At 59.3% G+C, this 56,554-nt stretch carries 53 protein-coding genes, 3 tRNA genes, 1 other RNA gene and 1 riboswitch (2 of these 58 only partly in view); of the genes, 21 read left to right on the forward strand and 36 right to left on the reverse strand.

The window, feature by feature from the left end; translation table 11 throughout:
* From HDE75_RS15800 to HDE75_RS15815, 4 genes are all read left to right on the forward strand, one after another.
* Positions 1–1,794, forward strand: partial view of a carbon starvation CstA family protein gene (locus HDE75_RS15800; RefSeq protein ID WP_183676792.1) — the 3' portion only. 267 nt of this gene lie to the left of the window's left edge; the window shows 1,794 of its 2,061 coding nt (coding positions 268–2,061); the start codon falls outside the window, past its left edge; it ends in the stop codon at positions 1,792–1,794.
* Entirely contained in the window at positions 1,794–1,994 is a 201-nt protein-coding gene (locus tag HDE75_RS15805) for a YbdD/YjiX family protein (protein WP_183676791.1), read from the forward strand. The genes HDE75_RS15800 and HDE75_RS15805 overlap by 1 nt, the downstream gene beginning before the upstream one ends.
* A gap of 173 nt (positions 1,995–2,167) precedes the next feature.
* Complete coding sequence (locus HDE75_RS15810) at positions 2,168–5,002, forward strand: response regulator (RefSeq protein ID WP_183676790.1); 2,835 nt, start codon at positions 2,168–2,170, stop codon at positions 5,000–5,002.
* A gap of 1 nt (position 5,003) precedes the next feature.
* Positions 5,004–7,163, forward strand: coding sequence for a putative bifunctional diguanylate cyclase/phosphodiesterase (locus HDE75_RS15815; protein ID WP_183676789.1), 2,160 nt, complete (start codon positions 5,004–5,006; stop codon positions 7,161–7,163).
* Between the two features lie 4 nt (positions 7,164–7,167).
* Here HDE75_RS15815 and HDE75_RS15820 read toward each other — a convergent pair whose 3' ends face one another.
* From HDE75_RS15820 to HDE75_RS15835, 4 genes are read right to left on the reverse strand one after another with little or no spacing between them, the layout of a single operon-like run.
* Positions 7,168–8,406: a CaiB/BaiF CoA transferase family protein gene (locus HDE75_RS15820; RefSeq protein ID WP_183676788.1), complete on the reverse strand. Its 1,239-nt coding sequence runs from the start codon at positions 8,404–8,406 to the stop codon at positions 7,168–7,170.
* Entirely contained in the window at positions 8,403–8,993 is a 591-nt protein-coding gene (recR, locus tag HDE75_RS15825) for a recombination mediator RecR (protein WP_183676787.1), read from the reverse strand. Before recR ends, HDE75_RS15820 begins: the two co-directional genes overlap by 4 nt.
* 47 nt (positions 8,994–9,040) lie before the next feature.
* Positions 9,041–9,367, reverse strand: coding sequence for a YbaB/EbfC family nucleoid-associated protein (locus tag HDE75_RS15830; RefSeq protein WP_010396201.1), 327 nt, complete (start codon positions 9,365–9,367; stop codon positions 9,041–9,043).
* 48 nt (positions 9,368–9,415) lie between these two features.
* Positions 9,416–11,668, reverse strand: coding sequence for a DNA polymerase III subunit gamma/tau (locus HDE75_RS15835; protein ID WP_183676786.1), 2,253 nt, complete (start codon positions 11,666–11,668; stop codon positions 9,416–9,418).
* Between the two features lie 196 nt (positions 11,669–11,864).
* On the opposite strand from HDE75_RS15835, the gene HDE75_RS15840 reads away from it, so the two are divergent.
* A complete protein-coding gene (locus HDE75_RS15840) occupies positions 11,865–12,530 on the forward strand; it encodes a DUF2987 domain-containing protein (protein ID WP_183676785.1) in 666 nt (221 codons plus the stop codon).
* A 77-nt stretch (positions 12,531–12,607) separates the two neighbouring features.
* On the opposite strand, the gene ffs is transcribed toward HDE75_RS15840, so the two are convergent.
* The 3 genes from ffs to ubiD form a co-directional block, all read right to left on the reverse strand.
* Positions 12,608–12,706, reverse strand: an RNA gene (ffs, locus tag HDE75_RS15845) — signal recognition particle sRNA small type.
* 37 nt (positions 12,707–12,743) lie between these two features.
* Complete coding sequence (locus HDE75_RS15850; protein WP_183676784.1) at positions 12,744–14,381, reverse strand: methyl-accepting chemotaxis protein; 1,638 nt, start codon at positions 14,379–14,381, stop codon at positions 12,744–12,746.
* A 292-nt stretch (positions 14,382–14,673) separates the two neighbouring features.
* Entirely contained in the window at positions 14,674–16,158 is a 1,485-nt protein-coding gene (ubiD, locus tag HDE75_RS15855) for a 4-hydroxy-3-polyprenylbenzoate decarboxylase (RefSeq protein ID WP_183676783.1), read from the reverse strand.
* Between the two features lie 475 nt (positions 16,159–16,633).
* Here ubiD and HDE75_RS15860 point away from each other — a divergent pair, with 475 nt between their 5' ends.
* Complete coding sequence (locus tag HDE75_RS15860; RefSeq protein ID WP_183676782.1) at positions 16,634–17,551, forward strand: lytic transglycosylase domain-containing protein; 918 nt, start codon at positions 16,634–16,636, stop codon at positions 17,549–17,551.
* A 107-nt stretch (positions 17,552–17,658) separates the two neighbouring features.
* Here HDE75_RS15860 and nusB read toward each other — a convergent pair whose 3' ends face one another.
* The 3 genes from nusB to ribBA form a co-directional block, all read right to left on the reverse strand.
* Positions 17,659–18,129 (reverse strand): transcription antitermination factor NusB, encoded by a 471-nt coding sequence (gene nusB / locus HDE75_RS15865; RefSeq protein ID WP_183676781.1) that lies wholly within the window; start codon positions 18,127–18,129, stop codon positions 17,659–17,661.
* An 88-nt stretch (positions 18,130–18,217) separates the two neighbouring features.
* A complete protein-coding gene (gene ribH / locus HDE75_RS15870) occupies positions 18,218–18,700 on the reverse strand; it encodes a 6,7-dimethyl-8-ribityllumazine synthase (RefSeq protein ID WP_183676780.1) in 483 nt (160 codons plus the stop codon).
* Between the two features lie 64 nt (positions 18,701–18,764).
* Entirely contained in the window at positions 18,765–19,880 is a 1,116-nt protein-coding gene (ribBA, locus tag HDE75_RS15875; RefSeq protein ID WP_183676779.1) for a bifunctional 3,4-dihydroxy-2-butanone-4-phosphate synthase/GTP cyclohydrolase II, read from the reverse strand.
* Positions 19,881–20,200: 320 nt separating this feature from the next.
* Between ribBA and HDE75_RS15880 the strand changes: the two genes are divergently transcribed.
* Entirely contained in the window at positions 20,201–20,626 is a 426-nt protein-coding gene (locus tag HDE75_RS15880) for an OsmC family protein (protein ID WP_183676778.1), read from the forward strand.
* Here HDE75_RS15880 and HDE75_RS15885 read toward each other — a convergent pair.
* From HDE75_RS15885 to glyA, 11 genes are all read right to left on the reverse strand, one after another.
* Positions 20,623–22,158 carry a hypothetical protein gene (locus HDE75_RS15885; RefSeq protein WP_183676777.1) on the reverse strand — a complete coding sequence of 512 codons (1,536 nt, stop codon included), beginning with the start codon at positions 22,156–22,158 and terminating at the stop codon, positions 20,623–20,625. The two genes, HDE75_RS15880 and HDE75_RS15885, sit on opposite strands and share 4 nt — an antisense overlap.
* Before the next feature lie 137 nt (positions 22,159–22,295).
* Complete coding sequence (locus HDE75_RS15890) at positions 22,296–22,931, reverse strand: riboflavin synthase (protein ID WP_183676776.1); 636 nt, start codon at positions 22,929–22,931, stop codon at positions 22,296–22,298.
* 24 nt (positions 22,932–22,955) lie between these two features.
* Positions 22,956–24,059: a bifunctional diaminohydroxyphosphoribosylaminopyrimidine deaminase/5-amino-6-(5-phosphoribosylamino)uracil reductase RibD gene (ribD, locus tag HDE75_RS15895; protein WP_311735122.1), complete on the reverse strand. Its 1,104-nt coding sequence runs from the start codon at positions 24,057–24,059 to the stop codon at positions 22,956–22,958.
* Positions 24,060–24,132: 73 nt separating this feature from the next.
* On the reverse strand, positions 24,133–24,675 hold the full coding sequence (locus tag HDE75_RS15900) for a GspH/FimT family pseudopilin (protein WP_260174108.1): 543 nt from the start codon (positions 24,673–24,675) through the stop codon (positions 24,133–24,135).
* Between the two features lie 46 nt (positions 24,676–24,721).
* Positions 24,722–25,204: a type IV pilin protein gene (locus HDE75_RS15905; protein WP_183676775.1), complete on the reverse strand. Its 483-nt coding sequence runs from the start codon at positions 25,202–25,204 to the stop codon at positions 24,722–24,724.
* Between the two features lie 24 nt (positions 25,205–25,228).
* Positions 25,229–28,861, reverse strand: coding sequence for a pilus assembly protein (locus tag HDE75_RS15910; RefSeq protein ID WP_183676774.1), 3,633 nt, complete (start codon positions 28,859–28,861; stop codon positions 25,229–25,231).
* Entirely contained in the window at positions 28,858–29,496 is a 639-nt protein-coding gene (locus tag HDE75_RS15915) for a pilus assembly PilX family protein (protein WP_183676773.1), read from the reverse strand. The genes HDE75_RS15910 and HDE75_RS15915 overlap by 4 nt, the downstream gene beginning before the upstream one ends.
* Before the next feature lie 17 nt (positions 29,497–29,513).
* The gene (locus HDE75_RS15920; protein WP_260174109.1) at positions 29,514–30,476 is read right to left on the reverse strand and encodes a PilW family protein; all 963 of its coding nucleotides are present in this window, start codon (positions 30,474–30,476) and stop codon (positions 29,514–29,516) included.
* The gene (pilV, locus tag HDE75_RS15925) at positions 30,473–31,042 is read right to left on the reverse strand and encodes a type IV pilus modification protein PilV (RefSeq protein ID WP_183676771.1); all 570 of its coding nucleotides are present in this window, start codon (positions 31,040–31,042) and stop codon (positions 30,473–30,475) included. The genes HDE75_RS15920 and pilV overlap by 4 nt, the downstream gene beginning before the upstream one ends.
* A gap of 203 nt (positions 31,043–31,245) precedes the next feature.
* Positions 31,246–31,707, reverse strand: coding sequence for a transcriptional regulator NrdR (nrdR, locus tag HDE75_RS15930; protein WP_183676770.1), 462 nt, complete (start codon positions 31,705–31,707; stop codon positions 31,246–31,248).
* Positions 31,708–31,848: 141 nt separating this feature from the next.
* Positions 31,849–33,096: a serine hydroxymethyltransferase gene (gene glyA, locus HDE75_RS15935; protein WP_183676769.1), complete on the reverse strand. Its 1,248-nt coding sequence runs from the start codon at positions 33,094–33,096 to the stop codon at positions 31,849–31,851.
* 111 nt (positions 33,097–33,207) lie between these two features.
* A riboswitch (ZMP/ZTP riboswitch) is annotated at positions 33,208–33,331 on the reverse strand.
* A 322-nt stretch (positions 33,332–33,653) separates the two neighbouring features.
* Between glyA and ybgC the strand changes: the two genes are divergently transcribed.
* The 9 genes from ybgC (at position 33,654) to HDE75_RS15980 (ending at position 39,567) form a co-directional block, all read left to right on the forward strand.
* Positions 33,654–34,067, forward strand: a complete 414-nt coding sequence (ybgC, locus tag HDE75_RS15940; protein ID WP_183676768.1) for a tol-pal system-associated acyl-CoA thioesterase — start codon at positions 33,654–33,656, stop codon at positions 34,065–34,067.
* A 44-nt stretch (positions 34,068–34,111) separates the two neighbouring features.
* Positions 34,112–34,801 (forward strand): protein TolQ, encoded by a 690-nt coding sequence (gene tolQ, locus HDE75_RS15945; RefSeq protein ID WP_183676767.1) that lies wholly within the window; start codon positions 34,112–34,114, stop codon positions 34,799–34,801.
* Positions 34,802–34,816: 15 nt separating this feature from the next.
* Positions 34,817–35,254, forward strand: coding sequence for an ExbD/TolR family protein (locus tag HDE75_RS15950; protein ID WP_260174110.1), 438 nt, complete (start codon positions 34,817–34,819; stop codon positions 35,252–35,254).
* A gap of 74 nt (positions 35,255–35,328) precedes the next feature.
* Positions 35,329–36,372, forward strand: a complete 1,044-nt coding sequence (gene tolA / locus HDE75_RS15955) for a cell envelope integrity protein TolA (protein ID WP_221291871.1) — start codon at positions 35,329–35,331, stop codon at positions 36,370–36,372.
* A 14-nt stretch (positions 36,373–36,386) separates the two neighbouring features.
* Entirely contained in the window at positions 36,387–37,646 is a 1,260-nt protein-coding gene (gene tolB, locus HDE75_RS15960) for a Tol-Pal system beta propeller repeat protein TolB (RefSeq protein WP_409254914.1), read from the forward strand.
* A gap of 42 nt (positions 37,647–37,688) precedes the next feature.
* Entirely contained in the window at positions 37,689–38,213 is a 525-nt protein-coding gene (gene pal / locus HDE75_RS15965; RefSeq protein WP_183676765.1) for a peptidoglycan-associated lipoprotein Pal, read from the forward strand.
* 140 nt (positions 38,214–38,353) lie between these two features.
* Positions 38,354–39,112: a tol-pal system protein YbgF gene (ybgF, locus tag HDE75_RS15970; RefSeq protein WP_183676764.1), complete on the forward strand. Its 759-nt coding sequence runs from the start codon at positions 38,354–38,356 to the stop codon at positions 39,110–39,112.
* Positions 39,113–39,328: 216 nt separating this feature from the next.
* Positions 39,329–39,404: transfer RNA gene (locus HDE75_RS15975), tRNA-Lys, on the forward strand.
* A gap of 87 nt (positions 39,405–39,491) precedes the next feature.
* Positions 39,492–39,567 (forward strand) — tRNA-Lys (locus HDE75_RS15980).
* Positions 39,568–39,707: 140 nt separating this feature from the next.
* Here the strand turns inward: HDE75_RS15980 and HDE75_RS15985 are convergent.
* From HDE75_RS15985 to HDE75_RS15995, 3 genes are all read right to left on the reverse strand, one after another.
* Positions 39,708–41,432: an ATP-binding protein gene (locus HDE75_RS15985; RefSeq protein ID WP_183676763.1), complete on the reverse strand. Its 1,725-nt coding sequence runs from the start codon at positions 41,430–41,432 to the stop codon at positions 39,708–39,710.
* Positions 41,433–41,439: 7 nt separating this feature from the next.
* Complete coding sequence (locus HDE75_RS15990) at positions 41,440–42,459, reverse strand: SIR2 family protein (RefSeq protein WP_183676762.1); 1,020 nt, start codon at positions 42,457–42,459, stop codon at positions 41,440–41,442.
* Positions 42,460–42,812: 353 nt separating this feature from the next.
* Positions 42,813–43,007, reverse strand: coding sequence for a hypothetical protein (locus tag HDE75_RS15995; protein ID WP_183676761.1), 195 nt, complete (start codon positions 43,005–43,007; stop codon positions 42,813–42,815).
* A 14-nt stretch (positions 43,008–43,021) separates the two neighbouring features.
* Here HDE75_RS15995 and HDE75_RS16000 point away from each other — a divergent pair, with 14 nt between their 5' ends.
* Positions 43,022–44,137: a toxin-antitoxin system TumE family protein gene (locus HDE75_RS16000; RefSeq protein WP_183676760.1), complete on the forward strand. Its 1,116-nt coding sequence runs from the start codon at positions 43,022–43,024 to the stop codon at positions 44,135–44,137.
* 485 nt (positions 44,138–44,622) lie between these two features.
* On the opposite strand, the gene HDE75_RS16005 is transcribed toward HDE75_RS16000, so the two are convergent.
* The 4 genes from HDE75_RS16005 to HDE75_RS16020 form a co-directional block, all read right to left on the reverse strand.
* Positions 44,623–45,141 (reverse strand): GNAT family N-acetyltransferase, encoded by a 519-nt coding sequence (locus HDE75_RS16005; RefSeq protein WP_183676759.1) that lies wholly within the window; start codon positions 45,139–45,141, stop codon positions 44,623–44,625.
* Positions 45,098–45,412, reverse strand: a complete 315-nt coding sequence (locus tag HDE75_RS16010) for a type II toxin-antitoxin system TacA family antitoxin (protein WP_183676758.1) — start codon at positions 45,410–45,412, stop codon at positions 45,098–45,100. Before HDE75_RS16010 ends, HDE75_RS16005 begins: the two co-directional genes overlap by 44 nt.
* Before the next feature lie 137 nt (positions 45,413–45,549).
* On the reverse strand, positions 45,550–45,762 hold the full coding sequence (locus HDE75_RS16015) for a hypothetical protein (protein ID WP_183676757.1): 213 nt from the start codon (positions 45,760–45,762) through the stop codon (positions 45,550–45,552).
* 56 nt (positions 45,763–45,818) lie between these two features.
* Complete coding sequence (locus HDE75_RS16020) at positions 45,819–46,748, reverse strand: LysR family transcriptional regulator (RefSeq protein WP_183676756.1); 930 nt, start codon at positions 46,746–46,748, stop codon at positions 45,819–45,821.
* Positions 46,749–46,894: 146 nt separating this feature from the next.
* Between HDE75_RS16020 and HDE75_RS16025 the strand changes: the two genes are divergently transcribed.
* Positions 46,895–47,854, forward strand: a complete 960-nt coding sequence (locus tag HDE75_RS16025) for an alpha/beta hydrolase (RefSeq protein ID WP_183676755.1) — start codon at positions 46,895–46,897, stop codon at positions 47,852–47,854.
* A 22-nt stretch (positions 47,855–47,876) separates the two neighbouring features.
* The gene (locus HDE75_RS16030; protein ID WP_183676754.1) at positions 47,877–49,190 is read left to right on the forward strand and encodes an extracellular catalytic domain type 2 short-chain-length polyhydroxyalkanoate depolymerase; all 1,314 of its coding nucleotides are present in this window, start codon (positions 47,877–47,879) and stop codon (positions 49,188–49,190) included.
* A 3-nt stretch (positions 49,191–49,193) separates the two neighbouring features.
* On the opposite strand, the gene HDE75_RS16035 is transcribed toward HDE75_RS16030, so the two are convergent.
* The gene (locus HDE75_RS16035) at positions 49,194–50,315 is read right to left on the reverse strand and encodes an acyltransferase family protein (RefSeq protein ID WP_183676753.1); all 1,122 of its coding nucleotides are present in this window, start codon (positions 50,313–50,315) and stop codon (positions 49,194–49,196) included.
* Between the two features lie 120 nt (positions 50,316–50,435).
* Entirely contained in the window at positions 50,436–50,771 is a 336-nt protein-coding gene (locus HDE75_RS16040; RefSeq protein ID WP_183676752.1) for an ArsR/SmtB family transcription factor, read from the reverse strand.
* Positions 50,772–50,872: 101 nt separating this feature from the next.
* Between HDE75_RS16040 and HDE75_RS16045 the strand changes: the two genes are divergently transcribed.
* On the forward strand, positions 50,873–51,961 hold the full coding sequence (locus tag HDE75_RS16045; RefSeq protein ID WP_183676751.1) for an NADH:flavin oxidoreductase/NADH oxidase: 1,089 nt from the start codon (positions 50,873–50,875) through the stop codon (positions 51,959–51,961).
* A 39-nt stretch (positions 51,962–52,000) separates the two neighbouring features.
* Here HDE75_RS16045 and HDE75_RS16050 read toward each other — a convergent pair whose 3' ends face one another.
* The 5 genes from HDE75_RS16050 to HDE75_RS16070 form a co-directional block, all read right to left on the reverse strand.
* Positions 52,001–53,572 (reverse strand): PepSY-associated TM helix domain-containing protein, encoded by a 1,572-nt coding sequence (locus HDE75_RS16050; RefSeq protein ID WP_183676750.1) that lies wholly within the window; start codon positions 53,570–53,572, stop codon positions 52,001–52,003.
* The gene (locus tag HDE75_RS16055) at positions 53,569–53,838 is read right to left on the reverse strand and encodes a hypothetical protein (protein ID WP_183676749.1); all 270 of its coding nucleotides are present in this window, start codon (positions 53,836–53,838) and stop codon (positions 53,569–53,571) included. The genes HDE75_RS16050 and HDE75_RS16055 overlap by 4 nt, the downstream gene beginning before the upstream one ends.
* Positions 53,828–54,100: a hypothetical protein gene (locus tag HDE75_RS16060; protein WP_183676748.1), complete on the reverse strand. Its 273-nt coding sequence runs from the start codon at positions 54,098–54,100 to the stop codon at positions 53,828–53,830. The genes HDE75_RS16055 and HDE75_RS16060 overlap by 11 nt, the downstream gene beginning before the upstream one ends.
* A gap of 139 nt (positions 54,101–54,239) precedes the next feature.
* On the reverse strand, positions 54,240–55,751 hold the full coding sequence (locus HDE75_RS16065) for an MDR family MFS transporter (RefSeq protein ID WP_260174115.1): 1,512 nt from the start codon (positions 55,749–55,751) through the stop codon (positions 54,240–54,242).
* A complete protein-coding gene (locus tag HDE75_RS16070; RefSeq protein WP_183676747.1) occupies positions 55,748–56,212 on the reverse strand; it encodes a MarR family winged helix-turn-helix transcriptional regulator in 465 nt (154 codons plus the stop codon). The genes HDE75_RS16065 and HDE75_RS16070 overlap by 4 nt, the downstream gene beginning before the upstream one ends.
* A 130-nt stretch (positions 56,213–56,342) precedes the next feature.
* On the opposite strand from HDE75_RS16070, the gene HDE75_RS16075 reads away from it, so the two are divergent.
* Positions 56,343–56,418: transfer RNA gene (locus HDE75_RS16075), tRNA-Lys, on the forward strand.
* Positions 56,419–56,499: 81 nt separating this feature from the next.
* Here the strand turns inward: HDE75_RS16075 and HDE75_RS16080 are convergent.
* A protein-coding gene (locus tag HDE75_RS16080) for a glycoside hydrolase family 19 protein (protein ID WP_183676746.1) crosses the window boundary here: on the reverse strand, positions 56,500–56,554 show its end. 818 nt of this gene lie beyond the right edge of the window; the window shows 55 of its 873 coding nt (coding positions 819–873); its start codon lies off the right edge, out of view; the stop codon is at positions 56,500–56,502.

Consider the following 56,554-nt stretch of genomic DNA (forward strand, 5'->3'; position numbering starts at 1 on the left):
GGCCACCATTTCGCCGCGATTGCCGGCGCCGGCCCGCTGGTCGGCCCGGTGCTGGCTGCACAGATGGGCTATCTGCCCGGCATGCTGTGGATTTTGGCCGGCGTGGTATTTGCCGGCGCCGTGCAGGATTTTATCGTGCTATTCATTTCCATGCGCCGCGACGGCCGCTCGCTGGGCGACCTGATCAAGGCTGAACTGGGCGAGATTCCCGGCATGATCGCCCTCTTGGGCTGCTTCATGATCATGGTCATCATCCTGGCCGTACTGGCCCTGATCGTCGTCAAGGCGCTGACCGGCTCGCCATGGGGCAGCTTCACCGTGATGGCGACGATTCCTATCGCGCTGTTCATGGGCGTGTACTCGCGCTATATCCGCGTGGGCCGCATCGGTGAAATTTCCATCATCGGCTTCGTGCTGCTGATGCTGGCCATTATCGGCGGCCAATACGTGCAGGAATCCGCTGTGCTGGGCCCGATGTTCACCTTTACCGGCACCGAACTGACCTGGATGCTGATCGGCTACGGCTTCATCGCTTCCGTACTGCCCGTGTGGCTGCTGCTGGCGCCGCGCGACTACCTGTCCACTTTCCTGAAGATCGGCACCATCCTGGGCCTGGCCATCGGCATCATCGTCGTCGCGCCTTACCTGAAAATGCCGGCCATGACCAAGTTCATCGATGGCTCCGGCCCCGTCTGGTCGGGCAATCTGTTCCCCTTCCTGTTCATTACGATTGCCTGCGGCGCCGTGTCCGGTTTCCACGCGCTGATTGCCTCGGGCACCACGCCGAAGATGATCGAAAACGAAAGCCACGCCCGCTTCATCGGCTATGGCGCGATGCTGATGGAATCGTTCGTCGCCATCATGGCCCTGGTGGCCGCCTCGACCATCGAGCCTGGCATCTATTTCGCCATGAACAGCCCGGCCGCCCTGATCGGCAGCACGGCCGACTCGGCCGCCCATGTGATTTCGCAATGGGGCTTTTATGTCACGCCAGAAATGCTGACGCAAACGGCCAAGGACGTGGGCGAACACAGTATCATTTCGCGCGCCGGCGGTGCACCGACCCTGGCCGTGGGCATGGCCCACATCCTGTCGGGCGTGATGGGCGGCAAGGCCATGATGGCCTTCTGGTACCACTTCGCCATCCTGTTCGAAGCGCTGTTCATCCTGACGGCGGTCGATGCCGGCACGCGTGCCGGCCGCTTCATGCTGCAAGACTTGCTGGGCAGCTTCGTCCCGAAATTGAAACAGACGGAAAACGTGTATGCCAACTTGCTGGCGACGGGCTTGTGCGTGGCGGCCTGGGGCTATTTCCTGTACCAGGGCGTGGTCGATCCATTGGGCGGCATCAATACCCTGTGGCCGCTGTTCGGTATCGCCAACCAGATGCTGGCCGCCATCGCGCTGATCCTCGGCACCTGCGTGCTGTTCAAGATGAAACGTGGCCAGTACGCCTGGGTCACCATCGTGCCGACCATCTGGCTGCTGCTGTGCACCCTGACGGCGGGCTGGCAAAAGATTTTCGACGCCAACCCGCGCGTGGGCTTCCTGGCGCATGCCCAGAAATATTCGGCGGCGCTCAATGAAGGCACTTTGCTGGCGCCCGCCAAGTCGGTGGCGCAGATGCAGCAAATCATCTTCAACGATTACCTGGACGCCGGCCTGGCCGCCTTCTTCGTGATCGTGGTCGTCAGCGTGCTGGTGTTTGGCATCCGCACCATCCTCAAGGCGCGCGCCGACAACCAGCCGAGCACGCAAGAATCGCCGTTCCAGGCCATGCCAGTGGTGCAATAATGTTTGACGAAATCGTCAAGGCAGGACGTTATCTCGGGCAAAGCATGCGGCTGATGTGCGGCCTGCCCGAGTACGACACCTACGTGGCCCACCGGGAAGTGACGCACCCCGGCGAGCCGATGATGACGTATGAAGAGTTTTTCCGCGAACGCCAGGAAGCCCGCTACGGCGGCGCCGGCAAGCGCGGCGGCTGTTGCTAAGACACGCCGCTAAAAACTGGGGTCTGACCCGCCGGGTCAGCCCCCATTTAGTTCCCCTCCCCTTTCCTGCCTTAGACCCATATCAACATCATGGTGTTTCTTCACGCTTATATTTTTCCAATAGGAATTAATTAAAAAACAGCAATCCGTCTAACCGGAGCATCGCCAGATCCATGTTCAATTTCCACCGCTCCAGCATCAGCCAGAAACTGACCATGATTTCGGTGCTGTCTTCAGGCTGCGCCTTGTTGCTGGTGTTCGTGGCCTTTGTCGCCACTTCGGTGATCACCCATAAGAATGACGAAAGCCGCCAATTGCTGGCGCTCGCTGGCGTGATCTCGGCGGCCAGCGTGGCGCCCATGCAGGCTGGCAAGCCTGCCCAGGCCGAACAGGTGCTCGCTGCCCTGCAGGTGCGCGAAGAAGTCGCCCAGGCGGCGCTGTTCGACCGCGGCGGACGCCTGTTCGCCCTGTACCGCTCCGCCACCCAGCCGCCGGAACGTCCGACGCCGGAAGACATGGATCCGGCCTTGCTGGCCGACATGGCGCAAGAACCGGTCACGCAGGGGGCGGGCGGCGCCCTGACGCCATCGATGCGCCTGTATCTCCCTGTGTTCGACGGCCCCACCATCATCGGCGCCGTGATGATCGAGGCGGACCTGAACCACATGTGGCGCGATATCGCGCGCCACCTGGGCTCCATCAGCGGCGCCACCCTGCTGTCCTTTCTGGTGGCCGTGTTCCTGGCCGGGCGTTTCAAGGGCGTGATTGCGGAACCGATTACCAAGCTGATCAATACCGCCAAAAAAGTCTCCAGCAGCCAGACCTACAGCCACCGCATCACCCACCATCGCAGCGACGAGCTCGGCGTGCTGATCGACAGTTTCAATGACATGCTGGCGCAGATCGATGGCCGTGACGCGACCCTGGCCAATTACCGCGACCAGCTGGAACGGCAAGTGAGTGTACGGACGGAACAGCTGGAAAAGGCCAAGGATGCGGCCGAGGCGGCCAGCCAGGCGAAAAGCGCCTTTCTCGCCACCATGAGCCATGAAATCCGCACGCCCATGAATGGCGTGCTGGGCATGACTGAATTGCTGCTGGCCAGCAATCTGACGCCGCAGCAGCGCCATTACACCAGCATGGTGCAGCGTTCGGGACAGAATTTGCTGGTGATCATCAACGATATCCTCGATTTTTCCAAGATCGAGGCGGGTAAGCTCAGCGTCGAATACATCCGCTTCAATTTCCGCGAATTGCTCGACGACATAGAACACGTGTTTGCGCCACAGGCCGAGGCGAAAGATATCTGCCTGGAATTCGATATCGCCAACGATATTCCGATCGCCATCTGCGGCGACCCGAACCGCTTGCGCCAGATCATCGTCAATCTGCTGGGCAACGCCATCAAGTTCACGGAAACGGGCAAGGTAACGGTGAAGGTGACCGTGTGCCGCGAAGACGGCCCCAGCGTGGGCTTGCGCTTCGAAGTGCAGGATACGGGCATCGGCGTGTCCAGCGACGCGCAGACGCGCATCTTCGAGTCGTTTTCGCAGGCAGACGGTTCGACCACGCGCAAGCACGGCGGCACCGGCCTGGGCTTGACGATTTCCAAGCAGCTGGTCGAACTGATGGGTGGGAAAATCGGCGTTGACAATGCTTTAACGCAAGGCTCCATCTTCTGGTTCACAGTAAATTTCGATAAGCGGAGAGTCGACAGCGACGACCCGTCTTTCAATCTGAAAACCACGCGAGGGCTACGCGCCTTGATTGTCGACCATACACCCGCCACCCGCGCCGAACTGGAGCGGCAGCTGGCCAGCTGGCACATCGTCAGCGACAGTGCCGTCTCGGCCAGCGACTGCCTGGGCAAGCTGCGCGCCGCCGCGCTGGCTGGCGCGCCGTATTCGGTGGCCCTGCTCGACATGGACTTGCCGCGCACCAGCGGCCTGGCTTTGTCCGCCACCATCAAGAGCGATCCGCTGCTGGCCGACCTCAAGCTGCTATTGCTGAGCACCGAGCAGGCTGCGGCCGATCCGGTGCAGCGGCGTGAAGCGGGCGTAGCCTACCAGCTGATCAAGCCTGCCCGCGATTGCGATCTGTTCGATTGCATCGTCACGCCGCAGCGCGCCAGCGAAACCTTGCGCCCCCATCCATCGCACTTGCCACATGCGCCGCGCCAGGTGGCCAGGCGCCAGCGACGCCGCGTGCTGCTGGCTGAAGACAATCCCGTCAACGTGGAAGTGGCGCGCGCCATGCTCGACAGCCTGGGCCTGGACGTGGTCTGCGCCCACAATGGCGAGGAAGCGCTGCACGCGGCCCAGGCCGAGGATTTCGACCTGGTGCTGATGGATTGCCAGATGCCCGTGATGGATGGCTTCGCCGCTACCACGGAAATCCGCCGCCACGAGCAGCAATGCGGCCATGCACGCGTGCTGCCCATCGTCGCCATTACAGCCAACGCCTTGCAGGGCGACCGCGAATCGTGCCTGGCGGCCGGCATGGATGACTACCTGAGCAAACCGTTCACGCAGCAGGAACTGGGCCATACGATTTCCCGCTGGATCACCCTGCCGCGCGCAGCCACCGTGCACCACTCGGAAACGGCGGAACACCTGCCGGCGCCCAGCGTACCAACCGTAACCACCGTGGCAGCGGCCCAACTGAACCGGCTCGCGCTGGACAATATCCGCGCACTGTCGAGCACCGATGGCGACGCGCTGCTCGAGCGCGTGATCCTGGCCTTCGAGGGCGATACGCCACGCCAGTTGCAAACCATGCGCGCCGCCATCGCCGCGCCCAATCCAGAAGCCATCCGCAAGGCCGCGCACAGCCTGAAATCGAGCAGCGCCAATGTGGGGGCCGATGCGTTGGCGCAACTATGCAAGGAGATGGAAAAACTGGGCCGCGCCGGCAGCACGCAAGGCGCGGCCGGCATGCTGCAAGACATGGAACAGGAATTCCTTGCGGTGTGCGAATCGCTGAGCGCCATACTGGTAAAGGAACACTGACATGACAGCGCCCTCCTCTTCCAAGCGCGGCCTGGTGCTGGTGGCCGACGACGATCCCGTGATGCGGCTGCTGATGCGGCAAATGCTGACGCAGGTGGGCCTGGACGTGATCGAAGCGGAAGATGGCGTGCAGGCGCTGGCTTGCTACAAGCACAGCGGGCCGGACCTGGTCATGCTCGACGTCGACATGCCGGCCCTGGACGGCTTTGCCGTGTGCCGTGAAATCCGCCGCCAGGAATCGCATGCCAGTGGCAGCGTGCCCATTATCATGGTTACCGGGGGCGATGAACTGGCATCCGTCACGCGCGCCTACGAAGTGGGCGCCACCGATTTCATTTCCAAGCCGATCAACTGGCCGATACTGGGCCACCGCGTACTGTACGTGCTGCGCGCCAGCGACGCCATCGCCCGCCTGCGCATTGCCGACGCGCACAACCGCGCCGTGCTGGCGGCCATTCCCGACACCTTTTTCCGCCTGAACCGCGACGGCTTTTATCTCGACTACGAACAGGGGCCTGACGCCAGCGCCGACTTTTCGATCGACAATTGCGTAGGCTCGCATATCAGCGAAGTGCTGCCGCCCGACATCGCTGCACGCCTGCTCGAGCAGATGCGCGCCGTGCTATCCACGCAGCACATCGCCTCGATCGACTACACGCTCACCCACGAAGACACCACGCGCCACTTCGAGGCGCGCCTGGTCAGCACGGGTCCCGATGAAGTGCTGGGCCTGGTGCGCGATATCAGCGAACGCAAACGCACCGAGGAACAGATACGCCGCCTGGCCTATTGCGACAGCCTGACGGGCATCCCGAACCGCCAGGCATTCCTGGAAACGCTGGAACGCGAACTGGCCCACTCGCGCGAACACGGCAAGAAATTTGCCGTGCTGTTCATGGACCTTGACGCCTTCAAGCGCGTCAACGATACCCTGGGCCATGACGTGGGCGACCATTTGCTGAAAATGGTGTCGGAGCGGCTGCGCGATACCGTGCGCCCGAGCGACGTGGTGCTGCGCGCCGAGCATGCGCTCGGCACCACCCAGACGGCCAGCAACCTGGCGCGCCTGGGCGGCGATGAATTCACCATCTTGATCCCTGACCTGGAACGGGTGGAAGACGCGCTCAATGTGGCGCACCGGGTCAAGGAAGCCATGCGCCGCCCGTTCATGATCGAGTCGCACGAGATTTTCGTCACCGCCAGCATCGGCATTTCGCTGTACCCGGAAGATGGCGAGGACTGCAACTCGCTGCTGAAATACGCGGACACGGCCATGTACCACGCCAAGAACTGCGGCAAGAATAACGCCAAGCTGTACAGCTCATCGTTGACGATGGAAATCATGAGCCACGTCAAGATGGAAGTGGGTTTGCGCAAGGCCTTGCAAAACAATGAACTGTATTTGCTGTACCAGCCGCAAATCGACGTGCCCAGCACGCAGATCGTGGGCGTGGAAGCGCTGGTGCGCTGGCGCCATCCGGAGCGGGGCATTATTTCCCCCACTGAATTCATTCCGCTGGCCGAGGAAACGGGCCTGATCGTGCCCATCGGCGAATGGGTGCTGCGCACGGCCTGCAACCAGGCCAAGGCCTGGCAAAGCGAAGGCGGACGCGCCATCCGCATGGCCGTCAATCTGTCGGCCAAGCAATTCAAGGATGAAAACCTGACGCAGATCGTGCTGTCGGTGCTGGCCGATACGGGCCTGGACGCGCGCCTGCTGGAACTGGAATTGACAGAAGGCACCTTGATGGACGATGCGCGCGCCACCATGGTGACCCTGGAGCAATTGCGCAGCATCGGCGTCTACCTGTCCATCGACGATTTCGGCACGGGATACTCATCGATGAACTATTTAAAACGTTTTGATGTGCGTGCCTTAAAAATCGACCGCAGTTTTATCGCCGGCTTGCCGCAAGATGCAGAAAACGCCGCCATCACGCGCGCCATCATCGCCATGGCGCATGGCTTGAAGATGGTGGTGGTAGCAGAAGGCGTGGAAACGGCAGAGCAGCTGCTGATGCTGGAAGAATATGGCTGCGACATGGCACAGGGATATTTCCTGGGCCGCCCCTCATCGCATGATGCGATTACGGCGATGCTGGCGCGGCAGGCACAGGCCATTCCGGCGCCGGTACTGCGGCGGCGGCCGGGGCTTGGCTGACAGGCTAGACTACCCCGTCTATCTTGAGCTGCGCGATTGCCGCCGCATCAAAGCCCAGCGAGACCAGTACTTCCTCATTATGCTGGCCCAGTTCCGGCCCCAGCCACTGGGTCTTGCCCGGCGTGGCCGACAGTTTCGGGCTGATGGCCGGCAATTTCACGGGCGTGCCATCGGCAAAATGGTGCTGTTCAAACATGTCCCTGGCGAGAAACTGCGGGTCGCTCATCATGTCGCGCACCGAGTAAATTTTACCGGCTGGAACGTCAGCCGCCTTCAGCACGGCCAGCGCACTATCGATAGTGTGCGTGGCGCACCAGGCGCCGATGGCGTCATCGATTTCTTGCGTGCGAACCACCCGGCCATCGTTGCGGGCCAGTTGCGGGTCCCCTGCCATGTCGATGCGGCCCATGGCCAGCATCAGCCGCTTGAAGATGGCGTCGCCATTGCCGGCAATCACGATATTTTCGCCATCGCCGGTGGTATAGGTATTCGAGGGCACGATGCCGGGCAGGGAGCCGCCCGTGCGCTCGCGCACCACGCCCGCCTGGTCGAATTCCGGCACCAGCGACTCCATCAAATTAAACACGGATTCATACAGGGCCACGTCGACCATCTGCCCTTCCCCGCTGTCGCGCCCGCCTGTCACGTCGCGGTGGCGCAAGGCCATCATGGCGCCGATCACGCCATGCAGGGCCGCCACCGAATCGCCTATCGAGACGCCCACGCGCACCGGTGGCCGGTCGGCAAAGCCGGACACATAACGCAAGCCGCCCATCGACTCGCCGATGGCGCCGAAGCCCGGCAAATCTTTCATCGGGCCCGTCTGGCCAAAGCCGGACAGGCGCACCATGATCAGCGAAGGTTTGATCTGCTTCAGCTGTTCGTAGCCGAGATCCCACTTTTCCAGTACGCCGGGGCGGTAATTCTCGATGATAATGTCCGCTTCCAGCGCCAGCTGGCGCGCAATCGCCCTGCCCTGCTCGGACTTCAGGTTCAGGGTGACACTTTTTTTGTTGCGCGCCTGCACCGACCACCACAGCGAGGTGCCATCTTTCAGCACGCGCCAGGTACGGATAGGGTCGCCGCCATCAGGCGACTCGATCTTGATCACGTCGGCGCCGAATTCAGCCAGCATGCGAGCGCAGAACGGTCCCGCGATCAGGGTGCCCAGCTCCAGCACTTTGATACCCGCGAGCGGGCCAGCCGGGGCGGACTCCTTCCCGGACGTACTCTTCGTAGTCATGTTGCCCTGCGGTCGAGCATGGCGCGGGCAATCGTGCCCGCGTCCACGTATTCCAGTTCGCCACCTACCGGCACACCGCGCGCCAGCCGGCTGACGCGCAAGCCGCGCGCCTTGAGCATTTCGCTGATGTAATGGGCGGTCGCTTCACCTTCGTTGGTGAAGTTGGTGGCCAGCACCACTTCACTGACCAGACCATCGTTGGCGCGGTTCAGTAATTTTTCGAGGTGGATATCTTTCGGACCGATGCCGTCCAGCGGCGACAAGCGCCCCATCAGCACGAAATACAGGCCCTTGTAGGTCAGGGTCTGTTCGATCATCAGCTGGTCGGCCGGAGTTTCCACCACGCATAGCAAGCGCTTGTCGCGCTCTTCGTCGAGACAGGTCTCGCACACTTCGTGTTCAGTAAAGGTATTGCACAGGCCGCAGTGATGCACGGCATCGACGGCCTGAAACAGGGCGCGCGACAGCATCGCCGCGCCTTCCCGATCATGCTGCAACAAATGAAAAGCCATGCGCTGCGCCGACTTGGGGCCGACGCCGGGCAGGCGCCGCAGCGCCTCGGTCAGGAATTCAAGCGACTTGGACATGGATCAAGCGGCTCCAGTCGCGCTGAACGGGCGCATGCGGTTCAACATCAGAATGGCATTTTGAAGCCGGCTGGCAAATTCATGCCACCGGTCAAGCCTGCCATTTTTTCGGCAGAGGTGGCTTCCGCCTTGCGCACGGCGTCGTTGAAAGCGGCGGCGACCAGATCTTCCAGCATATCCTTGTCATCGGCCAGCAAGGATGGATCGATGGAAACGCGTTTCACATCGTTCTTGCAAGTCATGACGATTTTCACCAGGCCGGCGCCGGACTGGCCTTCCACTTCCACCAGCGCCAGTTGGTCCTGGGCTTTTTTCATATTGTCTTGCATTGCTTGCGCCTGCTTCATCAAGCCAGCCAGTTGATTTTTCATCATAAGAATTACTCCATGTCAGTTCAAAAAAATAATTAATCAATAATTTAATTAATGCAGCGTCGGCCCGGCAGAGCCCGCCGGCGCTGGCGTAATCGTCCCCGGCACCACGAAGGCGTCGAATGCCCGCTTCATATCGAGCACAAAGGGATCGGTTGCGATGGTTTCCTCGGCTTGCAACTGGCAAGCTTCGCGGTGGGCCTGCGCTTCGGCGCTGGCCGTGTACCAGACGGCGCCCAGTTCCGTATCGACACTGACCTTGCGCCCGAAGCGCTCGGACAGCGCCGCCGCCAGTTTTTCCACGTTGGCCGGACTGCGCCAGGTATCGATCGGCACGCGCAAACGGAAAGTAGTGCTGTGTCCATCGTGCAGGCATTCGATCAGCTCGGCTTGCACCGCCAGTTGCTGGGCCACCCCGCGCAAGGGCAGCACGGCGGCCACTGCGGGCCAGTTGCCATCCCACTCCAGGCCAGGCACGGGGGTGATCACATACGGTGCACTTGGCGCAGCCTGCTTGGCGGCGCGCTGCGGCATCACCACGGCAGGCTGCTCGGCCGGTGCATGTTGTTGCGGTGCATGGCTTTGCACGGCGCTTGATGCGCTATCGTCGGAAAATTCGGTGACCCAGGGCGGCAAATCATCGTCCGCTTCAGCTTGCTTTGGCGGCGGCGCCTGGCGCTGCGGCGCAGGTGGTGCAGGTGTCGCAGCCGCTGCTGGCGCTTCCAGCGGTGCATCATCCCACGGTGCCGGCGCTTTGGCGGCAACCGGTGGCGGCGCTACCGGCGGTGGCGCGGCTGGAGTGGCAGCAAGCGTCGCTGCTGGTGCCACCGGCTCGGGCGCAGCCGGTTTCGGCGCGGCCGATGGTGCCGATGGCGTACTGCCAGGGCGCCCTTTCGAGGCGGCGCGGGCCGCTTCCAGCGCCGCATTGATGGCGGCGCGGGCGGAACTGACCGGTGCGGCGGCGGCGGCCGGGGCGGCTGGTGCTGGCGCGGCCGCTGGCGGCGGCGCCTCGGCGCGGACCACGCTGGCAGCGGCGGCAGCCACCACCGGCTGCGGAATCACGGCCGCATGGCTGGCGACTTGATTCACGGCGGCGCGCGCTGGCGGCGGCGCACTGGCGGCGGCACGCGCGGCGGCCACGGCGGCAGGACGGTTGACCGGTGCTGCAGCGGGCGCAGCAGCCGGCACACCTTCGGCGCCACCTATGCCGGGCCGAAAGGCCAGCATGCGCAGCAAGGTCATGGAAAAACCTGCATATTCATCGGGCGCCAGGCCCAGTTCATTGCGGCCATGCACGGCGATCTGGTAAAACAGTTGCACTTCTTCTGCATCGAAGGCAGCGGCCAGGCGCACGATGTCGGCGTATTCCGGTAAATCCTGCGGCACGGCGGCGGGTACGGTTTGCGCCAGCGCAATGCGGTGCAGCAAGGTGCCCAGGTCTTGCAGGGCGCCGTTATACGACAGGCTGCGCGAGGCCATTTCATCGGCCACGGCCAGCAAGTCGGCGCCATCCTGTTTCGCCAGCGCATCGAGCAAGCGCACCAGATACGATTGATCGAGTGCACCGAGCATGCCTTGCACCGCGTCCAGGGTCACTTCGCCGGCTGCATAGGCTATCGCCTGGTCAGTCAAGGACAGCGCATCGCGCATGGAACCGTGGGCGCCCTGAGCCAGCAGGCGCAAGGCCGGCTGTTCAAAGCTGATACCTTCTTGCCCCAGGATATTATCCAGATGGCTGATGATATGGCCGGGCGGCATCTGCTTGAGGTTGAACTGCAGGCAGCGCGACAGCACGGTGACGGGAATCTTTTGCGGGTCGGTGGTCGCCAGGATGAACTTCACGTGCTCGGGCGGCTCTTCCAGCGTCTTCAGCATGGAATTGAAGGCGTGGTTGGTCAGCATGTGCACCTCGTCGATCATATAGACCTTGAAGCGCGCATTGCTCGGTGCATACACGGCCTGTTCCAGCAACTGCGCCATTTCATCGACGCCGCGGTTGGACGCCGCATCCATCTCGATATAGTCGACAAAACGTCCCGCATCAATGGCCGTGCACGCTTCGCACACGCCGCAAGGCTGGGCCGTGATGCCACCCGTGCCGTCAGGGCCGATGCAATTGAGCGATTTGGCCAGGATCCGCGACAAGGTCGTCTTGCCGACGCCGCGCGTCCCCGTGAACAGATAGGCGTGATGCAGGCGGCCGCTATGCAGCGCATGCGTGAGCGCGCGCACGACGTGCTCCTGGCCGACGAGCGTCTCGAAATTCTTGGGGCGGTATTTACGGGCGAGGACTTGATAGGACATGCTGAGATTTTACCGTAGATAACAGGTGCAAAGGGCCTCGGTTGCACCAGCCCGTGAGAACAAGGCCAGGTACAAAAAAAGAGACAACCAGGAGGCGACCAGGAGATTGCAAAAGGAGAATTGTAACAAGCTGCGCAGGGATTAGCTAAAACGATAGCCACCACTTAGAATTTTGCTTTTCCTTTAATTGATAAAAATGAAAAAATTTGCCCGCCCTACCTTGCTGCTTCCTATGTTATTACTGTCCCTTTCCGCGCATGCCAGCGAGCGTGTATGGGTGCCCTATAAAAAGCTGGTCGAACAGCTACGGCTCGATAAATTCTATGCCTTGCCAGCCGCCGAACGCGACAGGCTGCAGCTCTATATCACCGTCAAGCCAGAAAACAAGAACTATAAACCGTCGGATGTGGTGCTGACGGCCGTGAAAGGCACGGAACGCCAGGCCTTGCCGGCGCTATCGCCCGATTTCCGCATGACGCTGCCATTCAATCCGGCCTGGATGAACGACGACACCAGGATCATGACCAGCTTGCCCAAAGGCGAGAAATCGGCTGTCGGCCTGGAAGCGACGACCACCGTCCCGGAAGGCACGCAGTGGACGTACACACCAGTGATGGGCAGCGTACAGCAGATGAACCAGGCAATCAAGAAGATGGCTGGCGCACTGAGCATGTTCGCGCCAACGATCAAATCCATCGTCTTCAAGTTTGCCAAGCCGGCGCAATTGACGGTGGGCAGTCAAGTATTCAATACGGATACGAAAAACCAGATCAAGCTGAAACCGGATTCGGCATTACTGAAAGACAATCCGGCGATGGTGCTCAGCGAGCGTCCGTTTGAAGCGGAACTCAGCGATGAGTGAGGCAGGAAACAGGAAGTAGAAAAACGGCGTAGAAAAAAGAAAAGCTGCCAATGGCAGCTTTTTTATTATTTCCCGAAGGAGGCGAGCCTGATCTGCGGCACTCATGGTTAATAGCCGTGGCTGCTTCGTTCCCGACCTGACCAGGTTAGCCATGCCACGATGCGCAGGGGCCCGCCGGAGGTAATTATAACCGATCCAGGCCAGCCTGTGGGTTTAGAATGTTTCCCATTCACTCAGGCCAGTCACGGCAGCCAGCGCTGGCTGCTTGCGGACCACCGCCTGCGGCTGAGTTATCCGCTGCCGCGCCTGCACACCGCCCAGCCTGAACACGCTGACCACCTGCGCCAGCTGTCCCGCCTGCGTTTGCATGGCCTCGGCCGCCGCCGACGCTTCTTCCACCAGCGCCGCATTTTGCTGGGTTACTTGATCCATCTCATGGATCGCTTGGTTCACCTGTTCGATGCCAGCGCTTTGCTCTTCGCTGGCTTCGTTAATTTCACCCATGATGTCGGTGACAAAAGCAATACTCTGCACGATGTCTTGCATGGTGGAACCGGCCTTATTGACCAGGATGGAACCGGCATCGACCCGCTCCACCGAGTCATCGATCAAGTCCTTGATTTCCTTGGCCGCTGCCGACGAGCGTTGCGCCAGGCTGCGCACTTCGGTAGCGACCACGGCAAAACCGCGTCCCTGTTCGCCCGCGCGCGCCGCTTCCACCGCCGCATTCAAGGCCAGGATATTGGTCTGGAACGCCAGGCCCTCAATCACGCCGATGATGTCGACGATCTTGCGCGAGGAATCATTGATCGAATTCATGGTCATGATCACTTGCTCCGAGATCGCACCGCCCTGGCTGGCAATCTGGGCCGCGTCGCCCGCCAGCTTCCTGGCCTTGCGCGCATTATCGACGTTTTGCCGGACGGTCGAGGTCAGCTCTTCCATTGAAGAAGCCGTCTCTTCCAGCGAACTGGCTTGCTGTTCCGTGCGCGCAGACAAATCCTGGTTGCCAGCTGCAATTTCACCGGAGGCCGTGGCGATATTGTCCGTACCCACCCGCACTTCGCCCACGATATTGGCCAGGCTATCGTTCATGACTTTCAGCGCGTGCATCAATTGCCCGGTTTCATCGCGGCTATCGACAGCGATCTGGCTGCTCAAGTCGCCCGACGACACCGTTTCCGCCACCTTGACAGCCTGCGCCAGCGGTCCGGTAATCGAACGCGTGATCCAGACGGCAAAAGCGATGCCCGTGGCCAGCGCAAGCAAGCCCAGCGCCAGCAAGGTGAGGCGCGTGCTTTGATACGAAGCGAGCACGCCATCGGCAACCTCATCGGCCGCATGAATTTGCACTTCAGATAACTTTTTGATGGCGTCCCGATACACGAGCGCACTCGGCATGAAGCTGCCATCGAAGATCTGCCGTCCCAGTTCGCGGTCACCCGCATGCACGGTCTTGGTCAGGGCGACACGTGCCTCCGTAAAAGCGCTGCGGCGGCTGACCACTTCGGCATACGCGGCCCGCGCATCTGGATTGATCAGGTCAGCACCAATCTGCTCTTGCAACTGGGCCAGGCGCGGCAAGTCTTGTTCGATCTGTTGCGCAAATTTTTGCTGATCGGCAGGGTCGGCAGCTTTCCACATGGCTTCGGTGCGCGTCATATTGACCTGTATCAGTTGCGCCCACTCCGCTACCAGGCGCTGGTTCCTGACCGTGCCATGCACCATGTTTGAGGTCATATCGCTGGCTGCCTGCAAACGCATGAGGCCGATCACGACCAGCGCCGCCAGCAATAACAAGACCACAGCGTAGCCGACGGCAAGCCGGGTACCGATTTTCAAATTTTTCATGCGTTCACTTCCATTCAACGACAGATCATGAGGACGTGCACATGCCGCAGGGCCGCTCCAGCGACGCTGCCATGTCAACACTAGCGCATGCCCGGTGGCATGCAGTAGTCGCCGGCTCAATAGGGAAAAGGCAGCACCCGCAGACCCATCGCATGGGCCAGTCATGGGCAATCTGCTTGCTGATGGAAGGTTTTCATCCACCTGACGGCAAAAAATATTGCCGTCAGGAATCATTTTGGCAGGAATTTAACTAGTAGCCAATACGGGAAGTCCGCATGTGCTCACGACTACACTACAAGCCCAGCTCTTGCCAGATACCATCTACCCGCGCCTTCACTTCCGGCGTCATGGTGATCGTCGTGCCCCACTCGCGCGTGGTTTCGCCTGGCCATTTATTGGTGGCGTCGATACCCATCTTGCTGCCCAGGCCGCTGATCGGCGAAGCAAAGTCCAGGTAATCGATCGGCGTGTTGTCAACCAGGGTGGTGTCGCGGATCGGGTCGACGCGTGTGGTAATGGCCCAGATGACTTCCTTCCAATCGCGGATATTGACGTCTTCGTCGACCACCACGATGAACTTCGTATACATGAACTGGCGCAGGAAGCTCCATACGCCGAACATCACGCGCTTGGCGTGGCCCGCGTACTGCTTCTTGATCTGCACCACGGCCATGCGGTAGCTGCAGCCTTCGGGCGGCAGATAGAAATCCGTGATCTCGCTGAACTGCTTTTGCAGCAGCGGCACGAACACCTCGTTCAGCGCCAGGCCCAGTACGGCCGGCTCATCGGGCGGTTTGCCTGTATACGTAGAGTGGTAGATCGGATCGCGGCGCATGGTGATGCGGTCGATGGTAAACACGGGGAAGCTATCCTGCTCATTGTAATAGCCGGTATGGTCGCCGTACGGGCCTTCGAGCGCATGTTCATAGCCGCTAGGATGGTTTTCATCGGGATAGATATGGCCTTCGAGCACGATTTCAGCGGATGCAGGCACGCGCAGCTCGCTGCCGATGGCTTTCACCAGCTCCGTGCGGCTGCCGCGCAGCAAGCCGGCGAACTGGTATTCGGACAGGCTGTCCGGCACCGGCGTCACCGCCCCTAATATAGTAGCGGGATCGGCGCCCAGCGCGACGGCGATCGGATAAGGCTTGCCCTTGTTCTGGATCGCGTGTTCGCGGAAGTCCAGCGCCCCGCCCCGGTGCGCCAGCCAGCGCATGATGACCTTGTTGCGGCCCAATACCTGCTGGCGGTAAATGCCCAGGTTCTGGCGTTTCTTGTTAGGCCCCTTGGTAATCACCAGGCCCCAGGTAATCAGGGGCGCGATATCGCCCGGCCAGCAATGCTGGATAGGCAGGCGCGCCAGGTCCACGTCATTGCCTTCCCATACGATTTCCTGGCATTTGGCGCCGCGCAGCTCTTTCGGCGACATATCCCACACGGCTTTGACCAGCGAGCCCAGGCCCAGCAGGTCCTTGAAATCCTTCGGCGGTTCCGGCTCTTTCAGGCGCGCCAGCACGTGGCCAATCTTGCGCAACTCGCTGACATCTTCGGCGCCCATGCCCAGCGCGACCCGGCGCGGCGTGCCAAACAGATTACCGAGCACGGGGATGTTGTGGCCGGTCGGATTCTGGAACAGCAAGGCTGGTCCGCCCGCACGCAAAGTGCGGTCGCATACCTCCGTCATCTCCAAATATGGTGAAATAGGGGTGGAAATGGTCTTAAGTTCACCCATTTCTTGCAGCTGAGAAATAAAATCTCGCAAATCTGAATATTTCATATGTTTTTAATTTTTTTTGACGTCGGACGCCGTTGCTGAAGGATCTATGCCAAGTAATTGATTTTATTGGCTTTTGGCACAATGCAAGACAAATAGTAAGACATAAAAGTAATAAAGAATCGATTAGTTAGTATTGACTTGATATAAAACGGCTTCTACAATTCGCCCAACTTGAAGAGGACGTCGGCCCAAGGCTTGATTTTAGCGTCTCTCATTCATTCACGGAGTCGGGGCTCCACATGACATTTTAAGGAGTGTTTTCAAAAGGCGTCTGCCTTACCCCCGGTAAGAAGTTGTATTGCAACTGACCCAATACCACAGGGACCGGTCAGCTCAGGCAAGCAATGACGGCGTCTCTCGCGCGCACCCTACACGCGGCGACAGACGGTGATATTTCTGATGCACGGCATTGGCAGTACCGTACCGCGAGACCGCGGAGGGACTGCCTGTTGACGCGACATTTCAGGGGAACTCTATGACTCATCGCAGCACCGAAGCATCATCTGATGCTTCAACCGTGGCGGGCCAGCCAGCGTTAGCGCAATTGCGCGCGCGCGCAAAGGCCATTTCAGCGCGTGGCGTATTGGCCACGGCACAACATACGTTGACAGTTTTCGGTATTTCCGCACTTGCACTGATCGCCCTGCTGATGTTCCGCCCAGACCTGGGCAAGCAACTGACGCACAGCCTGTTCCCGTTGCCGATGGCAGAAGCACAGGCAGTTGAAGCGCCGCACTTGTCGGCACTGATGGAAGCACCTGCTTCCGTACAGACCGCTGCTAACGAAGCGCCTTTGAGCAAGGAAGAAAAAGCCTTGCTGGGCACGCAACGCCAACAGCAATGGGTCACGACCTGGTTGTCGAAACGTTACCGTGTCGCCAACGACGCCACCAATATGCTGGTTTCGACCGCTTACTTGACGGCGCGTGAAATCAAGCTGGACCCGCTGCTGATCCTGGCCGTGATGGCCATCGAATCGGGTTTGAATCCGTTCGCGGAAAGCCCGGTCGGCGCACAAGGCCTGATGCAAGTGATGTCGAAGATTCACCACGAAAAATTTCAGGACATGGGCGGCGTGCAAGCTGCCTTGAATCCAGTGGCCAACATCCGTGTCGGCTCGCTGATCCTGAAAGACTATGTAACACGTGGCGGTTCGGTGGAAGCCGGCTTGAAAACCTATGTGGGCGCCGCAGGATTCGCCACCGATTCGGGCTACGGCTCGCGCGTACTGGCTGAATACCGCCGCCTGAAACAAGTCTCGGCCGGCCAGCGCGTGCCGACCAATGGCCCGGTACTGGCTTCCAGCACGCCAGCGCCTGTCATCATGCCAGCCAAGGACACCGGCTCGCTGACCATCAAAGTTGTGCCTAGCAACAATATCGCCGGCCTGTGACCCTTTAAAAGCCCTCACAGGGGCATGTAATAAAAAAGCCACCGAGCACTTGCGTGCCGGTGGCTTTTTTACTGCCTGTGCGATCAGCGGCACAGGCGTATTACTACTTATTTACGCTTGTTGGCGTTGACTTCTTCTTCGCGGAACGTCACGGCCAGCTTGTCCAGTACGCCGTTCACATATTTGTGACCGTCGATACCGCCAAACGATTTGGCCAGTTCGACCGCTTCGTTGATGACGACGCGGTAAGGGATTTCCACGTTGTTTTTCAGCTCGTAAGCGCCGATCAGCAGAATGCCATGTTCGATCGGCGACAGTTCAGCAATATCGCGGTCGATCAATGGTGCGACGCTGGCACGCAGCGCCAGCGAATCCTTGATGGCGCCGTACAGCAGCACCGTGAAATGATCGCCGTCCGCCTTGTCGAAACCGTGCGCGGCGCGGATATGATTGACGACCGTGGTCGCGTCTTCATTGTTCAGCAGCCACTGGTACAGTCCCTGCAGCGCAAACTCGCGTGCGCGGTGACGCGGCGTGCGGTTTTTGCTGGGGTTGGCGAGCAAATTTTTCTCAGTCATGTTGTTACCTGTTCTTCAATACGTATCTACTACAAAAGTGACGAATACCGCGGTGCGTCATGACAACATCGCCGCGGCGCAAGCACGATTAATCTTCGTCTGTGTCTTGCAACTCTTCCAGCGCTTGCGCCAGATTGGCCATTTCCACTGCCACGCGGGCTGCTTCGGCACCCTTGACCAGCATGCGCACTTCCGCTTGCTCGTCGTTTTCGGTCGTCAACACGGCGTTGGCGATCGGGATGCCGTAATCGAGGCCGACACGGGTGATGCCCGCGCCGGATTCATTCGATACCAGCTCAAAGTGATAGGTTTCACCGCGAATCACGGCGCCCAGTGCGATCAGGGCATCGAATTGCTCGGTTTCTGCCATCTTTTGCAGAATCAGTGGGATTTCCAGGGCGCCCGGCACGGTCACGTGCAGGATATCTTCATCGGCCACGCCCAGCTTGCTCAACTCACCCAGGCATGCCGACAGCAAGCCACCACCGACGATCTCATTGAATCGTGCCTGGACGATACCGACGCGCAAACCTTCGCCGGCAAAATTGGTTTCGTATGTTCCTACGGTCATGATGATCCTCTTTATCTGATTGATCAGCGCCGGCTTGGCCTGGACGCTGGTACTGCAATATTATTTACTGCTGGCCAGGATGGCACTGAAAACCCGTCACTTCCAGGTCAAAACCAACCATCGACGGCATTTTGCGCGGGCTGGCCAGCAATTGCATCTTGCTCACACCCAGGTCACGCAGGATTTGCGCGCCGATACCGTAGCTGCGCAAGTCCATGCTGGCCGCGCGGCCTTTCGGCTTGGCTTGCGGCGTATCGAGTGCGGCGAACTGGGCAAACAGCTCGCCAGAGCTTTCACCGCAGTTCAACAGCACCATCACGCCGCGTTCGGCCTTTTTGATGGCAGCCATCGAGGCGGCCACCGTCCACGAGTGGGTAGTCGCTTCGCTTTCCAGCACGTCCAGCAGGGAAACTGGCTGATGCACGCGCACCAGCGCTTCCAGGCCAGGCGCCAAGTCGCCATGCACCAGCGCCAGATGGGCCGAAGCACTAGGCTTGTCGCGGAAGGCGATCAGACGGAAATCGCCATGCGCCGTGCGCAAAGTGCGCTCGGCAACGCGTTCGACCAGCGATTCGGTCTGGCTACGGTAATGGATCAGGTCGGCAATCGTGCCGATCTTCAAGCCATGTTGTTCAGCAAACACCAGCAAGTCTGGCAGGCGCGCCATGGTGCCGTCTTCCTTCATGATTTCGCAAATCACGGAAGCGGGCGTCAGGCCGGCCATGGCCGTCAGGTCGCAACCGGCTTCGGTATGGCCTGCGCGCATCAGCACGCCGCCCTTTTGCGCTTTCAGCGGGAAAATATGGCCAGGCTGGACGATATCGCTAGGCTGCGTGCCCTTGGCAACTGCCACTTCGATGGTCTTGGCGCGGTCGGCGGCGGAAATGCCGGTCGTCACGCCTTCGGCCGCCTCGATGGAGACGGTGAAGTTGGTGCCATAGGCGGTGCCATTGCGCGAGGTCATCATCGACAGGTTCAGCTCGTCGCAACGCTCTTCCGTCAGGGTCAGGCAGACCAGGCCACGGGCGTGGGTGATCATGAAATTGATTGCTTCAGGCGTCACGAAATCGGCGGCAAGCACCAGATCGCCTTCATTTTCCCGGTCTTCTTCATCGACCAGTATCACCATGCGGCCGGCGCGCAACTCGGCGACGATCTCTTCGGTGCTGGAAATAGACATCTTTGATCCTCTTGGTAAAAACTGAAACTGAGCTAAAACTAAGCTGGAACTGAAACAGTGCGGGTGAAACTTCCGCGAATTTCCGGGAAATTTCTTATAACCTGCTATTTTAAAGGATTTAGCGATTGCAGACCTGAAATAAGGTCAGACTGCCAGCAACATCGTGCCTGCCCGGCAACATGGCCCCGATACGGTCTTGCGCAAGCCAGGCGCGCGGCGTAGTCGCGGCAAATACCCTAAGATTGGCCAGCCAGGCAGCATCGGCGCTTCCCCGCACTCTCTCCCATTAATCTCTTCCACCCACACACAGGAGCGGCAGCATGAAAACCAACGGTTCAGCCATCTGGTCAGGCGGCATCAAGGATGGCAAGGGCGCCATCAGCACCCGCAGCGGCGCATTACAAGACTATCCCTACGGCTTTGCCAGCCGCTTCGAAGGCAAGCCCGGCACCAACCCTGAAGAATTGATCGGCGCGGCCCACGCGGGCTGCTTCACCATGGCCCTGTCGCTGATCCTCGGCGAAGCAGGCCTGACGGCGGAAAAACTGGAGACCACGGCGGAAGTCACGCTCGACAAGGTCGATGACGGTTTTGCCATCACGGCCGTCCACCTGGTATTGAAAGCGAAGATTCCAGGCGCCGACCAGGCTAAATTCACGGAATTGACGGGCAAGGCCAAGGCTGGCTGCCCCGTGTCGAAATTGCTGAAAGCCAATATCACCCTGGACGCCAGCCTGCTGCCCTAGATTTTCTGCACCGGCTTGACGGGTTCCACCGGAGCAACAGGCGCCACCAGCGGCTTTTGCGACTCGCTGGCAGGCAAGGAGCGGTTCATCAAGCCGGGATTCAAGGCGATATTGTTCAGGTTATAGGCAGCAATCGCCGCCGCCACGGACGGATCCTGCGATGAGGGTAACGGAACAGTCTGGCCCGCGTTCTGGGCGGCGAGCTGTTGCGCCTGTGCATTTTGCTGCGCCTGCTGCGCCTGCGCTGTCGTTTGCGCCCCCTGATCGGCCTGCAGCTGGACCTGGCCTGCCAGCGCCTGCGCACGGTCAGCCGCCGCCTGGGCCGCGATTTGCGCATCGCTGGCCGCCAGTTCCGTCCGGGCAGCCTCATCGGCCGCCACCTGCGCCTGCTCTTGCAACTGCGACTGCTGTACCTGCTGCGCTTGCAGCTGGGTTTGCCGCACATCGTCCAGACGCGCCTCGTCCATTCGTGCTGATACCTGCTGCTGGTCCTGGCGTTCGGTATCGATACGCTGGCTGTCGATACGGTCGCTATCGATGCGCTGAACTTGCAACTGATTCTGCAGTTGATTCTGCAACGGATCTTGCTGCTGAACTTGCTGCTGAACTTGCTGCTGAACTTGCTGCTGAACTTGCTGCTGAGTCTGCTGCTGAAGCTGTATGCCGGCCTGCTGCAACTGTTGCCGCTGGGCTTCCTGCAAGCCCAGGGTCAGTTCTTCCGTTTCCAGCTGTTGCTGTACTTCCAGTTGCCGCTGTGCAATAGCATCGACTGGCTGCAAGTCTTGTTCATCGTTCAAAATCCGGGTATCGGTCCGGGCTTGCACCTGTGCCTGCAATTGCGCCGCCGACAAAGGGACTGCCGGCACGGCCTGGCCGCTCAAGTCCGCTTCGACGGCAGCGGTGGTGGCCGCCAGCGCGCCCTGCTGCTGCGCTAGCACAGCGCCCACCTGGGCCAGCACATCCGTTCCCTGCTGCAAGGCATCCAGCGTGCCAGTACTGTCGGCCGCATACGCCGCCTGCAAGATTTGTGCGTCGACTTGCTCATTGCGCAAATCGACGCCGATGCCGGCCAAGTCCGCCTGGGTCAGCAAGGAACTGTCCTGGGCCAGCGCAGCGGCCGTATCGGTGCTGCGATCGCCAGCCAGCAAATCGTATCGCTGGGCAAGATTGTCCTGGGGATCGCCAGTCGATAACTGGCTGGCGTCGATACCGCTCGTTTGTAGCTGGGCAAACGATTGCGTCAGTTGCTGCGCCAGCGCCACCAGATCGGCGTCGCGGTTGACGGGCGTTCCGCCCTGGCTGGCCTCTTCCGTGGCGCCCTGCAAGGCCAGCAACTGCCGGCGCGACAAGGCCACGCCAGACAAAAACTGTCCCAGCGGCGAAATATCGACCAGGGTAGAAGCAATCAGGGGAATCGCCGCCACATTCGGGGCAACAGCAGTGCTAGATGATGACGCCAGCGCACCCGCCTGAGCCACCTTGGGCGTGGCAGGAATAATATTAGGCAGAGTCGTGCGCGAAATCGGTTCCATGACAGCCCTCCACTGCGGAAAGCTTCATATTATGCGTCTCTGAAGAAAATGCAACGCACGCCTGGTTCTTGCTTAAGCCCGATCGTGGCTTACCCCAGCAATTGGGGTAAGCCAGCCGTACTTGCAGTACGACTTGATCAAGCCGCGGACTTATCTAAAGAAAGCATGCGCTCGACGTAACGGGCGATCAAGTCGATTTCCAGGTTCACTTTCGATTCGACCTTCAAATGTTTCAAGGTGGTCATGGCGATGGTGTGGGGGATCAAATTGATCGAGAAACGGCAGCCGTTCACGGCGCCCGGCCCTAGGTCTTCCACGCGGTTGACGGTCAAGGACACACCGTTGACGACCACGGAACCCTTGAGGGCCAGGTATTTCGCCAACTCCTGCTGCGCTTCGATCACCAGTTCCCACGATTCGCCCACGGCTTCGAACTTGCGCACGATGCCCAGTCCATCGACGTGGCCAGACACCAGATGGCCGCCCAGGCGCTCGGCCAGGGTCAGCGCTTTTTCCAGGTTCACTTCGGTGGTGGTGTCCAGGCCCACGGTGCAATTGAGGCTTTCACGCGAAACGTCGACGATAAAGTTGCTGTCCGTCTTTTCCACCACCGTCATGCAGGCGCCATTGATGGCGATCGAATCGCCCAGCGCCACGTCGGCCAGCGGCAAGCCGCCCGCATGGATAGAGAGGCGCACGCCTGCATCGAGGCCGCCTTCGAGCGGCAATACGGTTTCAATCTTGCCGATGGCGGCAACAATTCCTGTAAACATGGTCGACCTGTAAAAAGTAAAAAGTTATGAATTGCGTTCGGTGAATCTTGCAAGGATACGCACATCTGCGCCGACCTGCTGAACCTGGTGAAACTGCAAGGCGTATTTTTCGTTCAAATCCGTCAGCGCGGGCAGGCTGAACATGCCTTGTCCATCGCCGATCACGGTGGGCGCCAGGTAGACCAGCAGCTCGTCCACGCAGCCTTCGCGTATCAGCGAACCGTTCAGTTTGGCGCCCGCCTCGACATGCACTTCATTGATCTGGCGCCGGCCCAGTTCCAGCATCAGCTCGGGCAAATCCACCTTGCCGGCGACATTGGGCAACACGATGATTTCCGCGCCCAGGGCGCGCAATTGCGCTTCCTTTTCAGGGTTGGCGATGGCCGCCACGATCCAGGTGCCGCCGCCTTGCAAGATGCGCGCATCGAGGCTGATCTCGAGCCGGCTGTCGATCACGATACGGCGCGGCTGGCGCGGCGTTTCCACGGCGCGCACATTCAATTGCGGATCGTCGGCCTTTACCGTGCCGATGCCCGTCAGGATGGCGCAGGCGCGCGCGCGCCAGGCGTGGCCATCGGCGCGCGCTTCCGGCCCCGTGATCCATTGACTCTGGCCATTATGCAAGGCTGTCATGCCATCGAGGCTGGCCGCCGTTTTCATGCGCACCCACGGCTTGCCGCGCTGCATGCGCGAGAAAAAGCCGATATTCATTTCATACGCCTCGTCTGCCAGCACGCCCGTGGTAACGGCGATGCCGGCCGCTTCCAGCTTGGCCAGGCCCTGCCCCGCCACCAGCGGGTTCGGGTCCGTCATGGCTGCCACGACACGGCCCAAGCCGGCGCGCACCAACGCATCCGAACACGGCGGCGTGCGGCCATGGTGGTTGCACGGCTCCAGCGTGACATAGGCGGTGGCGCCGCGCACATCATTGCCGCGCGCCTTCGCATAGGCCAACGCCTGAACTTCGGCATGATCGTGCCCCGCCGCCTGCGTCACGCCGGCGCCGATCACCAGGCCATCCTTGACGATCACGCAGCCGATACGGGGATTGGGCGAGGTGACGTACAAACCGCGCGCCGCCCATGACAATGCCAGGCGCATGCCATCTACATCATTGAGTATTTCCACAGGCTACTTTGCTTGAAGGTTGCTGAATAAGATTATTGAATAAAAAACTTTGCCTGGCCTTGCAGCAGCCAGGCTAACTTTCTGCCACGCCACTGCAATTGGCCGCCTGCTGCGGGTCGCACATGCGCACCCTGCCCAGCATATTGATTTTAATATGTCGTACCTGTTTTCCTGAAATCAAGGACATCGTGCCCCAGCGCGCCGCCAGGCTATTGCTGGCGCTGCAACTGCGGCCCGCTCCATTATAGGCAATATAAAACGGCGCCGTGCCGGACGTAAAAGCAAACTGGGCGCTGATGCCTGCCGCCAGCGGTCCCTGGCGGAACAGCAACTCGTCGCCCTCATCGAAGACCAGGTTGGCATTGCGGTCAATAAACACCAGCCAGCCCGTGCGCCAATCCGTACCGCCAGGCCCAGCCGGCATCAGCAGCACCCGCCGGCCACGCGCCATCGCCTGCGCCCGCGTCAATTCGATGGCGGAAAACAAGTCCGTGGACGCCGCCCGCAGCCGCTGGCGCTCCAGCATCTGCTGCAGGCTAGGCAAGACGGCGGTGAGCAGCAAGCCGGTGATCGACAATACGGCTAACAATTCCAGCATGGTGTGACCAAAAACCATGCGATAACGCAAATATCGTGGCACGGCGAACCTCCATCAACCATGGCTAGGGCCAGCAATGAAAGGCCGGCCCGCTGCTGCCGCGTACACCGGCGCTGCTCAAGCTCAGCACGCCGCAATCGGGATCATGGAATTGCTGGTCCACCCTGGGCGTGCCCGGGATGGCGCGCAGCAGCACGCATAGACCGAGCTGCATGCCAGGGCAGGCGATGGCATCGATTTCATACGCGCTACGTCCAGCGCTACCCTCGGGACCATCGCCAGACCACCACTGGAATTGTTTGGCAGACGGGTCCGTTGAGGCCGCCGAAAAGGCCAGATAGGTATTATTTTGCGAGTAGTAACGCTCTTGCTGCTGCATCAATTGCAGCAAGGCCGCTTGCCCTTGCACCCGTTTGGCGCGCACCACATGGCCGTAATAGGCGGGCAAGGCCAGCGCCAGCAACAGCGACAGAATCACCAGCACGGCCATCATTTCGATCAGACTGAATCCCTGCCTGATCGCAGAAAAATACAGCGTGCGTGACATGGCCCATCCTTTCACTGTTGACAGCTACTTCTTGGCAGCCTCATGCAATTCGCGCCAGTTAGCCACTTCACGCCAGCTCAGGCGCTTGGCCGGCAGCGGCGCACTGACTACCTTGACGGCGGCGCCCGGCACACCAGGCTGCACCACGGCAAATTGCTTGCGGCCCTCTGCCCGCCCGGTCGCCCCCACCGCCCCGACGCTGCTCTTCATTTCCAGCACCAGCGGCGGCGCACGCGCCAGGCCATCAAGCAAGCGGCCCGTGATCGCGCCCGCCTGTATCAAGCCCACGCTATCGGCGGCAAAACCACTGAGCACATCGAGCACATACAGCCTTGTGGCGGGCCTGGCGCAGGCATCGCTCCCAGGCAAGACCGTATTGAAAAACACCTGGCCGGCGGCCAGCACGGGACTATGGACGCTGCGTTCGCCCGTCTGCGCCGTGCCCATCAAATCGAGATACCAGCCATGTCTGGCGCCAGCATCGTCCGTTGCCATACCAGCGTAGCGCAGCTCGGCGCCAGTGACGGCATACCCATCCGTCGCCACGCCCAGGCTGCGCTGCTCCAGGCTAGCCCGGCTGCGCGTGGGCGCCAGCTCGCTCAAGTCATCGTGGACGGCGTATAACGATTGCGGCAACAGGGCCGAGGGCCAGGTATCGGCCGCTTCGACCAGCTTGCCCGTGCCGAACAGCAGCAGATAACCGCCGCCCGGTCCATACGCCACTTTCAATTGCTGCGTAATGGGCTGGCGCACTCCTTTCGCATCGCGCGCGACAAAGATAAGTCTACGCGCCCCGCCATCGCTCCACGGCGGCCCGCCAGCAAAATCGATGCGCCAGAGATTACCCTGCAAATCGCCCGCATACGCATAGGCCAGTGCGCCATCATTGCCGGCCACCAGGGCGGGCGGCGCCAGGGCTTGCGCCGCCACGCCAGGGTCGTCGCTGTCTGGCTGCACCAGCGGCATTTTCAATCGATAGTAATTGCTGCCCAGCTGCCATGGCGCACCGGGCGGCTTGTCCAGTGCCAGCAGGAAGATGGCGGCAGCGGGCTTGCCGAGGGCATGAGCATCGTCCGCCGTATTGTTATAGCCGCTGGAGACGACCACAAAATCACGGTAGGCGGGCAGACTGTCCTTGCCGCTCATTTTCAACCGCGCAAAACCGGGCGCCGCACGCAGATTACCCATGGTGCTGTCATCGCGGTCGGTAAATTCCCACAAGGCACCCATTTGCGCGAAACGTTCCGGGTCCGTCACATCGAGAGCAAACACACCTTGCGCACCGCCGCCCATGCCGGAGACCAGCACCGTTTTCCAGCGCCCCAGCAGCAGTACTTCCGCGCTGGCGGCAGCGCCATCAAGCAGCGGGTCTGCGCTGTAGTGGGTGCTCGCACTGGCGGCAGCGCCGCGCAGCAGAGCTTGTGGCAAATAAGCGAACAGCTCGCTGCCGGTACGCGCATCGAAGCCATGCAGCAAGCCATCATTGGCGCCCAGATACAGCATCTTGCGCCGCGCCTGCAGCAATTTTCGGTGTAGCGCATAATCCGCGCCCGGCAGCCCCAGCGATGGCGTGCCCACATACACCAGATTGCCATATGGCGCTGTACCCAGGGTGCCGGTTCGGCGACGCAGCACGCCGCCTGGCTGGCCCACCTCGCGCGTCCGCTCCCCTTGCAGATACTGGATGCGCGCTACACCCAGGCCATCCTGTCCGTCGAAGATAGTGCGCTGGCTGGCATCAAGGCGCGGCCATTGCAGCGGAATCAATGTGCCTGCCGCGCCGGGTGTATAGACTGGCCGGGTGGCCTGGCCCGCCACCCACAACGGTTTACCGGCAATGATGCCGCCATCGGCACCCAGGCTAAAAGGCAGGCGCGACACGGTCATGCTGTTCTCGCCCAAGTCCATCTGCGACTGGAACAGATACGCGTTTTCCGCACCGCTGGCCAGCGCCATCAATGAGGGACCTGCTATGGATGACATACCATGGTCAGCTGCCATGAAAGCAGCGCGCACGCCAGCGATCAGGGCAACAGGGTCGCTGCCTGGCAAATAATGGCCAGGAATATCGATATCGCTATCAATATCACCGCCGTATCTGGCGGCCAATAGCAGCGGCGTCTTAGTGACGGCAGCGTTACTGGCCGGCAGCAAATCGCCCGCATAGTGCGTCAGCAAGCCTGCATTGCCGCCAGGACGCAGCGCTTGCACGTGCGACCAGTGGGCCAGGCCGGCAGCAAAAAAACTGGCGCCACCGATGCCGTCCGTCATCCATTCCAGCCCTGGCAGATTGACCTCCAGCACCCCCACGGCCCGCGTCCAGGCCATCACGTCCAGCGGTGGCGCGACAAACCCATCGACACCACGCGCGCGGTCGGCCGGGTCGCTGCCTTTATCTGGAATATTACCCGGCACATAACGGTCGCCCGCCATACCGGCGTCGCCCAGGGTGATAACAATATGGCGCTGGCAGCTTGCCACTTGCGGGTCATTCCATGGCGTCACAACAGGCAAGCCATCATCGGCCACTTGCGCCACTGCGGTGCTGGCTTGCCGCCCCTGCAGGTAGCGCAAGGATTCATACAGCAATTCAGCCAGCGGCGCCTGCTTGGCATACGCGCCTGGCCGCTGTTCATCGCTGCGGCCTACGGCATTGATGTAAGTGGTCACCCCGCCACCACGGCCCGTATATACGCCGGTCAGCGCAGACCATTCGGCGTCCGGATAATCTTGCGGCAGGAAATCGGGAGATATAAAACGCTGCGCGCCCAGATGCGCCAACGGCGCGCGCAATACACCGCCATACCGGTGACCAGCCGTTTCCAGCGTATTGTTCATGTGGCCAAAAACGCCGACGCGCAGCCTGCCGCCATGGCGCTGCACGGCGCCCACCGGCTTGTAATTCTTGCCGTAAGCCACACACAGGTCCGGCCGCAGCGGGCCTTCCACCGTATCGCAGACGCGCACGCGAGCCAGGAATACCCCAAGCCCGGCAGACGTGCCGGGTGACTCGCAACTGCCAGCCTGCGCCAGCGCACCGTCGCCAAACAGCAGGCGGTTGCGGCAGGAGACGATGGACAATCGGAGCACCGAAAATGGCGTGGCCGTTTGCACGCCCTGGCGCAAGAGCTTGCGCGGGAAATACGCCACATGGGCATAAAAGTCGATGCCCCCCTGGCCGTCGGGGAGATAGGCCCGCTGCAATACCGTCTTGCGTACTTCATCGATGACCCTGTCGCCGCCCGTGAAGGCATAGCGCACGATGTCGAGCATGCTGGTGCCGGACCAGTTCAAAAAGTTACCGCTGAAACTGTCACCACCACAGCCATGCTGGGCATCGGACGGCTTGAGCGCGGAAAAGTAAGCGGTCGCTATGCGCAGGTCCGGCACGCTGGCGCCACCCTGGCTGCGATAGGGGTAGGTATAACAGGAGCGCGCATCAAAATAACCGGCATATTCGCGTGTGGGCGCGTACTCATCAACATACGCCGCGGCCGCGGCCGCATGCGTGAACGATAAATTGAGCAGCACATTGGGCGGTACCCGCGCGCCTTGCAAGCCGACATCAGCCCGGTCCAGGGCCACCGTGGGCGTGGCGGCCAACGCGCCTGTCAAACTCACGGCAGCGATCAACGCCAGCCAGCGCAGCGCTTTCATGGCGCCGCCTCCGCCGTCTGCTTGCGGTAGTACGTTTGCAGCACCACTTGCGTATCGACACTGGCGCCAAAACCGATAGCTGTCACGCGGTACAGATAACTGGCAGGTGCGGCGGTCCCTAGCGGCGCGCCCGCCTCTTCGCCCGGAGCATGAAAAGGCAGCAGCTCAATCAAATAACGGGGACGGCGGAATGGCAAAAAGCCCTGCCCTGTTTGCATGGCGGCTCCCGTAAAGCGGCCATACGCGACTGCCCCACCCACGCTCTCATCGTCAGCATCGAGCTCCTTCACTAGCCATATGGGTGGCGCCGATCCGGCCGCAGGCAGGCACAATCCTGGCTGCCCAACACAATCCGCTGCGAAACCGGCTGCGCTGTCTGACGCAAACATGGCGCTGCGGCCCGGCGCCCCCGGCTGGCCTTCGATATCACGTTCCGCATCCATCAGCGCCTCCTCTGCGGCCTGAAAAGCAATATGCCGGTCGCGCTCGCCACGCGCCGCTTTTTCACCTTGCAAGGCCATTTGCGCTGCCGACACGCCCAGCAGCAGGATGACCAGCAGCAGGCACAGGGTAAAGACCAGAGCGATACCCTGTTGACCCGTTCGCCCTCCAATCGCGTTCTGATGATCAGGCATATGGCTCCATGCGCCGCTCAACCAGGCATATTGCGCAGCATGATCGTCAACTGCACCAGGTGATAGCTGCGGCCCTGCTGGATCAGCGGCAAGGTGGCACGCACGATGCGCACGCCAGTATCGCTAGCGCCATACGCATCGGCATAGGCTGCGCCGAACAAATCGAATTGCGCCGGCCCCGGCTGCGCCTTGGTTCGCTGCGCCGCTTCGCCATGCAGCAGCAAGGCCACCCGTACGCTGGCCACCCGTTTCCAGTGCGTGCGTTGATTCAAGTCGCGCTGCAGTGCCGCTTCGTCCATGCCCACCAGCACCAGGGCCGCATCGCGCGCGGCCAGTTCGCTGGCGCTCACATATTGGTTGGGCACGCCGTCGGGTGGGTTATCGGTATCGAGTCCATACAGGACCTGAAAACTGTCAACGCCACGGATGATGGCGTCGGCACCCCAGCCGCCACTTGCCGAGCGGTATTTGCAGCGCAGCTCGGCTTCACCTGCGTCGTCGCGGGCCACATAAAAAATGCTCCAGCCCCGTTGCGCCTGCGTGTGCGCGGCACCCAGACCAAAGCCGGCGCAATTGAGCACAGAACCGTCGCCGCCCACGTCCTTGCCGGCGCCGTCATAGCGCAGGGCCAGCACATCGCTGCCATTCACGGCATTCGTCAAGGGCAGCGAGATACCCGCACTGTTCTTGCCGAGGCTGCGCGCATCGAGTCCGGCGATATTCGCGCTGTCGTAGGGAGCATGCATCAGGGGTGTGGCGCTGGCGTCCCAGTTCACGTACGCCGTCTGGCGCACGGCGCGGGCGATGGTGTCCAAGGCATAGCGGCCGTTATCGCTCAAGCGCGCATAGTCCGCCTGGTCTGCGTAACTGCTACTAGCGGCAAGCAGCATCGCACTGGCAGCGAGCATCAGCATGGCGCCCAGGCTCAGCGCCACCAGCAGCTCGACCAGACTCATACCTTTTTGGTGACCTCTACTCATGGGCTGCATCCACCCAGTTGCATGGCCAGCCTGGGCAAGGCGACAGCAGCTGGTCCATCGGCTTGCCTTGCAGTTTGCCGCCCTCGCCAGCCCAGCTTGATGACGATGGGCGCGCCGCTGCCGCCGCTGCACGTCCAGTGCAAGCCGTGCGCCGCCGTATCCCAGGCTTGCAGGTCGCGGCAGATCAACAGCCGTGCGCCGGGCAGCGCAGAGCTTAATTGCTGCTTCCATTCGGCGATATCGAATTGCGCCAGCTGCGCGCCAGTACAAGCTGCCGCACCGAAACAGGCGGACTGGCCGCCATCAGTGGAACCGGCACCTGCATCGAGCGACGCATCGTAATCGAGGCCAAGATAGGGATTGTCAGCGTCCGGCAGCCCGCTATTGCTGCGCATGCGCTCGGCTATCCCCGCCGCCAGTTGCGCCGCCGTCGACAGCAAAGCCGATTCGTGGCGCGCGCGCAAGGACGCCAGGTGCAACACGCTGCTGCCCAATACGCCGAGCGCCAGCAGCAACAGCGCCACCAGCACTTCGACCAGGCTACTGCCATGACTGCCGCTATGCATGGCCCACTCCCCTTGAAAGCGTAAGAAGAAGAGAAAGAACGGCCGCAAATACGCCCGGCCCAGCTAAACGATAGGCGCGCGATGAAACTCAGGCATGAGGTAGCGCAAACAGCGTGACGATCAGGTGTAAAAGAAGGGAGAAAAGATAGTTTGAATTGACCAGTCCGCTTGCCATGCGGACTGAAAACATGCGTTGAAAATACTTACGGTTTGCGCGGATGGCCCACTTCGGCGATAGCATCCTGAAACTCCGCCAGGTCTTCAAAATTCTTGTACACGGAAGCGAAGCGGATATAGGCAATCTTGTCGAGCAGCTTGAGTTCCTGCATGACCAGTTCTCCGATGTAACCGGAATCGACTTCACGCAAGCCGCTGGTCAGCAGCTTTTCCTGGATGGAAGCGATGGCCGTATCCACGGAGGCGGCCGCGACGGGGCGCTTGCGCAAGGCCAGCATCAGACTGCCGCGCAGCTTATCCGCAGCGAACTCCGTCCGGCTGCCATTCTTTTTGACGACGGCCGGCATGATAAGTTCAATCCGTTCGTAGGTAGTGAAACGCTTGTCGCATTTGCCGCAGCGGCGCCGCCGCCGTATGGTATCGCCCTCCTCCGATACACGCGTATCGAGGACCTGGGTGTCACCGTGCTGGCAAAATGGACATTTCATGGGGCAGATACGACTTTATAGTAGTTTTATGTCAGGACGTCTTAAAAACAAGGGCGCCAGGATACACTCCGGGCGCCCTGGGGCACGGCTGGAATGTGTCATGCAGAATCTTACTCTGTATGACACATTCTGGACAAACAATTATGCTGCGTACACAGGGTGCGCGTCAGCCAGTACTTTCACGGCCGCTTTCACGCGCTCGATGGTGGCGGCGTCATGCGGATTGTCCAGCACGTCGGCGATCAGGTTGCCTACTTGCTCCGCTTCCGCTTCCTTGAAACCGCGCGTGGTCATCGCCGGGCTGCCCAGGCGGATGCCCGAGGTGACGAATGGTTTTTGCGGGTCGTTCGGGATGCCGTTCTTGTTGCAGGTGATGTGCGCGGAACCGAGGATGGCTTCGGCTTCCTTGCCCGTCAGGTTCTTGGCGCGCAGGTCGACCAGCATCACGTGCGATTCGGTGCCGCCTGACACGATGCGCAGGCCGCGCTTGATCAGCGTTTTCGCCAGCACGTCGGCGTTCTTGACGACTTGCTTCTGGTATTCAACGAATTCAGGGCTCAGCGCTTCCTTGAAAGCAACCGCTTTACCAGCGATCACGTGCATCAGCGGGCCACCCTGGATACCTGGGAAGATCGCCGAATTGATGGCTTTTTCGTGCTCGGCCTTCATCAGGATGATGCCGCCGCGTGGGCCGCGCAGCGATTTGTGCGTGGTCGAGGTGACGAAGTCGGCGAACGGCACCGGGTTAGGATACAGGCCGGCGGCGATCAGGCCGGCATAGTGGGCCATGTCTACCATGAAGTAGGCGCCGACTTCCTTGGCGATCTTGCTGAAACGCTCGAAGTCGATCTTTTTCGAGAAAGCCGACGCGCCGGCGATGATCAGCTTGGGCTTGCGTTCACGGGCCAGGCGCTCCATGGCTTCGTAGTCGATGTCTTCATCGGCCGTCAAGCCATAGGACACCACGTCGAACCATTTGCCCGACATGTTCAGCGGCATACCGTGGGTCAGGTGACCGCCTTCGGCCAGCGACATACCCATGATCAGGTCGCCCGGTTTCAGCATCGCGAAAAACACGCCCTGGTTCGCTTGCGAACCCGAGTTTGGCTGCACGTTGGCCGCTTCGGCGCCGAACAGTTGTTTGACACGGTCGATCGCCAGTTGCTCGGCCACGTCGACAAATTCGCAACCACCGTAGTAGCGCTTGCCTGGGTAGCCTTCGGCATACTTGTTGGTCAGTTGCGAGCCTTGCGCTTCCATTACGGCTGGCGACGTATAGTTTTCCGACGCGATCAATTCGATGTGATCGTGCTGGCGCACGTTTTCTTTCTGGATAACGGCGAACAATTCAGGATCGACGTTGGCGAGGTTGTGATCTTTTGCAAACATGTAAAAACTCCAAGTATGAGGGTGCTTGTACTGGCAGGTTGGATCGAATGAGGGGAGCCGGAGTTGAGTGAAAAACAACATCGAGCAGGCAGCCTCTTCGTGCATTTCCATAGTGGCTGCCCAGGCGAACGGCTGATGAAATCTCACGTTTCCCGGTGGATGCCCACCTTTCGCCGGAAACCGACCGCCATAGTATGGAGATCATCCCGGCTTTTCGCCAGTCACGTGAGACGTAATGGAAGGCAAATTGTAAGTTAAGTGCTCAAATTGAGCAAGGAATGCAACGGTGCGGCTATAATCGCCGCGCGCCCGGGCAAGCAGGGGAAAATAGCCCTGCATTTCGGGGCGTCAAGGGGCTGCGTCTTAAGCTGGACTTAAACCTGAAAATGGCTTGTAAGCGTATGTTACGAGGCTTGTCACCGCAGTCAGTGTACTCTCACAATGCTGCGGTGCAACTTGTGGCCGCTTTAACCATGGCATTTAGGCAAGCGCCTTTCCTTATGACAAGAAAAATCGCGTAAAATGTTGCTCAATCTCATTAATATGGCGCAATAAACATGCCTTCAGTCTTTACCTGGAATGTACGTGTCTACTACGAAGACACCGACGCCGGCGGCATTGTTTACCACGCCAACTACTTGAAATTCTTTGAGCGCGCGCGCACGGAATGGTTGCGCGCGACTGGTATCGACCATCAGGCATTGAAGCAGCTGCATGATGCAGCGCTGGTCGTCAAAAGCATCAGCACGGACTATCATGCGCCAGCAAAGCTCGATGACACGTTAAAATTAACATTAAGTATAGAAAAATTGGGGCGCGCTTCCATCGTTTTCCTGCAACAAGCCTGGTGCGGCGACACCTTGCTCAACACAGCCCGTGTCAAAATCGGCTGTGTCGATGCTGCATTGCGCCCACGCGCCCTGCCCGACGCTTTGAGCAACTCCTTGGCCGCCAGCACGCGCGCCAACTGAACCGCCCGCCACCTCCGGATAATTCACCAACAGACTGACAGCCAATGAACGTTTCACAAGATCTTTCTTTCCTCGCGCTCATCACCAATGCCCACCTGATCGTGCAACTGATCATGGCCCTGCTGTTGCTGATTTCCCTGACCAGCTGGACGTATATTTTCCGCAAGGTGTTTGCGGTGCGCCAGGCGCGCCGCCAGACGATCGAATTTGAACGCAGCTTCTGGGCCGGCGGCAACCTGCATGCACTGCACCAGAGCGCCAGCGGCAACCGCGACAAGAGCGGCGCATTGGCTCGCATCTTCGACGCCGGCATGGGCGAATTCATCAAGGGCAAGGCTTCCTACAGCCCGCGCGAAGCGCTGGACGTCGGCGCCGTGCTCGACGGCGCCCGCCGCGCCATGCGCGCCGCCTTCCAGCGTGAAATGGATGCACTGGAATCGCACCTGGCCTTCCTCGCTTCGGTCGGCTCCGTCTCGCCCTACATCGGCTTGCTCGGCACCGTATGGGGCATCATGAATGCCTTCCGCGGCCTGGCCAACGTACAGCAAGCCACTCTGGCCGCGGTTGCGCCCGGTATTGCCGAAGCACTCATCGCGACCGCCATCGGCCTGTTCGCTGCTATTCCAGCCGTGGTCGCGTACAACCGTTTTTCGCACGATATCGACCGCCTGGCGATCCGCTTCGAAAGCTTCGTCGAGGAATTCTCCAACATCTTGCAGCGCCAGTCGCGCTAAGAGGGAGCACTGCTGATGGCTTCTTTCAATAGCGGCGGCATGCGCGGTGGCCGTGGCCGCAAATTCAAGTCGGAAATCAACGTCGTGCCGTATATCGACGTGATGCTGGTGCTGCTGATCATTTTCATGGTGATGCCGTCGTCCAACAATCCCAGCGTGGTCAATTTGCCCAACGCGGAAAAAACGGCGAAACCGCCCGATGACTATATCCAGATCGTGCTGAAACCAAATGGCTCGCTGTCGATCGGCGTGATCGGCAAAGAGCAACTGGCGCCGGAGACGGAACCGAACCGCGACGCCCTGCTGCGCAATCTGCGCGGTTTGCATGAAGCCAATCCGGACTATCCGGTGCTGATCGCAGGCGACAAGGAAAGCAAGTATGACGACGTGATCCAGCTCATTTCGGAAGCCAAGAAGATCGGCATCAACCGGGTTGGCCTGGCGACGAAATAAGCGGCCAGGCAAGCAAATAAGTAAGCGCACGCGTGTACATAACCAGACTTCACCGTTTTTAGATAGACTTGACCTTGCAGACCAAACAAACCGACCATGTACATGGCGTGCCCTACAGCGTGCCGAGCGAACGCAGCCGCTGGCCCTCGCTGGGCCTGGCGCTGGCGATGCATCTTGGCCTGCTGTTTTTCCTGTGGGTAGGCGTACAGTGGCAAAGTACGGAGCCGGTCGCCGTGGAAGCGGAAGTGTGGGATTTGAAGGTGCAGACGGCTGCGCCGGCGCCGCCGCCGGCGACCGAGCCTGAACCGCAGCCGGCGCCGCCGCCAACGCCGGCGGTCGAAGAACCTGCTCCGCCGCCACCACCGCCACCGGTAGCGGCTCCTGAGCCGAAAGTCGATCTGCGCGAGGCGGAGATTGCGCTCGAACGCAAAAAGGCCAAGCTGAAGGAAGAGAAAGAAAAAGCTGCAGAAGAAGCGCGCAAAAAACAGGAACAGCAGGACCGCGAAGACGCCAAGCGCGAGCAGGACAAGCAGAAGCAGAAAGAAAAAGAGAAGGCTGACAAGCTCGAGAAGGAAAAAGCCGACAAGCTTGAGAAAGCCAAGCAGGCCAAGGAAAAAGAACTGGCGCAAGAAAAGGCGGAAGCCCAGGCCCAGAAAGATAAAGAGCAAAAAGAACAGGCCGAGAAAAAAGCCGCGGCTGAAAAAGCCGCCAAAGCGAAAAAGGCAGCAGAACAAAAGGCTGCAGACAAGGCACGTGCCGACGAAATGAGCCGCATTACGGGCGCAGTCGGCGCAGGCACCACGGGCACCGCCGCGAAATCGACGGCACCACGCATGGATAGCGGCTATGTCGCAGCCATTACGGCCAAGATCAAGAGCAACATCGCGTACAGCGGCAGCACCGACGTCCCTGGCGCACCGCGCGCCGTGTACAAGATCGAGCAATTGCCAACTGGGGAGATTATTTCAGTCCGGAAGATCAAAAGTAGCGGCCTGCCCGCCTATGACAGCGCGGTAGAAAACGCCATTGCCAAATCGTCGCCACTGCCGAAGAAAAAAGACGGCACCGTGGTGCGCGAAGTTGAAGCAGTATTCGATATGAAGGATTTGCCTAAATGATGATCATGAAAAAAATGAGTTACGTCGTCCTCTGCGCGGGACTGATGCTGGGAGCCACGGGCGCCCAGGCCCAGTTGCGGGTGGAGATCACCGGCGTCGGCAGCAACCAGATTCCGGTGGCGATCGCCAACTTTGATCAGGAATCGGTGGCGCCGCAACCGCTGTCGTCCATCATCAAGGCCGACCTGGCCCGCAGCGGCGCGTTCAAGCTGATCGATGCCGATACAGCCGTCGCTGAAACAGCCAACATCAATTTCGACCAGTGGAAAGGCCGTGGCGCCGATGCGCTGGCCGCCGGCAGCGTGCAGCAACTGGCCGATGGCCGCCTGGACGTGCGCTACAAATTGTTCGACACCATCAAGGGCGTGCAACTGTCGAGCATGAACAATGCGGCCGCGCCGCAGTTCAACCGCCTGCTGGCGCACAAGATTGCCGATGATATCTATGAAAAGCTGACCGGCGTCAAAGGTGCGTTCTCGACCCGTATCGCCTACGTCACGCAAACGGGCCGCGAATACCGCCTGGAAGTGGCCGACGCCGATGGCGAAGGCATCCAGGTTGCGCTGCGCTCGAATGAACCGATCATTTCGCCCGCCTGGTCGCCGGACGGCACCAAGGTCGCGTATGTCTCGTTTGAAAAGAAAAAGCCTATCGTCTACGTGCAAAACCTGGTGACCCGCCAGCGCACCATCGTATCGAATGAAAAAGGCAGCAATTCGGCGCCGAGCTGGAGCCCTGACGGCACCCGCCTGGCGGTCGCCCTGTCGCGCGACGGCCACACGCAAGTCTACGTCGTCAATGCCGACGGCAGCGGCCTGCGTCGTCTCAGCAACAGCAGCGGCATCGACACCGAACCCCAATTCTCGGCCGATGGCCAAAGTGTTTACTTCACCAGCGACCGTAGCGGCGGACCACAAATCTACCGCATGCCGGCCAGCGGCGGCGAAGCCAAGCGCGTGACGTTTGGCGGCTCCTACAACATCAGCCCTCGGATCTCGTCCGATGGCAAGACACTCGCTTATATTTCCCGTCGCGACGGTAACTTCCAGCTCTACGTGCTCGACCTGGCCAGCGGCCAGGAACTGCGCCTGTCGGACACCGCCAACGACGAATCACCGAGCTTCTCGCCCAACGGGAAATATATCATGTACGCGACCGAATCCGGACGACGCAAGTCGCTGGCAGTGGTATCGGTGGATGGCCGCGTCAAACAGCGTTTGACTACGCAAGCTGGCAATATCAAGGAGCCCACCTGGGGTCCTTTTATGAAGTAAAGCAGTATAGTTTCACCCTTAACCATGACCCGGAGAATAAAAATGAGTAATATTAAAAGCTTGGCCTTCATCGCCGCTACCGCCGCCCTGTTGTCGGCTTGCAGCACCCCAGTGAAACTGGCAGAAACCCCAGTCGTTGAGCGCGCACCAGAAGTGGTTGCTCCTCCTCCAGTTGACAACCGTCAAGTTCAGCCAGTGACGACCGCATCGGTCGATCCACTGGACGATCCAAAAGGCGTGCTGGCTAACCGCAGCGTCTACTTCGACTTCGACAAATACGTCGTGCGCGAAGCCGACACCCCAGTGGTGCAAAACCACGCTGCCTACCTGGTGAAAACCCCAAGCCGCAAGATCCTGATCCAAGGTAACACCGATGAACGCGGCGGCGCTGAGTACAACCTGGCCCTGGGCCAAAAACGTGCTGAAGCAGTGCGTAAATCCCTGTCGGCTCTGGGCGTACCAGAAGGCCAAATGGAAGCCGTGTCGCTGGGCAAAGAAAAGCCTAAAGCACAAGGCAGCAACGAAGAAGCATGGGCACAAAACCGCCGCGCTGACATCGTTTATTGATATCTTGCCGATATCTCTAGGCTAAGCGCATTTTTATCGCGCACTTAGTCAGTCATAGGCATAATAATGGGGCGGTGAGCGGTTATATAGCCGCCCACCGCCCCGTTTGCATGTTTGCGTAACTTTTGAAAGCCCGACCCATGATGACATTCTCGAAAGCCAGCCTCGCCGCCGCCCTGATGGCCGCATTCGCCTACCTGCCCCTGCACGCCAACGCAGCCCTGTTCGACGACGACGAAGCCCGCAAGGCCATCCTGGAGTTGCGCGCCAAGGTAGACGCGCTGGCGCAGGACGTGAACAGCCGCATCGACACCAAGGCTGACAAGACCAGTACCTTGAGCCTGATCAACCAGCACGACCAGACCATGCAAGAGATCGCCCGCCTGCGCGGCCAGATCGAAGTACTGGGCAATGATTTGGCCAATACGCAAAAACGCCAGAAAGATTTCTATACCGACCTCGATGCGCGCCTGCGCAAGCTCGAACCGCGCCAGGTCACCATCGATGGCCAGGAAGCAGCCGTGGGTGTATCCGAACAAGGCGCATATGACGCCGCCCTGGGCCTGTTCAAATCGGGCGACTACAAGGGCGCGGCCACCTCGCTGGACGCCTTCGTGAAACGCTACCCGGAATCAGCCTACGCGGCCAACGCCCAATACTGGCTGGGCAACGCCTACTACGCCCAGCGCGACTGCAAGAGCGCCATCACGGCCCAGCAAGCCGTCGTGAAGAACTACCCGGACAGCCCGAAGGCAGCCGACGCCATGCTGAACATCGCCAGCTGCTACACGGAACTGAAAGACAAGCCAAACGCCACCAAGACGCTGAACGCGCTGATCTCCCGTTATCCTGACTCGAACGCGGCGCAGACGGCGAAAGAACGCGGCGGTAAAAAGTAAACGCCGGACCAAACCTGCTGCGCGTCGGCATAGGCGGCCTCGATGCTCACCACCTCGGCGGCCCCGTGCTAACGCACAGTTCCGCGTCTCGGCCACCTCTTCCTTCCGCTCGCGACGGTTTTGTCCAGCGTTGTGCAGCAGACAGCCTACTGTAGGGAAAAAGTTGCCCGTCCCGTTTGACAGAATCACGGGCACCCCCTATAATCTTTCTTCTTCGGGTCGTTAGCTCAGCTGGTAGAGCAGCGGACTTTTAATCCGTTGGTCGCAGGTTCGAATCCCGCACGGCCTACCACGAATACGCAGTAATGATTTGCTTGCGAGTTGTTATAGCAAGCATTTTTTTAGTGCACAGTGTTACCGAAGTTGTTGTAAAGTTTTTGGGTCGTTAGCTCAGCTGGTAGAGCAGCGGACTTTTAATCCGTTGGTCGCAGGTTCGAATCCCGCACGGCCTACCAAGAATTATCAAGGAAGCCCACGAATTTACGTTCGTGGGCTTTTTTGTTTCTGGTCGCTCTCTGGTCAGTTGTGCGGCCAGGACGAACTTCCGCTCACAGGGCCGCGAGCACCTTGTTGGCTGCCAGTGACCGTGAGCCTACTAGATCGACTGCTTTCTCCAATTCAAGATGGCTGTATCTATTCGCCTCTCCCCGACGGGTCCCTGCCAATCCGTCCAGAAGTCTACCGTACCGCCATTTGGCTTCACCAACGGCTCATCGACGCGAATTCGACTCGGAAGCAAGCTGGCATCCCCGACAATCAACGCTTCCCCAGTATCGAGTGTTGGCAAAATATCGCTAAAACTGCCTAAACTATCCGGCAGAAGCTTCTTAATCACGGCCTGATCATCGGCATTCGTAAGACGCATCGATATGAAATTACTGCACTGACTCAACATCGTCTTATTGACCTCTGATGGACGCTGGCTAATTACCAATAAGCTGACCCCATACTTTCGCCCTTCCTTAGCGATACGCTCAAAAATGCTAATAGAGATATCATCGCTTGCATCCGCATCCGAACGATTCGGAATATAAAGATGCGCCTCATCACAAAGAAGTGCGACAGGGTGGCGCAGGTCCGATGGAGTCCATTGCTGTATCGCAAAAGCCAACCTAGCTACGAGCGACACGATGAGCGGCAACACATCCGAAGGAACTTCGGAAAAATCAATTATCTTTACACCTCCAGCGCCCTTCTCTGCCGTACTCCCAAAGATGGCGGCGGCGAGATGCGACAGCCAATCAAAATGCAGCGTATCAGCACCTCCCTGAAAGAGGAAACCTAATCGGCGGTCAGATATCTTATTCTCCAACCGGGCAATCATTCGGCTTAGCTTACTGTTAAACTCTCCCATTTTTTCTGAGCCAGCCTTAGCACCGGGAACCATCTCATTATTTATCGCCTCCAAAGAAGCCAATAAGGCTTCCACGGCAAAGGGAACAGGACTATCGATAGTAAAGTCGGCTAATAATTCCTTGTGATCGCCAGCAGTGAGGTATGCGGTCTTCGCGTTGTTGACTTCACGCGACATTAGCATCGCCTGATTTGGTGCATTTTGATCACTTCTATCCACGAAAAGAGCAACTAGCGCTTCATAAGACAAAAGCCAATAAGGAAGATATATAACTCCATCTGCAAGCGTCTTCTTGGCAACAACATCAGCTGGGCCTGCAACTTTGAAGTGACTAATTCCCTTACCTACGAGTGGAGAGTATTCGCCATGCAGATCAAAAACTATCGCATTTGCACTAGCCAGATCAGCAACCTTTTCAATAATTTTTGCTGTCGTCCAAGATTTTCCCGAGCCAGTACTACCACCTATAAAAGCGTGTCGCTGGAAAAGCTTATTGCCATTTAGGAAGGCTATAGCATTTTCATCCAAGGTGTACTTACCGATGGCAAATGAGCTTGCATCCCCCACTGCTTGAGAGACTACACGCATGAAGGCTGTTAAAAACTCCCCTTCCAAGGCAAAACAATTAGCATCAATTTCAGGAAGACTCTCAAGCGTTCGCCGAAATACGTTGGTTCTAAGGCCATCCCTGTCCAGCAGAGAACCAATCAACGAGATTTTACAAAGATTGAGCTCTTCAGCTTCCTCTTCGGTATCCGCAGTAGCAGGCTGCTGACGCTTACGAGTAACCTGCGTGATTAGTCCGATCAAGTGCTGCCCAGGCTTGCTACTTTGCAACACAGCTAAACGATTTACCTGAAGCCGCTTTAGTTGCTCAATGTCGTTCACTTCTACGATTACAGTAGCTGTATCCACAGATGCTACTTGCCCTAGTGCGTCCTCATCTTTATACGTAAATATTCCCATGAATCCCTCACATCAAAAGTGACATAAATCCGCCTAGGCTCCAAACATCAGAGTCGATTAAAATCGGCTTATCGAAACCAGAACTATATACGATGGAACTTTCATCAGTCGCGCCACGTTCAATAGCAAGATAATTTCTTACGTTGCCCTTGAACAAAAAAGACTTAGCCGATTCCGACAAAGCGTAGGTGATTACAACAACGCGAGCCGAATTATTAGCGCATCTATTTATTAATTTTTCTTGAATATGCTCATCATTGAACCCAAATCCTATACACAAATAGGCATTTGCGGCCTCCAGAACATTGTCGGACTCGTGAATAATCGATTTATAGGGTTCTCGATGAGTATTTCGATATTTCTCAATTCCGGGCGTCACTATCAGAGGGCGTAGGCCGGGCATGATGGATGAAGAGTTACCCAGGCACACTATCTTATCGTTCCCGACCGTAAACCAATCTAATGAACCGTGTACCTTCCAAATATTCACCTGTCGTTTTGAATAGATATGATCGCGGGGAATAGCGTGCCTTTTGTAGCCGAATGAGAATCCTGTGTAGTGATGAATATTTTCTTGCTCGCACGCGTACTCAGCTAATCGGTCATAGTTGGAGGTTATGATATTGATCTGAGTTTGCGTACTAGCCAAGAAATGCTTCAGTAACTTACCCAACGGAAAAAGATCCTGTTTCCCAAGCGAATCATGGAATATTGATAAATCCTGCGGATTCAACAATTCCCAAGTGGCAAGCACAACCTTCGTAGTTATTCCTGACGGAAGTGTGATCTTATGAAGAGCAGATTCCAAATCTACGCCGTCGTTTAACAGCTCGCAGAAGCTAGACCAAGATTTCTGCGCCTCTGGGTCTTCCGACGATACGTCCACAGTATCGATAAGGTGAGTAGCTAGCGCCCCCATCCCAGACAATCCGTACGCTGCCGAAGCACCGCTTCCTAAAATAATTACAGGAGAATGATTGTAATAATCCTGCGCTTGCTTCGCGATGAGCTCTTTTTCGGCGTCCATAAGCAAATTCCGGTGACGGTGAGTTACAAATTCCACAATAGCCTACCATACCATCGTTACAAATAGCCATTAGGCAATTTTCGTTCCTTAACTCGTGAACTCGCCTATGGAGTGCCTTCGGAGTTGCTCTAAAACGGGCAGCAGTGCCGCCTAACCGCACTCAATGCTTGCCCTCCCGTCCACCGTGCAATGCGTGCAGGGAGCCCTACGCAATATCGTCCGATGCAAATCCGAGCCGCGCTGAGCAAAGCGTTATCCGAGCGGACCGGAGATAGACCGGAAGCATCCCTAACGGCCTTCACCAAAAGCACCTCTTCTCGATGCACCTGTCTAGGCCTAGCGCATACCACGACCTAAACATCCGCCGAGCCCAGAGCCACGGATTCGAACTTCTCGGCACTAAGCTGCCGCCATATCGACACGTTAAGCATGCCTTGAAGAAATCCTTTCTGAATGGCCTTGAAAGCCCCTACAGGAATCCTCAAGTCAGCAAAGGCGACAATACCCGCCTTCCATTGCCGCGCCTGCGCCACGGAAATCGCCTCCATTCTGAAAGGACCTCATGTCACTCGACTTCTCCCGCTACTCTCTGATTAACATCGACACCGCCCTCCAAGAACTGGCCCAGCACGAAATAACCGCCGAAGTGGTTGACGCATACGTCTGCGCGATGTCGTTCAGTAACTTCGACTTTCTAGAGAAAAGGCTACCTTTCACTCTGGATCTCAAGACAAACCAGCCGACGACTTGGGACAAGCTCGTACGGCATGCGAAGCGGAAATACTGGCTGAAGAACCCCGGATTCGGTGTGCTCGTCTTCGACGCGACAGAGTCGTGCGGCTATGTCAGAACCTACAGATTCGCAAACCCTTCTTGGCCCGGCCACCTCGTCTACCTCGACCAATCCTGGATGCAAGTGGCAGACGAGACAATCCTGTACGAGATGCTCGATACCCAGATGTCGAAATCCGTCTTCGACACGTGGGTGTCATATCAGTCAAAGGTAACTGAACTCCCTACGGAATTCGTCAACGGTAGGCACGCCAACACGACCGTAGCGAAATCTATTATGTGCTCGCGCGGAGAAGGATGCGTGGGGTGCGGAACAAAAGCAACCGCGTATGCGGCCACTACATTGGGCCGAGCGAACGCCCCGGTCCTCGCTTATCTACCGGTCTGCGAGGAACACCTCGCAGCCGCGAGAAAACATCCTAGCGTCCTACATTTCTTGGCGTCCATTTTCCATCTTTCACTCGACTGGGACGGCCTCGTCAAACGCGATTCGATACCCGATGAACTCGTTCCGGTCGTGCACGAGTGCGTCGCGACGGAACTGGATGGAACTGTGGATCTCCGCGAACAGCGGCGAAATGGCTGGTTCCTCACCATTCCATTGAAATCCGGTTGGCATTGGAAGCTTCGCATCAGGTCGCTCACCGATTACTCGTACATGCTCCATGATCGCGAGGGTACCCAGCAATACCGCGCCGATTCAGCGCCGCATCATCCCGAGGTGCCATTCTTCCCCAATCACGAACACTCGCGCCCCCAGACAGACGCGGACGTGAAGAGCCCAAGCTTCCTGTACGGCCACCCGTTACTCGACCTCAAGAGGCTTAAGGACGTAGGACAGGAATACGGCGCCTACGAGGACGGGGGCGAAGGTACGATCTCCTGATCTGTGCGAACAGTGCAGAAATTAGTACAAGAAAGTCACGCCAGTCCTTCGCCATGGTGACAACGGCTCCGGTACTGCTCCGGTCACACCGCCCAGACAGGGCGGTGATAAAGCTCTGTCCAATGTGCCCCTCCATTTACATCGGGAGACAACAAAGCTCCATTGTGTCGTGTACATTGCCAATATGATAGTCTGGTCGCTCTCTGGTCGGGGCCAGCTCCAATAAGATCAAGCTCAGTCAAATTCGAGCGCAGCGAGATAACGCAAAATTAAGACGCTGAATCGCAATGCGATTGCTGGTGAAAGGAAGTCTCTGTAGGAAAGTCGTCAGCCATGCGGTGGAGGGGCCTGCCATTGCTCCTGCTTCGAGGTCTTTTAATCCGTTGGTCGCAGGTTCGAATCCCGCACGGCCTACCAAATACGTCAGAGAAGCCAACCGTTCGCGGTTGGCTTTTTTGTTTTTGCTGACTCATCCAGGAATATGTTCAATCTGAAGTTCGTGCCGGGAATTTTGGCATGGACTGCATCGGGAGGACCAGCGTATTCAGGTCCGATGGCAAGGGGCGGAAACCGAACTTCTCGTAGAACGACGCAGCGCCATCCTTTGCATCCACGAAGAGAGCGTAACCACCTACACTCTCAGCGGCGCGCTGAGCGCGCTCCATCGCTTCCATCATGAGGTAAGCGCCCAGGCCTTTGCCTTGATGCTCTTTCGACACCGCCAGACGGGCCAACGTAAAACCAGGCACTTTCTGGGGCAATTTATTGCGTATTTCCTCGGGCAGTTCTTCCGTAGGAATCAGACCGCGCATGGCCATGGCAAAGAATCCTGCGATCTTGTCGTTTTGGCCGTTTTCAAGCAGAACAAATGTCCTGGAGATGCCGTTCTTTTGGTGTTGTGAGGCGACACTTTGAAGCCAGCGATTCAGCTCCGGGGTTCCGCAATCAAACTCTTTGGTCTTATGCACTTTCTCCAGTGCCACCACTACTACTTTGATTGCCATATTTTTCTTTCATGAAACGCTCGAAAGCTGTCGTCAGGGCCGCGTTTGGCGCTGGCGGACTCTCTAGCAGGTCCAGCAACATGGCAGCATCATTTCTGGAAATATAGATCGCTTTTTCACGATCAATAAGCCGTTGCGCTTCTTTTAGCGCAGCCTGTACGACAAAATTATTCATTGTCGTGCCTGCCAACTCCGCCGCCTGATTCAAGGTTTCAGCAACTGCACTCGAAACACGAGCAGTAATCCGCTCTCTTTCTTGTGTGGCACTCATATCAAACTCCAGACTTATTAATAAATTGGCACTTACTCACTTTACTCAAAGATAGTTTTGCCGTGAATAGCTAAAGCCAGCATAACACGGTGGTGGCAAATTGGCACAAAGCCCCAAAATGACACATCTTCGGTAAGCTACGGTGTCTTAACACCAACGTGAACCAAGAGAGCCAGGAGCAAGTTATTAAGCTGGCCGCGGCGGCGGGCCATTTCCTGTTGCGCTTCGGCATGGGGAACGACTTTCTCACCGACTTTCCAGACGCCTTGTTCAAAAAACTCGTCCGTCAGTTCAGGCGCATCGTCCGGGTCAAGCCAGGCTTTGCCTGTATTTTGCGATTTCGCATTCATTTACCCCTCCCGCTCTGCATGGTAAAACCGACCTTGGCCCGCACGGACAATAAACTTCAGCAATCCTCCGCCAAGCCCGCCAAACGTTTTGCCTCATCAATAAAATGCGCTACCACCGGCATCATGTTGTCTTCACGCACGACCAGGGTCAAGGGCGCGTGCAAGCCGGCATCGTTGTCGGCAATACGGCAATAGCGGACGGCGTGGGCGTGGAAGCCGGCCATGGAAGCAGGCGCTACTGAAATGCCGACGCCGGCGGCGACCAGGCTGATGTTGGTCAGCATATTGTCGACCTCGGCGGCGATGCGCGGCGTGTAGCCGGCCGCCAGGCAGGCGTCAATCAGGGCGGCATACATGCCGGGCGCGCCGGGTTTGCGTACCAGGATGAATTTTTCATCGCGCAAGGCCGACAGATTAATCTCTGGCATCTGCTCCTGTCCGGCTGCCGGCGCCAGCAGGACATGCCAGGCTGGCAGCACCAGCAGCATGGTCTCGTTGAGCAGGCGGTGGAACAACAGCCCGGACGGGCGTTCGACCGGCATGCGCAAGAATGCCAGGTCGATGCGGCCGTTGGCGACGGCGGTGGTCAGGGTCGCCGCATTGCCCTCGCTAAAGCGGATGTCCACCTGGGGACGCTGCTCGCGATGGGTGTGCAATAGTTGCGGAATCAGCGGGTGCGCCACGGCGGAACTGGTGAAGCCGACCGACACCAAGCCTTCCATGCCCGAGGCCGTCAACGCCGCACGCAGCCCTGCCCGTTTCACCTTGTCGAGGATGGCGCGCGCTTCCTGCAGATAAACCTTGCCGGCCGGACTCAGATCCACCCCTTTAGGATGGCGCAGGAACAGCGAGAACCCCAGCTCTTCTTCGAGCGTGCGGATTTGCTGGCTCAGCGGCGGCTGCTGCATATGCAGGCGCAGTGCGGCGCGGGTGAAGTTACCCTCCTCTGCAACCGTGACGAAATAACGCAAATGCCGAAGTTCCATGGGCGGGCTATATATAGGAAGTATGGTGAGGGCGACTTTATTGTATTTTACAGCCCGGCGCTGTAGCCCTATGATCCGAGCATATGACCGTTTGTGACTATTTGTTGCAAAATCCGGCCACCATCTCATCATAGGCAGAGGCTAGTATGCGTAAAATGACTGTTTTATTGTCGCTGTTGGCGCTGACTATCGGTCAGCAAGCAATCGCGCGGCCACACCACTCCGCCGCCAGCACCGCGGCAGAAAATTGCTACGACAGCGCCGACGCCGGCGAAATCCGCCTGTGGGATGGTCCCGCGCCCGGCGCCGCTGGCGATGACGCCTGCCAGGATATTCCTTATCTGCGGGTATTTCCTGCCGCTAACGGCGACCCGGCTGCGCCGGCCATGCTGCTGCTGGCCGGCGGCGGATACGACCACCTGACGAACAAGAAAGAACAAACGCCGGTGGCCGAGTATTTTTCGCGCCGCCTGAATATCACCACCTTCGTGCTGTATTACCGCCTGGTACGGCCTGACGGCACGTATCGTTATCCGGTGCCAATGTGGGATGGCCAGCGCGCGCTCAAGCTGATACGCCATCGCGCCCGCGAGCTGCATGTCGATCCGAAGCGCATCGGCGTGTTCGGCTTTTCGGCCGGCGGCCATCTGGCCACCACCCTGGCCCTGCATCCGGACGATGATTTCGGCTTGCCGGTGCACGACGCGGTCGATGGCAGTTCCGGCAAGGTCGATACGCTCGGTCTCGGCTATCCCGTCATTTCCATGGACCCGGCCGTGTATGGCACGTCGAATACACGCAAGAACTTACTGAAAGACTATCGCGGTGCGCAGTTGCATCAACTGGAACAGCGTCTGTCCGGCCAGGACAATGTCAGCCCGCACACGCCTCCGGTATTTCTTTTCGTCAGCATGGATGACCAGCGCATCGATCCACAAAACAGCGTGATCTTCGGCGACGCCCTGAAAGCGGCCGGCATCCGTGCCGATATCCATCTGTTCCCGCACGGCGCCCATGGCGTCGGCCTGGCGACGGATATGCCCGAAGAGCAAGCCTGGCCCGAACTGTTCCGCCTATGGCTGACCCGCCAACACTTCATCAACTGACTGATCTGAAAGAAATATTCTCATGCACGGATTTTCCCGTTTGTTAGTGGCGCTCGCTTGCGCCGCCACCCTGAGCGCCTGCGGCGGTGGCAGTGGCAATGCAGCGTTGCCGCAACAGTCCTCCCAGGCGCAGTCGTCCTCCGCCGTGGCTGGCATCAGCGGCACGGTCACCCTGGCAGGCGCCAATACGCCACTGGCCGGCGTGACCTTGACCCTTGCCAGCGGCGTTTCCACAGTATCCGGCGCCGATGGCAGTTATGCCTTCAAGGGCCTGGCTGCCGGCAGCTACACCGTCACCCCCAGCATGCAAGGTCTCAGCGCATTTTCGCCAGCCAGCCTGAACGTCAAACTGAGCAGCGCGAATGTACAGGGACAAAGTTTTGCCGCCACTTCGGCAACACCGGTCTCGCTGGGCGCCTACCATGCCGATCCCGCCGGCGTGACCGTGGCCGGGATTTCCTCCGGCGGTGCGATGGCGGTGCAATTGCAGGTCGCCAACTCTGCCAGTTTCCATGGCGCGGCGATCTTTGCCGGCGATCCTTATTATTGCAACCAGGATGCGCTATCCAGCTGGAAAACCGCTTGCGCCAACGGCGGCATTCCGCTGGCGACACTGACAGCCTACACCGACAGCATGGCAAACAACGGCTTGATCGATCCGACCAGCAATATCGGCGGCAAACCGATTTACATGTTCAGCGGCACCAAGGATACGGTGGTGTCCCAGCAAGTGATGGACCAGCTGCAAACCTATTACCAAAACTACACAAGCGCCAGCAATATCGTCTACAACAATACGACGCCAGCACAGCACTCGTGGATTACGCCGGACGCCGCCAGTGATTGCGGCCACCTGGGGGCGCCATTCATGAATAATTGCAACGTGAATGCCGAGCAGACTTTCTTGAGCATGTTCTATGGCAACCTGCATGCCCCGACGGCGACGCCGCAAGGCAGTTATGCCCAGATCAACCAGAACGCTTTTTGTTCAGGCAATAACTGCGCCGCCATCAGCATGGATAGCACGGCTTGGCTGTATGTACCCGACAGCTGTGCAACGCAATCGTGCAAGGTAGTCGTCGCCTTGCATGGCTGCAAGCAAGGGCAAACGTATATCGGCAATACTTTCGTGCAACAGGCTGGCATCAACGAATGGGCCGACACCAACAATATCCTGGTGCTGTATCCGCAAGCGATTGCCTCCCCTGCGCAGCCGCGCAATCCTGAGGGTTGCTGGGATTGGTGGGGTTACACGGGCGCGAACTATGCCTTGAAGTCAGCGCCGCAGATGACGGCCATCATGGCGATGGTGCATCAGATCACTGCTGCGCCATAACATCTACACAAACACCGGCCGCATCATGAAATGTTCTACGGCCAGCTGAACAGCGCGGCCCAGCGGCACTTCCACCCAGCGGTGGAAGGCTGCGCCGCAGACCAGGCTGGCGCCCCAGGCAGTCAGCATGCCCAGCGCCTGCCACTCCGGCTCCAGCGGAACAAGATGAATAAAGGCGGCGTTGACCAGCAGGCAGACGGGGAAGTGGATCAGGAACACGGAATACGATATCTGGCCCAGGCGGTTGACCACCGACCAGGTTTGACCTTGAGCCGGGGTGCGCGAGCGGCCAAACAGGAACAGGACGCAGGCGACCAGCAAGGCCAGCGCGATGCGGCTACGGAAGTTGATGGCCAGCGCCAGCACGGCCGGGACGGTAATCATGATCAGCAAGACCGTCATGGCGCCAGCCTTGCGGCGCACGTCGCTGGCCCACCAGGCCAGCATGCCCAGGCCATAACTGCCAAAGAAATATGGCGCCCAGTTGTCCCAGCTGGCATCGAGGTTGAAGTGCAACAGGGAGACAGTTATGCCCAGGGTCACCACCAGCGGCATCAGCCAGGGTGCGCTGCGCTTGCCCGCCACATGGCCGCCCAGCCATAACAACAAGGCCGTCAGCGCATACAGCTGGAAATCGATGGCCACATACCAGGCGCCGGCCGACAGCGATTCGTAGCCGAGCACGCCGTGCAGCAGCAGCGCGTGGGCGCCCAGCTGGTCCAGCGTGGCGGGAGCTGAAATCGAATCGTGGGTCATCCAGTTGGCCGCCAAAATCGATGCGGCGGCGGCCAGCAAGGTTGCCGCCATAAACGGCGGCGCCAGCTTGGCATAACGCCGGCCGATGGCGCGCAATGGCGAGGCCAGGCCGGGCAAGCCGGCCGGCGAGAGGGATTTGGCGACCAGGAAACCGCTGATGACGAGAAAGACTTGCACGGCGATGCGGGCGCTGCCGCCCAGCCAGTCGAGCAAGGCAGGCAGCATGCGCCGCACGTGATCGGACATGGGGCCGTAAAACGCCAGATGGTGCAGCACGATCAACTGCGCCGCGCCTGCCTTCAAGACATTAATCCAGCCAAACTGCGCGCGCACGGCTACCTCCGCTACTCCACTTGCCACTGCCTTCATGCCCAACCTTTGCTACACAGCTATATTTCAACAACACAATCCTGAGCAAGCGACTTGCTGATGATTTTGCCGACCGGCCGATATGATAGCCGAGCTTGAAGGATAAGGTCGCTCCGCAGCCTATTTGGCGGGTGTCGCAGCTTCGAAGACAGACACCGGATGCTGCGCCAGGATGGCGTCGAGCAAGCCGGGAAAGCGCGCGTCGATATCGATCCGGCGCAGCGAGTTCATGTGGATGGTGCCGCTATTTTCCGTGAAAACGAGGCCAGATTCGCGCAAGACCTTGAAGTGGTGCGAGACAGTGGACTTGGGCCGGCCGCCGTCGAGCTCACCACAAGTGGCTGCTTCCACGCCAGCCAGGCGCCGCACGATGTCGAGGCGGATGGAGTCGCTCAAGGCATACAGCACTCTTTCTAGGACGAAATCGCTGGCGGGAGGGTGTTTATGGGGGCGCATGTGCAGAATCATACACCATCAGCTATACTCCATCCATTGTTCGAATACATTCGAACAATGGAACTTAACCCTATTCCCCACTTTTACGAACCAAGGCCACCATGTCCGCCCTCTTCCAGCCCTTTACCCTCAAAGATATTACCCTGCGCAACCGTATCGCCGTGCCGCCGATGTGCCAATACATGGCTGTCGATGGCAAGGCCAACGATTGGCATTTGTCGCACTATGCAACACTGGCGCGCGGCGGCGCGGGACTGGTGATCGTCGAAGCAACGGCCGTGTCGCCTGAAGGCCGTATCACGCCAGGCTGCACCGGCATCTGGAATGATGATCTGGCGCAAGCGTTTGGCCCCATGGTCAAGGCGATCAAGGCAGCCGGTTCGGTGCCCGGCATCCAGATCGGCCATGCAGGCCGTAAGGCCAGCTCCAACCGTCCTTGGGAAGGCGACGACCATATCGCCGACGGTGATGCACGCGCCTGGCCGACCATCGCACCATCGGCCATCGCCTTTGGCGCCGGCCTGCCGAAAACACCACGCGCCATGAGCCTGGACGATATCGCCCGCGTACGCCAGGATTTCGTTGACGCCGCCCTGCGCGCGCGTGAAGTGGGCTTCGAATGGCTGGAACTGCATTTTGCCCACGGCTATCTGGGACAAAGTTTCTTTTCCGCCCATTCAAACCAGCGCGACGATGTCTATGGCGGCAGCGTGGAAAACCGTGCCCGCTTCCTGCTGGAAACATTAAAAGCCGTACGCGAGGTATGGCCGGAAAGCCTGCCGCTGACCGTGCGTTTTGGCGTGATCGAATACGATGGCCGCGATGAAGCCACCTTGCTCGAATCGATCGGCCTGGTGCGCGACTTCAAGGCAGCCGGCCTCGATATGCTCAGCGTCAGCGTGGGCTTTTCGATTCCTGGCGCAGCCATTCCATGGGGCACGCCCTTCCTGGCGCCCATCGCCGAACGGGTGCGCCGCGAAGCAGGTATCCCGGTGTCCTCGGCCTGGGGTTTCGGCACGCCAGCCATCGCTGAACAGGCAGTCAAGGATGGCCAGCTCGATCTGGTAATGGTCGGCCGTTCGCACCTGGCCAACCCGCACTGGCCATACGCCGCCGCCAAGGAATTGGGCGTGGAACGCCCTTCGTGGACCTTGCCTGCGCAATACGCGCACTGGCTGGAACGCTACTGATAAACCAAGGAAGAGCCTGCCCGGCTCTTCCATCACGCATCAGCCCGGCAAGGCTTGCAAGGACCATACGCTGTGCGGATCACCCTGCAAGCCACGGTGTAGCACGGCGCGCGCCATGGACCAGTAGATCCAGGCAAACAGCAGCGCCATCAGGTCGACGACCACGATCACCGTCTCGCCGCGCCAGGCCGACAGCAGCGGATTGACACCGCCCGCATACCACTGGGCAAATGGCAGCAACAGCGACAATACCGAGCACAGCATCAGCAATTCATGCGCCGCACGCGCCGGTGGGCGCATAAAGGCCCAGACGATGGACGCGAAAAACACCGCATAATAAGTACGCTCTTCCCACGCTGCCAATCCGTCCGGGCCGGCAGGCGCCAGTTTATTCACCAGGAACAAGGCCGCGATACCGGCCACGCAACCGAGGCATATGCCCAAGGTGCCTTGCGCCATCCAGCGTGTGTTGCGCGGCTGTTCGCGCAAGCGGTGCTTGCGGCGCGATTCGATCCACAACAAATTGCCGCTGTAGAACAAAAAGGCGCCCGCCATGCCCAGTACAAAATAAATCCACAGCACGGCGGCATGGCCAAAATCGCCGTAATGCAAACTCGTCAAGCCGCGCAAAAACATGGTGCCAGGGCTGAATCCACTAGGCGACAGCACCCGCTCGACCTTGCCATCGCTGGTGCCCAGCACCACGGCCGCGTTGCCCGTCAAGGTACGCTGGTCAACATCGCCATACACTTCGACCACCCCATGCACATCGCCGGCATGCTTGTAGCGCAGATACGTCATCTGCATGCCTGGCACCTGGCGCACGGCGATGTCGAGCAAGTCTTGCACCGGCAACAACGGCGCTTTTACGCCAGCGGCCGCGACGGGCTTGCTGATAAAGATGTCGGGCTGCACCAGGTTGAGCAGCTTGCCATCGAACACCAGGAACTGGAACGGCGCCATCAGCAAGAGCCCCAAGGTCAGGATCGCGCTGCTCCAGGCAAACATGATGTGGAAGGGCAAGGACAATATACCGACGGCATTGTGCGCGTCTTGCCATAGCCGTTTGAGGTTCTTGCCTATGCGCAGCGCAAACAGATCCTTGAAGAACGATGGCGCATAAATCACCACGCCACTGACCAGCGCCAGTCCGTACAGCACGCATACCAGGCCCAGCAAATAGGTGCCCAGCTGGGTCGGCAGCCCGGCCGTGTAATGCAGGCGCACCAGGAAATGCGACAGCTCCGATTCAGGCTTTACGTCGATCAGGCTGCCATCGGGCGCCAGCTTGAAGTTGTGCTCGGCCACGCTGCCATCGGGCTTGTGCTCATCCCAGTCCAGCAACAGACTGGGTTCGTACTCGCTGGGCAGCTTCACGGAAAAACCGTCCCGGGCTTGCGGGTGCGCAGCCAGCACCGCATCGATCAGCGGTTGAGCCTGGGCCAGCGATTGCGGTGGTTCTTTCTTGGCGCTATGGGTTTCCCAGACATGCAATTGCTTGTTGAATACCGTGATCGCGCCCGCATAAAAGGCGATAAACAGGGCAAAGCCGGCGATCAGGCCGACCCAGGTGTGGACGGCGATAAAACTGCGCAAGGTCGACGATTTCATGCCGCAATCCTTACCAGGCCGCTGGCCTTCAAACCATACAGCACGGCGTAGGCCAGCAGACAGGCGCTGCCCAGCCATAGCCAGGCGCGCGCGCCGCTGCGGAACAAAAAGGCGATGCTCATCACACCTATCCACACGGGGAAAAACATGAGTAGCCACGGCAAGGTATGGCGGGCCTGGTCACTGCTGAGCAAGGCGGCCAGGCCGATCAGGGCGACGGCCAGCGGCAAGCCCAGCAAGATAGCGGCGAACGTTTTACCCCACATGGCGAACCTTGCGCCAGGCGTCTAGATAAGGCAGGGCAACCAGCGCCAGCATAAAGGCAGACAGCACGATGAAGAAGGCGCACGCCACACCGCAATCGATAGCTGCCAACCAGACCGAGGCGATAGCAGCCACGGTGGCGCTGACGCGCCGCAGCCGCAGCCGCAGCTGGGTACCGGCGGCAAGCCAAAGTGATTGATGTGGCGAAGCAAGATACAGACAGGCAGCAGACAGCCATGCAAGGACGATTCCAGCCCACATCATCGGCTCACTCCTGCAGCTGGAGCAGCAACAAACACGCTCGATTTCATAACAACCTTTATGGGAAAGACGGCCAGATCAAGATGACCCGGGCCTCAGCCCAATAGATTAAATGAGAATCGTTAACATTTGCAAGTTACCGTTAGATTAACTCTGCATCCACCGGGGCTGCCGGCTTTTTCGCATTGGCAGGATGGCCTTCCAAAGGCAGTTCCGGCAAGAACAGCAGCACCACCAAGCCCAGCAGCAAGAGCACGGCGCCAGCGCCAAACACGCTGGCAATCGCGTGGCGATATACTTCCACCGTCTGCGCCTGCGCCGCATGCGCCCCCAGGATGGATACGGCTTGCACGCCATGCGCATGCAGCTGATGCGCGAGGATGGCGCCGGAACCGGTTACGCCCAGCAAGCCTCCCAGCGAACGGAAGAAGGCCAGCAAAGCTGTCCCCACGCCGCGCCGCGCCAGTGGCAAGGCATTCTGCACGGCGATCGTCATGTTCGGCATCACCATGCCCAGCCCCATCCCCAGGAAAAAGATGGCTGGCTCGATCACCCAATAGCCTTGCGCCGTTTCCATGGCCCAGGCCAGCACGGCAAACGACAGCGCCGCCACGCCCAAGCCCGCCACCTGCGCCAGCTTGTATTTGCCCGAGCGCGCCAGCACGCGGCCATTGAGCGTGGACGACAGCACCAGGCCCACCATCATGGCCACCGTCATCACGCCCGATTCGGCCGGACTGGTCCCCATCACCAGCTGGAAGAACAGCGGGAAAAACACGCTGGCGCCCATCAGGCCCATGAAGGTCATCGCCATCACCAGGCTGGCAATATTGAAGGTGCGGTTCTCGAACAGGTCTGGCGGCAGCACCGGTTCATCGACGCGCCCGACATGCACGGCCAGCCAGCCGCCCATCACCAGCGCAATCGCGATACAGACCTTGATTTCCATCGCATCCCACGGCCACTCCGTGCCACCCAGCGCCAGCACCAGCAAGGCAGCCGTGATGGCGCCTACCAGCAAGAACGAGCCCAGATAATCAATCTTGTGTGCATGCATGCGCACCGGCTTGCGCATGGCGCGCGCAATGATGAAAAAAGCCACGGCGCCGATCGGCAGGTTCACATAAAAGATCCAGTGCCACGACAAGGCGTCGGTAATCACGCCACCCAGCACGGGCCCCAGCACGCTGGTGACGGCAAACACGATGGGCACCATGCCCTGGCGCTTGCCACGCTCACCGGGCGGCACCAGGTCGCCGATGATGATTTGCGCCAAAGGCATGAAGCCGCCCGCACCCAGGCCCTGGATCGCGCGGAAGATAATCAGCTGCGTCATGTCTTGCGCCAGCCCGCACAAGGCCGAGCCCAGCAGAAAGGTGATCAAGGCGGTAAAAATCATGGGGCGGCGGCCATATTGATCGGCCAACTTGCCATACAGGGGCATGGTGGCCGTCGAGGCCAGCACATAGGCCGTAACTACCCAGGACAAATGCGCCATGCCGCCCAGGTCGCTGACGATGCGCGGCAAGGCCGTGGCAACAATGCTCTGGTCCAGGGCGCCCAGGCCCAGCACGGCCATCAAGCCAAAAAAGACGGCGCGTACTTCGCGCGGCGTGACGGGCTCTGCGGAGCCCACATGTTGTTGCTTGCTCATGATTGTCCAATCTCAAGAAGTGCTTGCATGGCGGCGGCCAGCGCATCCATCTTTTGCGGCGACAAGCGGGCAATGCGCCGCGCCAGCGCATCACGGCGCCGCGCGCGCAAGCTCTCGATCACGCGCAAGCCTTCGCTTGACACTTGCAAACCAGAACGGCGGCGGTCTTGCGGATCGGGCGCGCTGCGCTCGACCAGCCCCGCCTCTTCCAGCGACTTGACCTGCGCACTGACGGTAGGCCCGCGCACATTCTGCACCCGCGCCAGGGCCGCCACGCCGATGCCGGGCTGTTCATGGATCAGCCCCAGCAGCATGTATTGCATCAGCGACACGTTGGAAGCCATATCGCCCCCCTCTCGCTGCATGGAACGCAGCAAGCCCTTGAAGGCCAGCCGCAACTCATCGGACAGCGCCAGCGCGCGTTCCGGGATCGGTGTATCGGATAGTAGATGGTCGGACATGGGATCACTTAAATAGATAGGCTACCTACCTATATTAATCATAGTCCGGCCGATAGGCAAGGAAAATTTCATCCGCCTGCCCGCCCAGCCCTTCCCAAAACGCCCGCCAGCCTGCATAATGCGGCCCCTTGGGTCGTTAGCTCAGCTGGTAGAGCAGCGGACTTTTAATCCGTTGGTCGCAGGTTCGAATCCCGCACGGCCTACCAAGAATACGCAGTAAAAAAAAAGCCCACGAATTTCGCTTCGTGGGCTTTTTGCGTTCAGGCCTGCGCTTCAGTCCGTGCCTATCAGCAACTCAGATTAGGACCGGTGGGTACGCCCAGGTTCTGGGTGAAGGTCGTG

It is taken from the genome of Janthinobacterium silvisoli, assembly GCF_014200725.1.
Taxonomy (GTDB): Bacteria; Pseudomonadota; Gammaproteobacteria; order Burkholderiales; family Burkholderiaceae_D; genus Janthinobacterium.

Bases quoted from the DNA above. Each gene is read 5' to 3' on its own strand.
- HDE75_RS16040 (WP_183676752.1), bottom strand. From the start codon at position 50,771: ATGCGCCCCCATAAACACCCTCCCGCCAGCGATTTCGTCCTAGAAAGA.
- HDE75_RS15915 (WP_183676773.1), bottom strand. From the start codon at position 29,496: ATGCCTGATCATCAGAACGCGATTGGAGGGCGAACGGGTCAACAGGGT.
- nrdR (WP_183676770.1), bottom strand. From the start codon at position 31,707: ATGAAATGTCCATTTTGCCAGCACGGTGACACCCAGGTCCTCGATACG.
- HDE75_RS15815 (WP_183676789.1), top strand. From the start codon at position 5,004: ATGACAGCGCCCTCCTCTTCCAAGCGCGGCCTGGTGCTGGTGGCCGAC.
- HDE75_RS15950 (WP_260174110.1), top strand. From the start codon at position 34,817: ATGGCTTCTTTCAATAGCGGCGGCATGCGCGGTGGCCGTGGCCGCAAA.
- HDE75_RS16050 (WP_183676750.1), bottom strand. From the start codon at position 53,572: ATGAAATCGTCGACCTTGCGCAGTTTTATCGCCGTCCACACCTGGGTC.
- HDE75_RS15990 (WP_183676762.1), bottom strand. From the start codon at position 42,459: ATGGACGCCGAAAAAGAGCTCATCGCGAAGCAAGCGCAGGATTATTAC.
- HDE75_RS15920 (WP_260174109.1), bottom strand. From the start codon at position 30,476: ATGAGTAGAGGTCACCAAAAAGGTATGAGTCTGGTCGAGCTGCTGGTG.
- HDE75_RS15880 (WP_183676778.1), top strand. From the start codon at position 20,201: ATGAAAACCAACGGTTCAGCCATCTGGTCAGGCGGCATCAAGGATGGC.
- ribH (WP_183676780.1), bottom strand. From the start codon at position 18,700: ATGACCGTAGGAACATACGAAACCAATTTTGCCGGCGAAGGTTTGCGC.
- HDE75_RS15900 (WP_260174108.1), bottom strand. From the start codon at position 24,675: ATGGTTTTTGGTCACACCATGCTGGAATTGTTAGCCGTATTGTCGATC.
- HDE75_RS16065 (WP_260174115.1), bottom strand. From the start codon at position 55,751: ATGAGCAAGCAACAACATGTGGGCTCCGCAGAGCCCGTCACGCCGCGC.
- HDE75_RS16025 (WP_183676755.1), top strand. From the start codon at position 46,895: ATGCGTAAAATGACTGTTTTATTGTCGCTGTTGGCGCTGACTATCGGT.
- pal (WP_183676765.1), top strand. From the start codon at position 37,689: ATGAGTAATATTAAAAGCTTGGCCTTCATCGCCGCTACCGCCGCCCTG.
- HDE75_RS15910 (WP_183676774.1), bottom strand. From the start codon at position 28,861: ATGAAAGCGCTGCGCTGGCTGGCGTTGATCGCTGCCGTGAGTTTGACA.
- HDE75_RS16060 (WP_183676748.1), bottom strand. From the start codon at position 54,100: ATGATGTGGGCTGGAATCGTCCTTGCATGGCTGTCTGCTGCCTGTCTG.
- HDE75_RS15835 (WP_183676786.1), bottom strand. From the start codon at position 11,668: ATGTCCTATCAAGTCCTCGCCCGTAAATACCGCCCCAAGAATTTCGAG.
- pilV (WP_183676771.1), bottom strand. From the start codon at position 31,042: ATGCATAGCGGCAGTCATGGCAGTAGCCTGGTCGAAGTGCTGGTGGCG.
- nusB (WP_183676781.1), bottom strand. From the start codon at position 18,129: ATGACTGAGAAAAATTTGCTCGCCAACCCCAGCAAAAACCGCACGCCG.
- HDE75_RS15860 (WP_183676782.1), top strand. From the start codon at position 16,634: ATGACTCATCGCAGCACCGAAGCATCATCTGATGCTTCAACCGTGGCG.
- HDE75_RS16010 (WP_183676758.1), bottom strand. From the start codon at position 45,412: ATGAGTGCCACACAAGAAAGAGAGCGGATTACTGCTCGTGTTTCGAGT.
- tolQ (WP_183676767.1), top strand. From the start codon at position 34,112: ATGAACGTTTCACAAGATCTTTCTTTCCTCGCGCTCATCACCAATGCC.
- HDE75_RS15810 (WP_183676790.1), top strand. From the start codon at position 2,168: ATGTTCAATTTCCACCGCTCCAGCATCAGCCAGAAACTGACCATGATT.
- HDE75_RS15850 (WP_183676784.1), bottom strand. From the start codon at position 14,381: ATGAAAAATTTGAAAATCGGTACCCGGCTTGCCGTCGGCTACGCTGTG.
- ybgF (WP_183676764.1), top strand. From the start codon at position 38,354: ATGATGACATTCTCGAAAGCCAGCCTCGCCGCCGCCCTGATGGCCGCA.
- HDE75_RS15885 (WP_183676777.1), bottom strand. From the start codon at position 22,158: ATGGAACCGATTTCGCGCACGACTCTGCCTAATATTATTCCTGCCACG.
- HDE75_RS15830 (WP_010396201.1), bottom strand. From the start codon at position 9,367: ATGATGAAAAATCAACTGGCTGGCTTGATGAAGCAGGCGCAAGCAATG.
- HDE75_RS16035 (WP_183676753.1), bottom strand. From the start codon at position 50,315: ATGAAGGCAGTGGCAAGTGGAGTAGCGGAGGTAGCCGTGCGCGCGCAG.
- recR (WP_183676787.1), bottom strand. From the start codon at position 8,993: ATGTCCAAGTCGCTTGAATTCCTGACCGAGGCGCTGCGGCGCCTGCCC.
- HDE75_RS15995 (WP_183676761.1), bottom strand. From the start codon at position 43,007: ATGGAGGCGATTTCCGTGGCGCAGGCGCGGCAATGGAAGGCGGGTATT.
- HDE75_RS16045 (WP_183676751.1), top strand. From the start codon at position 50,873: ATGTCCGCCCTCTTCCAGCCCTTTACCCTCAAAGATATTACCCTGCGC.
- ribBA (WP_183676779.1), bottom strand. From the start codon at position 19,880: ATGTCTATTTCCAGCACCGAAGAGATCGTCGCCGAGTTGCGCGCCGGC.
- ubiD (WP_183676783.1), bottom strand. From the start codon at position 16,158: ATGAAATATTCAGATTTGCGAGATTTTATTTCTCAGCTGCAAGAAATG.
- glyA (WP_183676769.1), bottom strand. From the start codon at position 33,096: ATGTTTGCAAAAGATCACAACCTCGCCAACGTCGATCCTGAATTGTTC.
- HDE75_RS16000 (WP_183676760.1), top strand. From the start codon at position 43,022: ATGTCACTCGACTTCTCCCGCTACTCTCTGATTAACATCGACACCGCC.
- HDE75_RS15840 (WP_183676785.1), top strand. From the start codon at position 11,865: ATGAAAAAATTTGCCCGCCCTACCTTGCTGCTTCCTATGTTATTACTG.
- HDE75_RS15905 (WP_183676775.1), bottom strand. From the start codon at position 25,204: ATGTCACGCACGCTGTATTTTTCTGCGATCAGGCAGGGATTCAGTCTG.
- HDE75_RS16030 (WP_183676754.1), top strand. From the start codon at position 47,877: ATGCACGGATTTTCCCGTTTGTTAGTGGCGCTCGCTTGCGCCGCCACC.
- HDE75_RS16005 (WP_183676759.1), bottom strand. From the start codon at position 45,141: ATGGCAATCAAAGTAGTAGTGGTGGCACTGGAGAAAGTGCATAAGACC.
- HDE75_RS16015 (WP_183676757.1), bottom strand. From the start codon at position 45,762: ATGAATGCGAAATCGCAAAATACAGGCAAAGCCTGGCTTGACCCGGAC.
- HDE75_RS15805 (WP_183676791.1), top strand. From the start codon at position 1,794: ATGTTTGACGAAATCGTCAAGGCAGGACGTTATCTCGGGCAAAGCATG.
- ybgC (WP_183676768.1), top strand. From the start codon at position 33,654: ATGCCTTCAGTCTTTACCTGGAATGTACGTGTCTACTACGAAGACACC.
- HDE75_RS16070 (WP_183676747.1), bottom strand. From the start codon at position 56,212: ATGTCCGACCATCTACTATCCGATACACCGATCCCGGAACGCGCGCTG.
- HDE75_RS15820 (WP_183676788.1), bottom strand. From the start codon at position 8,406: ATGACTACGAAGAGTACGTCCGGGAAGGAGTCCGCCCCGGCTGGCCCG.
- HDE75_RS15890 (WP_183676776.1), bottom strand. From the start codon at position 22,931: ATGTTTACAGGAATTGTTGCCGCCATCGGCAAGATTGAAACCGTATTG.
- tolB (WP_409254914.1), top strand. From the start codon at position 36,387: ATGAGTTACGTCGTCCTCTGCGCGGGACTGATGCTGGGAGCCACGGGC.
- HDE75_RS15985 (WP_183676763.1), bottom strand. From the start codon at position 41,432: ATGGGAATATTTACGTATAAAGATGAGGACGCACTAGGGCAAGTAGCA.
- HDE75_RS16020 (WP_183676756.1), bottom strand. From the start codon at position 46,748: ATGGAACTTCGGCATTTGCGTTATTTCGTCACGGTTGCAGAGGAGGGT.
- HDE75_RS16055 (WP_183676749.1), bottom strand. From the start codon at position 53,838: ATGTGGGGTAAAACGTTCGCCGCTATCTTGCTGGGCTTGCCGCTGGCC.